The 55,281-nt window shown below is 61.5% G+C and carries 59 protein-coding genes and 1 tRNA gene (2 of these 60 only partly in view); 20 read left to right on the forward strand and 40 right to left on the reverse strand.

What is annotated here, in order from left to right; translation table 11 throughout:
- The 3 genes from selD to egtD all read right to left on the reverse strand — a co-directional run.
- Positions 1-669, reverse strand: partial view of a selenide, water dikinase SelD gene (gene selD, locus C5P05_RS11540; RefSeq protein ID WP_114969988.1) — the 5' portion only. 438 nt of this gene lie to the left of the window's left edge; 669 of the gene's 1,107 nt are visible here — the first part of the coding sequence; its start codon is at positions 667-669; the stop codon falls past the left edge of the window.
- Positions 670-709: 40 nt separating this feature from the next.
- Positions 710-1,669 carry a selenoneine biosynthesis selenosugar synthase SenB gene (senB, locus tag C5P05_RS11545; RefSeq protein ID WP_114969989.1) on the reverse strand — a complete coding sequence of 320 codons (960 nt, stop codon included), beginning with the start codon at positions 1,667-1,669 and terminating at the stop codon, positions 710-712.
- A 73-nt stretch (positions 1,670-1,742) separates the two neighbouring features.
- Complete coding sequence (egtD, locus tag C5P05_RS11550; protein ID WP_114969990.1) at positions 1,743-2,714, reverse strand: L-histidine N(alpha)-methyltransferase; 972 nt, start codon at positions 2,712-2,714, stop codon at positions 1,743-1,745.
- Positions 2,715-2,932: 218 nt separating this feature from the next.
- Between egtD and rpoH the strand changes: the two genes are divergently transcribed.
- Together rpoH and C5P05_RS11560 are read left to right on the forward strand one after the other, a co-directional pair.
- Positions 2,933-3,874: an RNA polymerase sigma factor RpoH gene (gene rpoH, locus C5P05_RS11555; RefSeq protein ID WP_114969991.1), complete on the forward strand. Its 942-nt coding sequence runs from the start codon at positions 2,933-2,935 to the stop codon at positions 3,872-3,874.
- Between the two features lie 79 nt (positions 3,875-3,953).
- Positions 3,954-4,955, forward strand: a complete 1,002-nt coding sequence (locus C5P05_RS11560) for a Bug family tripartite tricarboxylate transporter substrate binding protein (protein ID WP_114969992.1) — start codon at positions 3,954-3,956, stop codon at positions 4,953-4,955.
- A 46-nt stretch (positions 4,956-5,001) separates the two neighbouring features.
- Here C5P05_RS11560 and C5P05_RS11565 read toward each other — a convergent pair whose 3' ends face one another.
- From C5P05_RS11565 to C5P05_RS11590, 6 genes are read right to left on the reverse strand one after another with little or no spacing between them, the layout of a single operon-like run.
- On the reverse strand, positions 5,002-5,817 hold the full coding sequence (locus C5P05_RS11565) for a DNA alkylation repair protein (RefSeq protein WP_114969993.1): 816 nt from the start codon (positions 5,815-5,817) through the stop codon (positions 5,002-5,004).
- A gap of 5 nt (positions 5,818-5,822) precedes the next feature.
- Positions 5,823-6,428: an SCO family protein gene (locus tag C5P05_RS11570; RefSeq protein ID WP_114969994.1), complete on the reverse strand. Its 606-nt coding sequence runs from the start codon at positions 6,426-6,428 to the stop codon at positions 5,823-5,825.
- A gap of 31 nt (positions 6,429-6,459) precedes the next feature.
- Positions 6,460-7,356, reverse strand: coding sequence for a heme o synthase (gene cyoE, locus C5P05_RS11575; RefSeq protein ID WP_114969995.1), 897 nt, complete (start codon positions 7,354-7,356; stop codon positions 6,460-6,462).
- Positions 7,353-8,489 (reverse strand): COX15/CtaA family protein, encoded by a 1,137-nt coding sequence (locus C5P05_RS11580; protein WP_114970187.1) that lies wholly within the window; start codon positions 8,487-8,489, stop codon positions 7,353-7,355. The genes cyoE and C5P05_RS11580 overlap by 4 nt, the downstream gene beginning before the upstream one ends.
- A 45-nt stretch (positions 8,490-8,534) precedes the next feature.
- Positions 8,535-9,296 (reverse strand): hypothetical protein, encoded by a 762-nt coding sequence (locus tag C5P05_RS11585; protein WP_114969996.1) that lies wholly within the window; start codon positions 9,294-9,296, stop codon positions 8,535-8,537.
- Positions 9,247-9,945, reverse strand: coding sequence for an SURF1 family protein (locus C5P05_RS11590; protein WP_232834447.1), 699 nt, complete (start codon positions 9,943-9,945; stop codon positions 9,247-9,249). The genes C5P05_RS11585 and C5P05_RS11590 overlap by 50 nt, the downstream gene beginning before the upstream one ends.
- Positions 9,946-9,984: 39 nt before the next feature.
- Between C5P05_RS11590 and C5P05_RS11595 the strand changes: the two genes are divergently transcribed.
- Complete coding sequence (locus tag C5P05_RS11595) at positions 9,985-10,206, forward strand: DUF2909 domain-containing protein (protein WP_114969998.1); 222 nt, start codon at positions 9,985-9,987, stop codon at positions 10,204-10,206.
- 69 nt (positions 10,207-10,275) lie between these two features.
- On the opposite strand, the gene C5P05_RS11600 is transcribed toward C5P05_RS11595, so the two are convergent.
- From C5P05_RS11600 to C5P05_RS11625, 7 genes are all read right to left on the reverse strand, one after another.
- Positions 10,276-11,157: a cytochrome c oxidase subunit 3 gene (locus tag C5P05_RS11600; protein ID WP_114969999.1), complete on the reverse strand. Its 882-nt coding sequence runs from the start codon at positions 11,155-11,157 to the stop codon at positions 10,276-10,278.
- Positions 11,158-11,212: 55 nt separating this feature from the next.
- Positions 11,213-11,434 (reverse strand): DUF2970 domain-containing protein, encoded by a 222-nt coding sequence (locus C5P05_RS11605; RefSeq protein WP_269813927.1) that lies wholly within the window; start codon positions 11,432-11,434, stop codon positions 11,213-11,215.
- Positions 11,431-12,030: a cytochrome c oxidase assembly protein gene (locus C5P05_RS11610; RefSeq protein WP_114970000.1), complete on the reverse strand. Its 600-nt coding sequence runs from the start codon at positions 12,028-12,030 to the stop codon at positions 11,431-11,433. The genes C5P05_RS11605 and C5P05_RS11610 overlap by 4 nt, the downstream gene beginning before the upstream one ends.
- A gap of 3 nt (positions 12,031-12,033) precedes the next feature.
- The gene (locus tag C5P05_RS34465; RefSeq protein ID WP_232834448.1) at positions 12,034-12,144 is read right to left on the reverse strand and encodes a cytochrome oxidase small assembly protein; all 111 of its coding nucleotides are present in this window, start codon (positions 12,142-12,144) and stop codon (positions 12,034-12,036) included.
- Between the two features lie 9 nt (positions 12,145-12,153).
- Positions 12,154-13,767: a cytochrome c oxidase subunit I gene (gene ctaD, locus C5P05_RS11615; protein WP_114970001.1), complete on the reverse strand. Its 1,614-nt coding sequence runs from the start codon at positions 13,765-13,767 to the stop codon at positions 12,154-12,156.
- A 41-nt stretch (positions 13,768-13,808) separates the two neighbouring features.
- On the reverse strand, positions 13,809-14,993 hold the full coding sequence (gene coxB / locus C5P05_RS11620; protein WP_114970189.1) for a cytochrome c oxidase subunit II: 1,185 nt from the start codon (positions 14,991-14,993) through the stop codon (positions 13,809-13,811).
- A 187-nt stretch (positions 14,994-15,180) separates the two neighbouring features.
- A complete protein-coding gene (locus C5P05_RS11625) occupies positions 15,181-16,068 on the reverse strand; it encodes a biotin synthase (RefSeq protein WP_114970002.1) in 888 nt (295 codons plus the stop codon).
- Between the two features lie 40 nt (positions 16,069-16,108).
- Between C5P05_RS11625 and C5P05_RS11630 the strand changes: the two genes are divergently transcribed.
- Positions 16,109-16,813, forward strand: a complete 705-nt coding sequence (locus C5P05_RS11630) for a ComF family protein (RefSeq protein ID WP_114970003.1) — start codon at positions 16,109-16,111, stop codon at positions 16,811-16,813.
- Positions 16,814-16,847: 34 nt separating this feature from the next.
- Positions 16,848-17,336, forward strand: coding sequence for a tRNA (uridine(34)/cytosine(34)/5-carboxymethylaminomethyluridine(34)-2'-O)-methyltransferase TrmL (gene trmL / locus C5P05_RS11635; protein WP_114970004.1), 489 nt, complete (start codon positions 16,848-16,850; stop codon positions 17,334-17,336).
- 34 nt (positions 17,337-17,370) lie between these two features.
- Here trmL and C5P05_RS11640 read toward each other — a convergent pair whose 3' ends face one another.
- Positions 17,371-17,826 carry a MaoC family dehydratase gene (locus tag C5P05_RS11640; protein ID WP_114970005.1) on the reverse strand — a complete coding sequence of 152 codons (456 nt, stop codon included), beginning with the start codon at positions 17,824-17,826 and terminating at the stop codon, positions 17,371-17,373.
- A gap of 86 nt (positions 17,827-17,912) precedes the next feature.
- Between C5P05_RS11640 and C5P05_RS11645 the strand changes: the two genes are divergently transcribed.
- From C5P05_RS11645 to C5P05_RS11660, 4 genes are all read left to right on the forward strand, one after another.
- Complete coding sequence (locus C5P05_RS11645; RefSeq protein ID WP_114970190.1) at positions 17,913-18,539, forward strand: NAD(P)H-dependent oxidoreductase; 627 nt, start codon at positions 17,913-17,915, stop codon at positions 18,537-18,539.
- 1 nt (position 18,540) lies between these two features.
- The gene (gene kefC / locus C5P05_RS11650; RefSeq protein WP_114970006.1) at positions 18,541-20,367 is read left to right on the forward strand and encodes a glutathione-regulated potassium-efflux system protein KefC; all 1,827 of its coding nucleotides are present in this window, start codon (positions 18,541-18,543) and stop codon (positions 20,365-20,367) included.
- Positions 20,368-20,375: 8 nt separating this feature from the next.
- Positions 20,376-21,143 carry a zinc ribbon domain-containing protein gene (locus tag C5P05_RS11655; protein ID WP_114970007.1) on the forward strand — a complete coding sequence of 256 codons (768 nt, stop codon included), beginning with the start codon at positions 20,376-20,378 and terminating at the stop codon, positions 21,141-21,143.
- Positions 21,144-21,223: 80 nt separating this feature from the next.
- Positions 21,224-23,269, forward strand: a complete 2,046-nt coding sequence (locus C5P05_RS11660) for a diguanylate cyclase (RefSeq protein WP_198674699.1) — start codon at positions 21,224-21,226, stop codon at positions 23,267-23,269.
- Between the two features lie 66 nt (positions 23,270-23,335).
- Here C5P05_RS11660 and C5P05_RS11665 read toward each other — a convergent pair whose 3' ends face one another.
- A complete protein-coding gene (locus C5P05_RS11665) occupies positions 23,336-24,091 on the reverse strand; it encodes a sulfite exporter TauE/SafE family protein (protein WP_114970009.1) in 756 nt (251 codons plus the stop codon).
- Between the two features lie 17 nt (positions 24,092-24,108).
- On the opposite strand from C5P05_RS11665, the gene C5P05_RS11670 reads away from it, so the two are divergent.
- Entirely contained in the window at positions 24,109-24,747 is a 639-nt protein-coding gene (locus C5P05_RS11670) for a trimeric intracellular cation channel family protein (protein WP_114970010.1), read from the forward strand.
- Between the two features lie 43 nt (positions 24,748-24,790).
- Entirely contained in the window at positions 24,791-25,225 is a 435-nt protein-coding gene (locus C5P05_RS11675; RefSeq protein ID WP_114970011.1) for a DUF1841 family protein, read from the forward strand.
- 62 nt (positions 25,226-25,287) lie between these two features.
- Here C5P05_RS11675 and C5P05_RS11680 read toward each other — a convergent pair whose 3' ends face one another.
- Entirely contained in the window at positions 25,288-25,953 is a 666-nt protein-coding gene (locus C5P05_RS11680) for a c-type cytochrome (RefSeq protein WP_114970012.1), read from the reverse strand.
- A gap of 102 nt (positions 25,954-26,055) precedes the next feature.
- Here C5P05_RS11680 and C5P05_RS11685 point away from each other — a divergent pair, with 102 nt between their 5' ends.
- The 8 genes from C5P05_RS11685 to C5P05_RS11720 all read left to right on the forward strand — a co-directional run bounded on the left by C5P05_RS11685 (position 26,056) and on the right by C5P05_RS11720 (position 35,014).
- Positions 26,056-26,910: an AAA family ATPase gene (locus C5P05_RS11685; RefSeq protein WP_114970013.1), complete on the forward strand. Its 855-nt coding sequence runs from the start codon at positions 26,056-26,058 to the stop codon at positions 26,908-26,910.
- 17 nt (positions 26,911-26,927) lie between these two features.
- On the forward strand, positions 26,928-27,152 hold the full coding sequence (locus C5P05_RS11690; RefSeq protein WP_114970014.1) for a hypothetical protein: 225 nt from the start codon (positions 26,928-26,930) through the stop codon (positions 27,150-27,152).
- A gap of 12 nt (positions 27,153-27,164) precedes the next feature.
- The gene (locus tag C5P05_RS11695; protein WP_114970015.1) at positions 27,165-27,761 is read left to right on the forward strand and encodes a GNAT family N-acetyltransferase; all 597 of its coding nucleotides are present in this window, start codon (positions 27,165-27,167) and stop codon (positions 27,759-27,761) included.
- Positions 27,762-27,803: 42 nt separating this feature from the next.
- Positions 27,804-29,018, forward strand: coding sequence for a vWA domain-containing protein (locus C5P05_RS11700; RefSeq protein WP_114970016.1), 1,215 nt, complete (start codon positions 27,804-27,806; stop codon positions 29,016-29,018).
- A gap of 4 nt (positions 29,019-29,022) precedes the next feature.
- Positions 29,023-30,915 carry an autotransporter assembly complex protein TamA gene (locus C5P05_RS11705; RefSeq protein ID WP_114970017.1) on the forward strand — a complete coding sequence of 631 codons (1,893 nt, stop codon included), beginning with the start codon at positions 29,023-29,025 and terminating at the stop codon, positions 30,913-30,915.
- Entirely contained in the window at positions 30,915-34,691 is a 3,777-nt protein-coding gene (locus C5P05_RS11710; RefSeq protein WP_114970018.1) for a translocation/assembly module TamB domain-containing protein, read from the forward strand. Before C5P05_RS11705 ends, C5P05_RS11710 begins: the two co-directional genes overlap by 1 nt.
- Before the next feature lie 41 nt (positions 34,692-34,732).
- Positions 34,733-34,807, forward strand: a tRNA-Arg gene (locus tag C5P05_RS11715).
- A gap of 54 nt (positions 34,808-34,861) precedes the next feature.
- Positions 34,862-35,014 (forward strand): DUF3096 domain-containing protein, encoded by a 153-nt coding sequence (locus tag C5P05_RS11720; RefSeq protein WP_114970019.1) that lies wholly within the window; start codon positions 34,862-34,864, stop codon positions 35,012-35,014.
- Between the two features lies 1 nt (position 35,015).
- Here the strand turns inward: C5P05_RS11720 and C5P05_RS11725 are convergent, their stop codons facing one another.
- Positions 35,016-36,641, reverse strand: coding sequence for an ABC transporter permease (locus tag C5P05_RS11725; RefSeq protein ID WP_114970020.1), 1,626 nt, complete (start codon positions 36,639-36,641; stop codon positions 35,016-35,018).
- Positions 36,642-36,698: 57 nt separating this feature from the next.
- On the opposite strand from C5P05_RS11725, the gene C5P05_RS11730 reads away from it, so the two are divergent.
- The gene (locus C5P05_RS11730; protein WP_114970191.1) at positions 36,699-37,871 is read left to right on the forward strand and encodes an ABC transporter ATP-binding protein; all 1,173 of its coding nucleotides are present in this window, start codon (positions 36,699-36,701) and stop codon (positions 37,869-37,871) included.
- Positions 37,872-37,877: 6 nt separating this feature from the next.
- Here C5P05_RS11730 and C5P05_RS11735 read toward each other — a convergent pair whose 3' ends face one another.
- The 20 genes from C5P05_RS11735 to C5P05_RS11830 all read right to left on the reverse strand — a co-directional run.
- Entirely contained in the window at positions 37,878-38,330 is a 453-nt protein-coding gene (locus C5P05_RS11735; protein ID WP_198674700.1) for a hypothetical protein, read from the reverse strand.
- A 156-nt stretch (positions 38,331-38,486) separates the two neighbouring features.
- Positions 38,487-39,074, reverse strand: coding sequence for a hypothetical protein (locus C5P05_RS11740; RefSeq protein ID WP_114970021.1), 588 nt, complete (start codon positions 39,072-39,074; stop codon positions 38,487-38,489).
- The gene (locus C5P05_RS11745; protein ID WP_114970022.1) at positions 39,071-39,277 is read right to left on the reverse strand and encodes a hypothetical protein; all 207 of its coding nucleotides are present in this window, start codon (positions 39,275-39,277) and stop codon (positions 39,071-39,073) included. The genes C5P05_RS11740 and C5P05_RS11745 overlap by 4 nt, the downstream gene beginning before the upstream one ends.
- Complete coding sequence (locus C5P05_RS11750) at positions 39,274-39,924, reverse strand: DUF1444 domain-containing protein (protein WP_232834449.1); 651 nt, start codon at positions 39,922-39,924, stop codon at positions 39,274-39,276. Before C5P05_RS11750 ends, C5P05_RS11745 begins: the two co-directional genes overlap by 4 nt.
- Before the next feature lie 26 nt (positions 39,925-39,950).
- The gene (locus tag C5P05_RS11755) at positions 39,951-41,312 is read right to left on the reverse strand and encodes a DUF6630 family protein (protein WP_232834450.1); all 1,362 of its coding nucleotides are present in this window, start codon (positions 41,310-41,312) and stop codon (positions 39,951-39,953) included.
- Positions 41,300-42,979 carry a polymorphic toxin-type HINT domain-containing protein gene (locus C5P05_RS11760; protein ID WP_114970023.1) on the reverse strand — a complete coding sequence of 560 codons (1,680 nt, stop codon included), beginning with the start codon at positions 42,977-42,979 and terminating at the stop codon, positions 41,300-41,302. Before C5P05_RS11760 ends, C5P05_RS11755 begins: the two co-directional genes overlap by 13 nt.
- Positions 42,970-43,815 carry a TadE family protein gene (locus C5P05_RS11765; protein ID WP_114970024.1) on the reverse strand — a complete coding sequence of 282 codons (846 nt, stop codon included), beginning with the start codon at positions 43,813-43,815 and terminating at the stop codon, positions 42,970-42,972. The genes C5P05_RS11760 and C5P05_RS11765 overlap by 10 nt, the downstream gene beginning before the upstream one ends.
- 8 nt (positions 43,816-43,823) lie before the next feature.
- The gene (locus tag C5P05_RS11770; RefSeq protein WP_114970025.1) at positions 43,824-44,657 is read right to left on the reverse strand and encodes a thioredoxin domain-containing protein; all 834 of its coding nucleotides are present in this window, start codon (positions 44,655-44,657) and stop codon (positions 43,824-43,826) included.
- Positions 44,654-44,998: a DUF192 domain-containing protein gene (locus C5P05_RS11775; protein WP_232834451.1), complete on the reverse strand. Its 345-nt coding sequence runs from the start codon at positions 44,996-44,998 to the stop codon at positions 44,654-44,656. The genes C5P05_RS11770 and C5P05_RS11775 overlap by 4 nt, the downstream gene beginning before the upstream one ends.
- Before the next feature lie 35 nt (positions 44,999-45,033).
- Positions 45,034-45,861, reverse strand: a complete 828-nt coding sequence (locus C5P05_RS33690) for a hypothetical protein (protein WP_157979308.1) — start codon at positions 45,859-45,861, stop codon at positions 45,034-45,036.
- A gap of 77 nt (positions 45,862-45,938) precedes the next feature.
- Entirely contained in the window at positions 45,939-46,820 is an 882-nt protein-coding gene (locus C5P05_RS11785; protein ID WP_114970027.1) for a type II secretion system F family protein, read from the reverse strand.
- Positions 46,821-46,830: 10 nt separating this feature from the next.
- Positions 46,831-47,679, reverse strand: coding sequence for a type II secretion system F family protein (locus C5P05_RS11790; RefSeq protein WP_114970028.1), 849 nt, complete (start codon positions 47,677-47,679; stop codon positions 46,831-46,833).
- A complete protein-coding gene (locus C5P05_RS11795; protein WP_114970029.1) occupies positions 47,676-49,406 on the reverse strand; it encodes an ATPase, T2SS/T4P/T4SS family in 1,731 nt (576 codons plus the stop codon). Before C5P05_RS11795 ends, C5P05_RS11790 begins: the two co-directional genes overlap by 4 nt.
- Positions 49,407-49,413: 7 nt before the next feature.
- Complete coding sequence (locus C5P05_RS11800) at positions 49,414-50,868, reverse strand: type II and III secretion system protein family protein (RefSeq protein WP_232834452.1); 1,455 nt, start codon at positions 50,866-50,868, stop codon at positions 49,414-49,416.
- Positions 50,869-50,894: 26 nt separating this feature from the next.
- Positions 50,895-51,749: a Flp pilus assembly protein CpaB gene (gene cpaB / locus C5P05_RS11805; RefSeq protein ID WP_114970031.1), complete on the reverse strand. Its 855-nt coding sequence runs from the start codon at positions 51,747-51,749 to the stop codon at positions 50,895-50,897.
- 13 nt (positions 51,750-51,762) lie between these two features.
- Positions 51,763-51,951, reverse strand: a complete 189-nt coding sequence (locus C5P05_RS11810) for a hypothetical protein (RefSeq protein WP_114970032.1) — start codon at positions 51,949-51,951, stop codon at positions 51,763-51,765.
- Positions 51,948-52,616 carry a hypothetical protein gene (locus C5P05_RS11815; RefSeq protein ID WP_157979309.1) on the reverse strand — a complete coding sequence of 223 codons (669 nt, stop codon included), beginning with the start codon at positions 52,614-52,616 and terminating at the stop codon, positions 51,948-51,950. The genes C5P05_RS11810 and C5P05_RS11815 overlap by 4 nt, the downstream gene beginning before the upstream one ends.
- Complete coding sequence (locus C5P05_RS11820; RefSeq protein ID WP_198674701.1) at positions 52,613-53,380, reverse strand: hypothetical protein; 768 nt, start codon at positions 53,378-53,380, stop codon at positions 52,613-52,615. The genes C5P05_RS11815 and C5P05_RS11820 overlap by 4 nt, the downstream gene beginning before the upstream one ends.
- Positions 53,364-54,332: a hypothetical protein gene (locus C5P05_RS11825; protein ID WP_114970035.1), complete on the reverse strand. Its 969-nt coding sequence runs from the start codon at positions 54,330-54,332 to the stop codon at positions 53,364-53,366. The genes C5P05_RS11820 and C5P05_RS11825 overlap by 17 nt, the downstream gene beginning before the upstream one ends.
- Positions 54,329-55,281, reverse strand: partial view of a pilus assembly protein TadG-related protein gene (locus C5P05_RS11830; protein ID WP_114970036.1) — the 3' portion only. Its footprint extends 385 nt past the window's final position; 953 of the gene's 1,338 nt are visible here — the last part of the coding sequence; its start codon lies beyond the right edge, outside the window; its stop codon occupies positions 54,329-54,331. The genes C5P05_RS11825 and C5P05_RS11830 overlap by 4 nt, the downstream gene beginning before the upstream one ends.

Genomic DNA, 55,281 nt, shown 5'->3' on the forward strand with positions numbered 1-55,281 from the left:
GACGGCGATCATCTGCGCGTAGCCGGCGGCATCGAGCTTTTCTTTCTTGAGCGCGGCCGACAAAATGCCCACGCCCAGCGGCTTGCCCAAGATCAACCGGTCGCCCACCTGGGCATCGGCATTGCGCTTGACGCGGCTGGGGTGCACCAGGCCGAGGGCGACCAGGCCGTAAATCGGTTCTACCGAGTCGATGGTGTGGCCCCCGGCGATCGGGATGCCGGCGGCGCGGCAGACCGAGGCGCCGCCTTCGAGAATTTTGGCGATGGTCTCGGTGGACAGCACGTTGATCGGCATGCCGACCAGCGCCAGCGCCAGAATCGGCTTGCCACCCATGGCATAGACGTCGGAGATGGCATTGGTGGCTGCGATGCGGCCAAAGTCAAACGGGTCGTCGACGATGGGCATGAAGAAGTCGGTGGTGGCAATCAGGGCCTGCTCGTCGTTGAGCCGGTACACGGCGGCGTCGTCCGCGGTCTCGATGCCAACCAGCAATTCCTTCGGGATCGGCATGGCGGTGATGCCTTTGAGGATTTCAGACAGCACGCCCGGCGCGATCTTGCAGCCGCAGCCACCGCCATGGGACAGGCTGGTCAGGCGCGGCTGGCTGGCGGGATGGGTGGCGTGGCTGGGGATGCCGGCGCCGCTGGGTGTGGTTGATGTGTTGCTCATGTCGTTTTCCGGTAAATCGTCAGGTATTTTGTTCTACAGATCAGGTGGCCGCCAATTGCGCGACCAGCTGGCGCAGCAAGGTCTGCTCACGCTGCGGCTCAAACAGGGGCGCGCGCGCCTCGCATTGCTGGCGCAGCAGGGGTAAAAAATCAGCCTCGTCGCGGCAGCGCTGCAACAGCGCGGCCAGGGCCGCATCATCGCCCAAGGCGAAATAGCCGGCGTAGTCCGGACCCAACATGCCCACATTGCCGTCGATGTGCGAGGCCAGCACCGGCGTGCCGCTTTGCACCGCCTCCAGAATCACCTGCGCGCCGCCCTCCATTTTGCTGGGGTGCACCAGCACATGGGCGCGCTGGATGTGGCTGCGGGTCTGCGCATGCGTCAGGCCGCCCAGCCAGCGGTACTGCGGGTAATGGCTGGTGGCCAGCTGCACCGCTTGCCCCAAGGCCGGCTCCAGCACGGCGCCGATGTGGTCGAGTTGAATGTCGGGACGCATGCTCAGGCGCGCCGCCGCGCTCAGATAGGTCAGGGGGTCTTTTTCATCGCGCAGATGGCCCACCATCAGTGCGCGCAGGTGGCGACCGGTTTTGACGAGCGTGACGCGCCGGAGCGCGGACTGAAAAATCACGCGCGCCTTGTGGCGCCGGATTTCGGGCAGGGCGTCGGCTCCACGCTCCTGCAAGAGCACCAGTTGACCGGCCAGTTGCAGGGCGAGCTGGGCCGAAGGATCGGCCTGAATGTCTCGGTACAGGTCGGTGCCGGTCAACACCACCGCCAGCGTGTCGGAGCCCTTGGCCTGCGCCCAAGCCAGCGCGGCGTGCGCTGACTTGCGCGCATGCAGCGCCAGCATCACGTCAGCGCCCTCCCCGTGCCACTGACGGGCGATGGTGATGCGGTACAGCGGGCGCAGCATGTTGGACCAGCGCCTGGCGGTTTGCCAGTTGCCGTTGTTGGCCTCGGCCAGGGCCGGACTGATGATCAGGACGTGCGGCCGATTCATGAACGAATTAGGCCTCCAGCCCCCGTCCACTTTGCGCAAGCAGCTATAAATTTAATAGTCATCATGCTGACCCTCAATCACGCGCCAGAAACACGGCAAACCAGTCCTGCTCGTCGCGCCATTGCTCAACCCGGGAGAATCCCGCCTCGCGCAACAGGGCGTCAAACTGCGGCGGCGTGTATTTGCAGGAGTTCTCGGTGTGGATGTGCTCGCCTTCGCCAAAATGGCGCTGCGCCCCGGGCCAGCGCACTGTCAGATCCTGCAGGGCCTCCAGGTGCATCTCGATGCGGGCGTCCTGCGCGTTGAAGCGCGCCCGGTGCCGCCACTGCCCCACCTCAAAGTCGCTGCCCAGCAAATGGTTGATGTGGCGCAGCAGGCTGCGGTTAAAAGCCGCTGTCACGCCCAGCGCGTCGTCGTAGGCCGCCTCCAGTACCGCCACCGGCTTGATCAGATCGACGCCAATCAGCACAGCGCCGCCATTCGCCGCCTGGCGGGCCTGGCGCAGGAACACCAGCGCGTCCTCCGGGGTGAAGTTGCCGATGCTCGATCCGGGGTAAAACACCAGGCGCGAGCCCTCACCGGCGTCGGGCGGCAGGGTCAGCTGCGCCGAGAAGTCAAGGCCCACGCCCAGCATGTCCAGCCCGGGGTGCTGGCACTGCAGCGCCGTCAAGGCGTCACGTAAAAACGCCACCGAAATGTCCACCGCCACGTAACGCGCCGGGTGCAGCAGCTCAAACAGACGCGCCGCTTTTTGACAATTGCCCGCGCCCAGGTCGACCAGGGTCAAACCGACCGGAATCAAAGCGGCCATGGCCGGGCCGTGGCGGTCGAAGATGGCGGCCTCGGTGCGGGTCGGGTAATACTCGGGCAGCTCGGTGATGGCGTCGAACAGGCGCGAACCCAGCGCGTCATACAAGTATTTGGGTGACGTGAAGGCCGCACTGGCCTGCAATCCAGCCGCCAGCTCAGCGCGCACGGCGGCGGCGTTGCCATGGTGCAGCTGGACAAACCGGGGGACGAACACGCGAGAGGCAGTTGACGCCATATGCAGAAACCTTCCTGTCATGGGTGGCCACGGGGGGAGGTGTCAAGTCTAAGCGCAGACGCGCCTAAGCGGAATGATGTACCGTTTGGCCTGTCATGGCTCGATTTTTACCCCTCTGCCCGCCCATGCCCCACGCTATCAATGGGATTGAACTTTTGAATTGGCACTCCCTCCAAGAGAGTGCTAATATTCTATTCATGACGAAAAGGAGTTCAGGTATGGCTTATCAAACTGGCGTTTCAGGCGCTGCGCTGGCAGTGGTCAACCCATGGTCGATGGTGCCCCCGTTGGGCAATCTGGACGCTTATATATCCGCGTCCAACCGTCTGCCCATGCTCACGCTTGAAGAAGAGCAGGAATTTTCGCGCAAGTTCAGACAAGAGAATGATCTGGAGGCGGCCGGCAAATTGGTGCTGTCGCACCTGCGGTTGGTGGTATCCGTCGCGCGCCAGTACCTGGGCTACGGTCTGCCCCATGGCGACCTGATTCAGGAAGGCAATGTCGGCCTGATGAAGGCGGTCAAGCGCTTTGACCCGGATCACGGTGTGCGTCTGGTGAGCTATGCGCTGCACTGGATCAAGGCCGAGATTCACGAGTACATCCTGAAAAACTGGCGCATGGTCAAGGTGGCCACCACCAAGGCCCAGCGCAAGCTGTTTTTCAACCTGCGTTCGATGAAGCAGCGCTACAAGTCGGATGACGCCGCGGCCGATACCGGCACACACCGCGAAACCCTGAACGAGGACCAGATCGACGCCATGGCGCTCAATCTCAAGGTCAAGCGCGAAGAGGTCATCGAGATGGAAACCCGGCTCTCCGGCGGCGACGTGCTGCTGGACCCAAGTCCGTCTGACGATGGCGACGACGCGTTTGGTCCGATTGCCTACCTGACCGATACCAAGCATGAACCCACGGCCATGATCGAAGCGCACCAGCGCGACGTGCTGGCCAGTGACGGCATTGCGACCGCCCTGGAAGCGCTCGACGAGCGCAGCCGCCGCATCGTGGAAGAGCGCTGGCTCAAGGTGAACGACGACAACTCCGGCGGCATGACCTTGCATGAACTGGCGGCCGTGTACGGCGTGAGCGCCGAGCGCATTCGCCAGATCGAGGTGGCCGCCATGAAGAAGATGAAAAAAACGCTGGCCGAGTACGCCTGACCCGGCGAGCTGGAGATCGCCCCGAAAGCTGGGTACGGGGTCGGCGACAATGGCGGGCTGTCAATAACCCGGAGTTGAAATGTCCCGCCCAATGCTTCGTCGCGCTACTCTTTTTATAGCCATTGCCGCACTGTCGACGTGGGCTGCAGCCCAAAAATCACCCAAAGAATCGGACGCTGCGGCGGCTTGGCCGAGCAAGACCGTGCGTCTCATCGTGGGCTTTCCAGCCGGCTCGTCGCCGGACCTGACAGCGCGTACGCTCGCCGAACCGTTGGCCAAGGCGCTGGGCCAGCCCGTGATTGTGGAAAACAAGGTGGGCGCCGGTGGCAATATCGCTGCCGAGTACGTGGCCCGGGCCACCGACAACCACACCATCGGCCTCATGATCAATGGCAACCTGACGATTGCCAAGCTGCTCAACCCGAAACTCAATTACGACCCGCTCAAGGATCTCACGCCCGTCAGCCTGATCGGCGTGTCACCCCTGGTATTGACGGCGCCTGTCGGCTCGCCCGGCGCCACCGCTCAGGACTTCTTTGTGGCCGCGCGCAACGCCGGTGACAAATGGAGCTACGGCTCGCCGGGCGTGGGCACCGTGGGCCACATCGGCATGGAATTACTCAAGAGCCGGACCAACATCAACCCGGTGCATGTGCCCTACCCTGGCTACCCCCAGGTGGCCAACGCCATGCTCGGCGGACAGCTGCAGCTGTCGATGATGCCGCCGGCCTTGGCCATGGCCCAGATCAAGGCGGGCAAGTTGCGCGCCATCGGCGTGACCTCCAGCGGCCGCAGCACCCTGGTGCCGGAGCTGCCCAGCATGTCTGAAGCGGGCGTGCCCGGATTCAACCTGGAAATCTGGAACGCCATCGCCGCGCCGAACTCGCTGCCCAAGCCGGTGGTGGCCAAGCTGTCCGCGCTGTTCAGCGACATCGCCCGCGCGCCCGAGATGCGGCAAAAGCTGTTCCAGCAGGGCTGGCAGGTGGTGGGCACGACATCCGAGGGCCTGGCCCGCCGCATCAAGTTGGATACCGCCCTGCTGGGTGGCGTGATTGCCATGCGCGGCATCCAGCCAGATTAATGACCAAATAGGGTGCTAGCCCTTATCCCGTGAGCGCAAGCAGCTATTATTTGGATAGCGTACGCAAAGCCCGGCCCACAATGTAGCGCGTGGCGGGCACGTCGGATTCGTCGAGCCAGCGCTGACACAGCTGATTCACCCACGGCGCTTGCGACTTGCTGGCGTCGTTCAGCCAGTTGGCCACCGAGTTCTGTACATAGCGGCTGGGGTCGGCGCGCAGCGGCTCCAGCAGGCTTTGAGCGCGCCACGGCTCGGCTTTGAGAGACTCAATCTGGGCACACCAGACGCCGCGCGGCCGGGTCAGCTCACTGGCAAAACGGCGGATGTTCTCATCGGGGTCCAACACCCAAGGCTGCAACAACAACACGCCCGCGTCCAGCGCCTCCACCAACTCGTCGCGGACCGCCATCCAGGCGATTTCGCGCACGCCGAAATGGCGATCCGCCGCAAAACGCCGGAGCGCGTGCAGCTTGTCGGGCAAGGTCAGGTCGGAGAGCATGACCCATTGGGCGGCCCAGCAGCGGGCCACGTCACTGGCATGGGTCGCGAGGCGATGAGCGACGCCATCCCGATCGGAACGGAGGGCGGTCAAGTCGTAGAGGGCGCGCGCCACATGCAGGTGGCGCTTCATGGGCTTGAAAGCGCCCAGCATGGCCAGGGTATCGCCCAGACGCTCGTCGTCGGGTTCCAGCCCGATATGGTCGGCCACGCAGGCGGTCAACCGGCTGAGGTCAATGGCCAGAAATTCGTTGAGATTGACGGTCTCGATCAAGCCCTGATTGAGCGCGTCCAGCACCGGCGGGGGAATCAGCGCAATGCGGGCCGCGCCACGGCGTCCCAGCAGGGGCTGGACGTCGATCATGCGACCTACTGGGCCAACAAGAGCTTGATGTCAGCCGCCAGGGCCGGGGCACCGCTGCCGTACCGGGTGTACAGACGCAGTTTGCCCTGCGTGTCATACACATAGCTGCCGGCTGAATGGTCCATGGTGTAGCTGGTGGGCGTCTTGCCGTCGACTTTCTTGAAGTACACCTTGTAGTCCTTGGCGAGGGCTTCGAGCTTCTCGGGCGTGGTGTAGAGCGCCAAAAAGGTCGGGTCAAAATTGCCCATGTATTCCTTGAGCATGGCGGGGGTGTCGCGTTCGGGGTCCACCGTGACAAACAGGCCTTGCAGGCGTTCGCCGTCCTTGCCCAGCAGTTTCTTCACCTCAACCAGCTCGGCCATGGAGGTCGGACAGACATCGGGGCACTGCGTGTAGCCAAAGAAGAGCACCACGATCTTGCCGGCAAAGTCCTTGAGGCTTCTGGGCTGGCCGTTGTGGTCGGTCAAGGCGAAATCGCGGGCGTAGTCGGCCCCGGTGATATCAATGGCGGAGAATTTTGGCTTGCTCTCGGAGCATGCAGAAATAATGCCTGCAGCGCCCGCCATCAAAGCGCTGGTAGCTATCAATTTAAGAGCATTTCGTTTTTTCATGATGGATCCGTTGGGGGATGACGCTTGAAGTTCAGAGAATATAGTGGTCCACCAGCAAGGCGGCGAACAGCACGCTGAGGTGAATAAGGGAGAAGCGAAAGGTCTTGCGCGCCAGCTCATCCGAGTAGTCGCGCCAGAGCCGGTAAGCATACAGACTGAAACCCAGGCTCAAAACCAGCGCCGCGATGAGGTAAATCCAGGAGCTCATGCCGTAGATGTAGGGCATCAGGCAGGCGGCGAACAGGATGAAGGTGTAGAGCAGCACCATCAGCCGGGTGAACTCGTTGCCGTGCGTAACCGGCAGCATCGGCAGGCCCGACTTGCGGTAGTCTTCCACCCGGTACAGCGCCAGCGCCCAGAAATGCGGCGGCGTCCACAGGAAGATGATCAGGAACAGGATCAGCGCCTCCGGCCCGACGTTCCCCGCCATGGCGGCCCAGCCCAGCACGGGCGGCATGGCGCCCGAGGCGCCGCCAATCACGATGTTTTGCGGTGTCAGCGGCTTGAGGATCACGGTGTACACCACCGCGTAGCCGATGAAGGTGGCAAAGGTCAGCCACATGGTCAGCGGGTTGACCCAGACATAGAGCAAGGTGGAGCCGAGCAGGCACAGCACGGCCGAGAACAGCAAGGTTTGCCGGTTGCCCAGCTCGCCCTTGGCGGTGGGACGCCAGGCGGTTCGCTTCATCTTGGCGTCAATGCCTTTTTCCACAATGCAGTTGAAGGCCGCCGCTGCGCCCGCCACCAGCCAGATACCAAGACAGGCCAGCAGCGCCAGCCGCACATCGGCCCACGTCGGCACGCCCGGCACCGCCAGCACCATGCCGATCAGGGCGCAAAACACGATCAGCTGGATCACGCGCGGCTTGGTCAAGGCATAGAACTGCCTGAACACGGAAACTTGAAGACTTGGGAAGTTGGCACTCATGCGGGGTGTCTCGATACAGAGGGTTCCGGGGCTACAGGCACCGGTTGAAGGGAATGGGTGCGGCTGGCGGCCACGGTCCAGGTCATGACGACGACCAGCGCACCGGCGCCACCGGTGTGCAACACGGCGGCCACCAGCGGCCAGCCGAGCACCACGTTGCTGATGCCCGTGACCAGTTGCAAGCCGATCAGCGCGGCCAGCCAGCGTGAGGGGAGGCGCAGCGCCCGCACACGATTCAGACGCCAGGCCAGCACACCGAGCAAGCTCAGCACAAGGAAGGCCATGAGGCGGTGCACGTAGTGGATAGCCGTCAAGGCGGCAAAACTGATGTGCTCGCCTACCGTGGTCAGCCCCAGCTCGCGCCAGGGCGTAAAGCCCTGCAAAAAGTCCATCGCTGGCCACCAGCTGTTCTGGCAGCGGGGAAAGTCGGAACAGGCCAGTACCGCGTAGTTGGTACTGACCCAGCCCCCCAGGGCGATCTGCACGAGCAGCAAGGCCAGCGACAGCCATTGCAGCCAGCGCAAACCGGGCGTGATGGCTGCCGGTGAAACGCCCCGCTCAAGCTGGGAATACTGCACCGACTGAACACACAACAGCGCCAGCAGCACCAGCCCGCCCAGCAAATGCAGCGTGACGATGGCGGGAAAGAGCTTCATGGTGACGGTCAGCGCGCCAAATGCGCCCTGCAGGCAGACCCAGAACAGGGTCAGCGTCGGCCACCACGGATTGATCGGCTTTTGCTGCGCCTTGCGCCCGCGCCGCAACCATGTGATCCAGCTCGCCACCGCCAGTACCAGAATCAGCACGCCGACACTGGTCGCCAGATAGCGATGAATCATTTCAACCCAGGCCTTGCCGTGTGTCACAGGGCCAAAAGGCATGGCGCTCTGGGCGGCCACAATATCGGCGTTGGCTCCGAACGGGCTGGCATTGCCGTAACAACCCGGCCAGTCCGGGCAGCCCAGGCCCGAGTCAGTCAAACGGGTGAAGGCGCCAAACAGCACCAGATCGAAGGTGAGAAACAGGGTCAAGAGCGTGAGTGCCTGCAAGCCGCGCAGCGGCGTGCTGCGCCGGTGCTGCCGCCACACCCAGGCCAAAGGCCCCAGCGCCAGCACCACGCCCACCAACATCATGCTGGCCAGCGGCGACAGATCGTAGAGTTCCTGCACAGTCCCGCCTTATTGGGCAGCCGTCTGTCCGGCGGCCCGCCCGGCCTGGTCCCACGATGCCGAGGCGCGCAACAGGCGCTCCAGATCGCGTTTGGCCTTGGCCGCACTGGCAATATCCAGGTTGGCCGGAAAACGCATCATCCAGTTGCCCATGGGGTCCACCACGTACAGGTGCTCGGCCAGCTGGTCGCCAGCGGCGGGCGCCAGCCAGGCCGCCAGGCCGGTGGAGGAAACGCGCAGCACTGTGGCTTCCTTGAGGGCCGGCAGCAGTTTGTCGGGCACCGGGGTGTCGTCCGGGATCAGCCAAACCCAGTCGACCCGGTCACGGTCTTTGCCCAGGCCCTCGCGCAGCTGACGTTGCAGGTACAAATGCTGGCTGCAGGTTTCGTTGCAAGCGCCACCGGCCACGCTGATCAACAGCCATTGCCCCTTGAGCGCCTGGAGCGTGCTGGATTGCCCGCTCAGGCTCACACTCGCCTGATCCGGCAGGGCGCGCTGCGGACTGATCAACTCGCCGAAATTACGCCGGCCTTCCGGCCGCACCACGTAGTAGGTGAAATACGAAGCCACCACCGGGGCGGCACAAACCAGCATCACGCCCAGCATTTTCCAGCGGCCGAGACCGGTGCGCCGGGCTGCGCTGTCCATCGCGCGCGCCGGTGAAGGGATGGAGTGAACCGTCAGGCCCAGCGGCTGATCGCCCTGGGAGCGTGAGGCGGCGTCAGCTGCACCGCGCGGTGATGAATCGTCTAACAATTTGAAACCAGACATAAAGAAGTGCGATCAGAGCGCTCAGCGCAAACCATTGAACAGCATAGCCGTAGTGCTTGTCGATGCCGGTATCAGGACGTGGCCAATCACGCAGCAAGCCGTCACCGGTGGCACCGATCTGCTGTACCGACACCGTCAGCAGCGGCAAACCCAATTCGGCACGAAACTGCGCCAGATCGAGATTTTGCCGGATGAGCCCGCTCTCAGTGCCACCGAGCTCATATAACTTGCCGGGCGGCGGGGCAATGCGGCCCTGGACTTCGACCACGCCCGTTGCGGTGTCAATCCGCGGTACGCTGGCGCGATCGATGAAATTGCGCGCTACCCAGCCGCGCTGCAGCAACACCACGGCCGCGCGACCCTCCAGTTGCAGGGGTGTCAGGACATACAGACCGGGTTTGCCGTTCATCGGACGGTTGTCCAGAAACACGGTCCGCTCGCCGATCCAGCGCCCCCGCAGCGTCACCCCGCGGTGCAGCTCGATGGCGGGATCGGTCAACATCGCCAACGTCGCCCCATTCAGCTTGGGCATGACCGCTTTTGCGTCGATGCTGGCCTGCAAAGCCACTTTCTGGGCGGCGCGCGACAACTGCCAGCGCCCCAGCGCCAGCGTGCCGGAGACCGCCAGCACGGCGCTCAATGTGATCAACCAGAACTTCCAGCGCGAACTCAACGGATAATCCAATGCATGAAATACTTCGTCATTCTGGCCTTTGTCACCATCCTCGGCAGCCTGGCCACGGCCTTGTTTTTCATGATGAAGAGCAACGCCAGCGGGAAATCGAGGGAGCAAAAAATGGCGTTTGCGCTGGCGGTGCGGGTCGGCATTTCCATTATGCTGTTTGTCAGCATCCTGCTGGCCTGGAAACTCGGCTACATCCACCCCACCGGCATCACCGCAGGGCAGTAGGCCAGCAGCCAGTCGCAACAATCAAAAAGGCACCGCTCTGGGTGCCTTTTTTTGGGTCAGCACGACAGACTATAGCCAATAGACCAAGGTATAAAGTCCGAGCCACACCACGTCCACAAAGTGCCAGTACCAGGCCGCCCCTTCGAAACCGAAATGACGCTCAGAGGTAAAGTGCCCTTTTTGCAGGCGCAAGGTGATGAACAGCAGCATCAACATGCCGATAAACACGTGGAAGCCGTGAAACCCGGTCAGTATGTAAAAAGTTGATCCATAGACACCCGAGCTGAGCTTGAGATTGAGCTCTTGGTAGGCATGAAAGTATTCGTAGCCCTGGACCAGCAGGAACACGAAACCCAGCAACACGGTGAGCCACATGAAGGCAATCGTCTTGCTCCGATGACCCGCAATCAGGGCGTGGTGCGCAATGGTCAGGGTGACGCCTGAGCTCAGCAGCAAGGCCGTATTGATGGTGGGCAGCCAGAACGGCGTCATGGTCGTGAAGGGCTCCACAATTCCCGCCGGTGATGCGGTGGCGCCAGCGGCCAGGCTGGGCCAGATGGCCTTGAAATCAGGCCAGAGCAAGGCATTGTCCAAGCTGCCCAAGGCGGGCACCGAATGGGCACGAGCCCACCACAAGGCGGTGAAGAAGGCGCCGAAGAACATGACCTCCGAGAAGATGAACCAGCTCATGCTCCAGCGAAACGACAAGTCAACCTTGTGCCCATACTGGCCGCCTTCGCTCTCACGAATCGACTCGCTGAACCACTGGAACAGCACACCCAGAAACCAGACCATGCCGGCAGCCAGCGAATACTTGCCCCAGTTGGCACCATTGATCCACTGCGCCGCGCCCAGGACGACGAAAAACAATCCCAGCGATGCCATCGCCGGATGGCGCGACGGGCTGGGTACAAAGTAGTACGGGGTTTTAGCGTGTGTTATTGAACTCATGTCAGCTCCATTCCTTGCGGTTCTCTTTTATCTTCTACCGGTACCGGGTGCCGCCTTATTTGGCGACCACCCAGTTCACCAGCACTATCAATCCAACGACAAAAATAACGGCCCCGGCAATGCCCACCACAATGATATGAAATGGATTGACCCGGGCCATATCTTCCTGCGATTCGCTGCGCTTGCGGATGCCCAGAAATGACCAGGCCACCATCTTGATACTGCGCCAGAAAGAGCTGGTGGGCACGCGATCCTGATCTTTGCGGTCTTCGTTCACGAGCCCGCTCCAGCGGCGATATGCCCGCGCGCATCAGCCACTGGCGCCGCCGGTGTTTTACCACCCACTTCAAAGAAAGTGTAGGACAGTGTGATCGTCTTGACGTCCTTGGACAACTTGGGATCAATCACAAACACAACCGGCCAAGACTTCTTTTCACCAGGCTCCAAGGTGTATTGGCTAAAGCAAAAACACTCCAGCTTGTTGAAATGCGCACTGGCTTGTTGCGGCGCATAGCTCGGAATGGCTTGCGCGGACATGCGGCGGTTCTGCACATTCTGGAACTCGTACATCACGGTCGCCATCTCACCCGGGTGAACCTGGAGTGAACGCTGCGCCGGCTTGAACTCCCAGGGACCGCGAGCATTCGCATCAAACTCCACCGTGATGGTGCGGCTGGTGTCCACCTGGGTATTGGCGGGTAACGTCGGCGTGGCACCGGGAATATTCCGATCCCCCAGCGCCAGCACATTGATGCCGGTCATCTCACAAATGGCTTTGTAAATAGGCACCAGCGCATATCCGAACGCGAACATGCCGGCCGCCACCACGATCAGCTTGCTCACCATCCTGACATTTTCGCGGCGCAGGCTCATGCGTTATCGGCTCAGCAAAATCATTTTGCCCATGAACCCCAGGAAGAACACCAAGGCCACCGAGGCCAGGATCAGTCCGGTTTTCAGATTGGTTTTTTTTTGTTCAGGCGTCATGGTCGGATCTTATCCAACAATTCTGGTTGCCGTGGCATCCAGCTTGGGCGGGGTCTCAAAGGTGTGGAAGGGTGCTGGTGAGGGAACTTCCCACTCCAGGCCTTCGGCCGCTTCCCATGGTTTTTTCGGCGCTTTCTCGCCTTGACCGCGCATCGTCGGAATCACGATGAAGACCAGGAAATAGACCTGCGCAAACCCGAACAGGAAGCCCCCCACCGAAGCCAGTGCGTTGAAATCCGCAAACTGCATGGGGTAGTCGGCATAGCGACGCGGCATGCCCGCCAAACCCAGAAAGTGCATCGGGAAGAAGGTCACATTGAATGCAATCAGGGACCACCAGAAGTGGATCTTGCCGCGTGTTTCGTTGTACATCACGCCAGTCCATTTGGGTGACCAGTAGTAGTAACCGGCAAACATGGCAAACAGGGAGCCAGCGACCAGCACATAGTGGAAGTGAGCCACCACGTAGTAGGTGTCCTGCACCTGGATGTCGATCGGCGCCATGGCCAATATCAGACCAGTGAAGCCACCCATGGTGAACACGAAGATGAAGCCGACGGCAAACAGCATCGGGGATTCAAACGTCATGGAACCCTTCCACATGGTTGCAATCCAGTTGAAAATTTTCACCGCCGTCGGCACCGCGATCAGCATGGTGGCGTACATGAAGAACAACTGGCCGGTCACCGGCATGCCGGTAGTGAACATGTGGTGCGCCCACACGATGAACGACAGGATGGCAATGCTGGAGGTGGCATACACCATGGACGCGTAGCCGAATAATCTCTTGCGGGCAAACGCCGGCACGATTTGACTGATGATGCCGAAGGCCGGCAAAATCATGATGTAGACCTCGGGGTGACCGAAGAACCAGAAAATGTGCTGGTACATCACCGGGTCGCCGCCGCCGGCCGGATTAAAGAAGCTGGTGCCGAAATGACGATCGGTCAATGTCATGGTGATGGCACCGGCGAGCACCGGCATCACGGCAATCAGCAGGTAGGCCGTGATCAGCCAGGTCCAGCAGAACATGGGCATCTTCATCAAGGTCATGCCCGGTGCACGCATGTTGAGGATGGTCACGATGATGTTGATGGAGCCCATGATGGAGCTCGCACCCAGGATGTGCATGGCAAAGATACCAGCATCCATGCTGGGGCCCATCTGCAGGGTCAGCGGCGCATAAAGCGTCCAGCCGGCCGCAGGCGCACCACCCGGCATGAAGAACGAACCCACTAGCAACAACCCCGAAGGAATCAGCAGCCAGAAGCTGAAGTTGTTCATCCGGGCAAAGGCCATGTCGGCCGCGCCAATCTGCAGCGGAATCATCCAGTTCGCGAAACCGACAAAGCCCGGCATGATGGCGCCGAACACCATGATGAGACCGTGCATGGTGGTGAGCTGGTTGAACAACTCGGGGTTGACGAACTGCAGGCCCGGCTGGAAGAGTTCGGCGCGGATCAGCAAGGCCAGTACCCCACCAATCAACAGCATGGTGAAGCTGAACAACAGGTACATCGTACCAATGTCTTTGTGGTTGGTCGCAAGCACCCAGCGACGCCAGCCTGTTGGCGCGTGCTCGTGGTGATCGTCGTGGGCGGGGTGGTCTAGAACGGCACTCATTGTGATTTCTTCCTCAATACTTGGATTCGTGGTGCGGCCGCTTACTTGCGTGCAGCAGCGACTTCAGCCGGCTGAACCAGTTGCCCCGTTTTATTGGACCAATTGTTTTTGGTGAACGTGATGACCGCGGCAATATCGGTGTCGCTGAGCTGCTTCCACGACGGCATGGTGCCGTTGTTCTGGCCATTGAGCAACACCGCAATTTGCTGGCTCTTGTCGGCATCCAGCACCACGGCAGCGCCATCGAGCGGCTTGATCGGGCCAGCGCCTTTGCCATTGGCCTGGTGACAGGCGGCGCAGTTGGCGGCATAGACTTTTTCGCCGCGCTGGGTGATGTCTTGGGCGGTCCAGACCTTGGCCGGATCATCGGCCTTGGCGGCCAGTTTTTTCTGCTCGTCCCCGACCCAGCGGGAATAGTCCTGGGCCGAAACCACCTTTACATGAATCGGCATGTAGGCGTGTTCCTTGCCACACAACTCGACGCATTGACCGTAATAGTCCCCCACCTTTTCCGCACGAAACCAGGTGTCGCGCACAAAGCCGGGAATCGCATCCTGCTTGACGCCAAATGAAGGCACCATGAAAGAGTGAATGACGTCGTTGGCGGTCAGAATGACACGGATCTTCTGATTGACAGGAACCACCAGGGGACGATCGACCTTCAACAGATAGTCATCCACGACCTCGCCCTTCTTGGGCCCTCCGTTGTCGGACATCGCGCGCTGCGTGCTGTCCAGCGCCGAGATGAAGCCAATGCCCTCGCCTTCGCCCTTGAGGTAGTCGTAGCCCCATTTCCACTGCATGCCGGTGACCTTGATGGTGAGGTCGGCGTTGGTCGTATCCTTCATCGCCACGACCACTTTGGTGGCCGGCAAGGCCATCAAAATCACAATGATGAAAGGCACAATGGTCCAGATGATTTCCACCGTCACCGACTCATGGAAATTGGCCGCCTTGTGCCCCGCTGACTTGCGATGTTTCCAGATGGAATAAAACATCACCGCGAACACCGCAACAAAGATCACAGTGCAAAGAATCAGCATGAACCAGTGAAGCCAAGCCTGTTCTTCCGCAATTTTGGTGACTGCTGGGTGCAAGTTCAATTGATTGACAGACGGGCCGCCAGGCAGGTCGCCGACGGCATGCGCCGCGGTAAAAGCGGCGCTACCGGCCCAAGCACTGACGGCTAGCAGCGCGCCAGTCACTTTATTGAAAATGCTTTTCATCATGTTCACTTTTTCTTTGCCTCAAATTAACTCAGTCATGCGAAACCCCATGCTTGCCACATGTTTTACCGGCTGAACACCATTATTGACAAGCTCGGGACGCAAGGAACAGAGGGATTACCCCTTCCAGCAACCAATGATTGTAGCCTAGGCAATTTGTGGATTAACTCCTTGTCAAGCCCCTTTCTCAAGGCTTCTTGGAATAACTTTTGCGCTGGTTCAAGGCTTCTCGCATTTCCGCCAGAGAAAGCACGGTCTCCGGGCGAACACTGAGCCGTGGACGGGGCTTGAAGGCATGCCCGTAGATGATTTCGAAGGTCAGCTGCAGCGGCGCGTTGGCCAGCGCCTGATGCAGTTGCTCGCGCCATTGCCGTCCGCGCAGACCAGGGAAACGCTGAGGATGCAAATTGCGCCCCAGGCCACGCAGCTCTTCCAGCAGCCGCTGCGGCGTCTCGAATGTCAAGGTGATGCGCTCCATGTCCATTACCGGCTCGGCAAAGCCGGCGCCCGCCAGCATGTCGCCCCAGTCATGCATGTCGGTGAACTCATGCGAGGGTGCCGGCCAGCCCAGGGTCTGGTAAAGCCCGCGCAGTTCCTGCAAAGTGTCCGGCCCGAGGCAGGAAAACATGACAAAACCATCCACCGCCAGGGCGCGATGCCACTGCGCCATCAAGGCTTGCGGATCGGCCGCCATGTGCAATGCCATATTGGCCCACAGCATGTCAACGCCGCCTTCGGCCGGCTGCGCAAAGCGGGTCGGCCGGCCCTTCCAGCGGGCAGGATGCCACCAGGATTTTGCGATTGTTTTGGCAGCGTACTCTTCCTTCGTTTCATGCGTCTCCATCACAAAACAGCCGGCATCCGGATAGCGACGCGCCAGCAGCGCGTGGGCCTGCAGGCCGCCGCGCACGGGCTCCCAGTGCGCCCAGTTGTGGGGTTGGAGCTTGATCCATTCAAGCCGTTCTTCCATGCGCCGCGCTACTTCTTCATGCAGCCACGGCGACGGGCCGGGAGGCATTTGCTGCCAGCGCCGGGCGGCTTGGGGATCAATGGTGGGGGGGCGCTGTGTGGACATGATACGTGGCGGGAAGTGGTCGCCAGAGTATATTGACTCGATGTTTCCCGGCTTGATCAAAAGGGTGTTTGAAGCACTGCCCAGCCAGTGCATGGTGTGCCGTGCCTGGCCGGCCCAGACTGTGTGCGAAGCGTGTGTGAACCGTTTTGCCCAACCACAGCCGCGCTGCCAGACCTGCGCGCTGCCGGTGCCGGCAGGCGTGCGGCAATGCGGTGTGTGCGTCAAGACGCCGCCGCCTCTGGATGCCTGTTTGGCTGCCGTGTCCTATGCCTACCCGTGGTCTGACTTGATTGTGGGCTACAAATTCCATGACCAGCCAGGCTGGGCCAGCGCCTTTGCCCTGTTGCTGCGCAGCGCCCCATGGGTGGAGCCGGCACTGGACGCCGCGAGCATGGTGTTGCCCATGCCGTTGTCGAGAGTGCGCCTGCAAACGCGCGGCTTCAACCAGGCGCTGGTGCTGGCGCGGCAGCTCGCGCCGACCAAAACCGACAGCCGCCTGCTGCTGCGCATCAAGGACACGCCACCGCAAAGCGCGCTCAAACGCGCCGAGCGGCTGAGCAGCGTCAAGGATGCGTTTGCCGTCGAGCCCTTGCGGCTCAGGCAGGTCAAGGGCGCACGGCTGGTGCTGGTAGACGATGTCATGACCAGCGGCGCCTCGCTGTTCGCGGCCGCGCGGGTCCTGCGCGCGGCCGGCGCGGCACATATTACCGGACTGGTGATTGCACGAACGGACATGGACCCCTGATGTCACCGCGCCGGTGCGGGGACAATACAGCCCTATGTTTCATATCGTCCTCGTCGAACCCGAAATCCCGCCCAACACCGGCAACGTCATCCGTCTGGCGGCCAACACCGGCTGCATGCTGCACCTGATTGAGCCACTCGGATTCTCCATGGACGACAAGCACATGCGCCGCGCCGGGCTGGATTACCACGAGTACGCCACGCTCAAGCGCCATGCCAGTTGGCAGGCATTTCTGGCAACCGAAACCCCGGCGCCTGAGCGTATGTTCACGCTGACCACACGGGGCACGCGCAGCCCGTATGAGGTGGCATTCCAACGCGGTGACTGGCTGGTGTTTGGCTCCGAGACAAAAGGAATTTCTGACGCAGTACGCGCCGCGTTCGGACCCGCCCAATGCCTGAAACTGCCCATGATCACAGGTCAGCGCAGTCTGAACTTGTCCAACGCGGTGGCCGTCACGGTGTTTGAAGCCTGGCGGCAAAACGGGTTTGGCGCAGCCACGACGACATCCACCGCCACCTGACATGGTCAAGCGCACCAGCACGGAATCAGTCTCGCTATGGATAGTGCCGCGTCAGTGACTCGGCCACACACACTGGCTTCGTTGCGCCTTCGCGTTCAATGGCCACGGCCCAGGTCATTTGTACGCCGCCCTTGTCGATGGGCTCACTGCTGAGCAGCGTGATGCGGGCGCGCAGGCGGCTGCCCACCGGGACCGGCGCCGTGAAGCGCACTTTGTTGAGCCCGTAATTCACGCCCATGCGGGCCTCCACAATGGTCAGGGACGACTCAAGAAACTTCGGAATCAGCGCCAGCGTGAAAAAACCGTGCGCGATGGGGCCACCAAAGGGTCCGGCCTTGGCCTTCTCGACATCCACGTGAATCCACTGATGGTCTCCGGTGGCTTGGGCAAACTGGTTCACCTGCTCTTGTGTCACGGTGACCCAGTCGCTCACAGCGATTTCCTGACCGGCGAGATTGGACAGTTCCTTGAGGGTTTGAAATGTTTTCATAGCGCCACTGTAGCGACGCGCGCCCTGGACGCTTGTCAGATGAGCGACAAACTGGACGGCGTGTGACTTTGCGCTATCTTCGCGGCATGGACGAACACCAGCGCACCCTCTCGGAAGAAGCGATCTACCTCATCGCGGCCCACCCCAACTGGCGTGAGTCGCGCGTCAACCGGCGCCTGCTGGACATGGCGCGCAGCGTCGCGCGGGTCGACAGCAACGATTTGTATACCCGCTACCCGGACTACTTTATTGATGTCGCTGCCGAGCAGGCACGACTGGCCGCCGCGCAACTGATTGTGCTGCTGCACCCCATCCAGTGGTATTCCATGCCGGCCCTGCAAAAGCTCTGGCTGGACGAGGTTCTGACCTACGGCTGGGCTTATGGCGCGGGCGGCGACGCCCTGCGCGGCAAAGACCTGTGGCTGGTGGCCACCACCGGCAGTCCGTCGGACTCCTATCACCCGCAGGGCTATAACCGCTATTTTTTTGACGCCTTCTTGCCGCCCTACGAACAAACGGCAGCCCTGTGCGGCATGCGCTTTTTGCCGCCGCTGCTGCTGCACGGTGCACACAGCGTCTCCGAAATTGAAGTCTCGCAGCATATCGAGGTCTTCGGGCAACGCCTGCAGAGCTACCCGCGCTGGCCCGAGATGGACGAACTTGGCAACTGCGTGGCCTGCAATGTGCCGGTGGCCGACCGCGCCAAGGATTGACATGGAACACATCCCAACCTGGCTGAGCAACAGCTTCATTTACCTGAGCGCCGCCGTCATTGCCGTGCCCTTGAGCAAGGCCCTGGGCCTGGGGTCCATCATCGGTTACCTGGCGGCGGGCATCGCCATTGGCCCGTGGGGCCTGGGACTGGTGACCAATGTCGAAGACATCCTGCACTTCGCCGAATTTGGCGTGGTGTTGATGCTGTTTTTGGTCGGGCTGGAGCTGGAGCCCAGGCGCCTGTGGAGCCTGCGCCGTCCGATCTTTGGCTGGGGCAGCGCGCAGGTGCTGGGCTGCGCTCTGCTGCTGACCTTGGTCGCCCTCGCCTTCGGCGTCGGCTGGCGGGTGGCCCTGGTGGGGGGGCTGGGGCTGGCCTTGTCCAGCACGGCGATTGCGCTGCAGTTGATGGGCGAGCGCAACCTGCTGCCCACTGGCAGCGGCCAGGCGGCGTTTTCCATCCTCCTGTTTCAGGACGTGGCCGCCATCCCGATCCTGGCCCTGCTGCCGCTTCTGGCCCAGTTTTCAGCATCAAATGAGACTCTAGCCCCCGTCAATCATGCGCAAGAAGCTCTCAAAATAATAGCAGTCATCGCCGGCATCGTGCTCGGTGGGCGCTTGCTGTTGCGACCGCTGTTTCGCTGGATCGCGCGTTCCAGAACGCCCGAGATCTTCACCGCCGCCTCCTTGTTGCTGGTGGTGGGCATTGCCGGGCTGATGCAGCTGGTGGGTCTGTCCATGGCGCTGGGCGCCTTTCTGGCCGGCGTGTTGCTGGCCGAAAGCGAGTACCGGCGCGAGCTGGAAACCGATATCGAGCCTTTCAAGGGTCTGCTGCTCGGCCTGTTTTTCATCGCCGTCGGCATGAGCATCGACTTTGGCGTGCTGCGCCAGTCGCCGGGGCTGATGGCGCTCATCGTGCTGGGCTTTCTGGCCGTCAAGGGCACGGTGATTTACACGCTGGCGCGGCTGATGAAGTTACCGTTTCGCGAGCGGCCCCTGTTCACGCTGCTGCTGGCGCAGGGCGGCGAATTTGCCTTCGTGGTGTTTCAGGCGGCCGCCGGTGCCCACATCTTCCCGGCGCAAACGGCTTCGCTGCTGATCGGCGCCGTGGCCGTCTCCATGCTGGTGAGCCCGCTGGTGCTGGTGGCTATTGACAAGCTCCTGTTGCCGCGTTACGCCGAGCTGGACAAGGTCACGATGGCGGAGATTTCCGAACCGCAGGAGGCGCCGGTGCTGATTGCCGGGTTTGGCCGTTATGGGCAAATCGTGGCCCGCGTGATGCTGGCGCAAGGCATACCCTGTACCGTGCTGGAGCATGACGCCGAGATGATCGAGGCGGTGCGCAGCTTCGGTTACCGCGTGTTTTATGGTGACGCCACCCGGCTGGACCTGCTGCGCACGGCCGGTGCGGCCCGCGCCAAAATTCTGGTGCTGGCGGTGGACGACGTGGCGCAGTCGCTGGCGATTGTGGACCTGGTGCAGGAACACTTTCCCGCGCTGCAGATCGTGGCGCGTGCCCGCGACGTCACCCACTGGAACAAGCTGCGCGACCGCGGCGTGATGCGGGTGGAGCGCGAGATGTTCGAGTCCAGCCTGCGCAGTGCGCGCAGCGTGCTGGAACTGCTGGGGCACGGCGCCTTTGAAGCGCGCCAGACCGCCATGCGCTTTCGTCAACACAACCTGGCACTGTTTGAAAAAATGCATCCCCATTACCGGGACCGCGCCAAGTTCATCGCCGTGGTCAAACAGGGGCGCCAGCAACTGGAAGAGCAAATGGCGCAGGAGCGCGCCGAACGCGCCGAACGGCGGCCGCCGGGCTGGGACACCTGAGCCGGGCCATGTCTACCCCCTACACCCGTTGCCCCAAATGCGGCCACCAGCCGCTGCCGGCTGTGCAAGCCTTGCCGACCGCCTGCCCGCAATGCGGAGTGATCCTGGCCAAGGTGGGTCAAGTGGCACGCCGGGCCTCACCCGCGCCTGACGCCGACACCGATGGACACAGCGATGAACCGGGCTGGACGGCGCTGCTGACTCATGTGCCGGAGCGGGTGGATGCGATGCACTTCTGGGCCCGCGCCGCGCTCCTGGCGGGTCTGGCCTTCTGGGGCAGGCAGCTGATCGGGATGGATTACCGCACCGGTGAGATGGGCGCGTCCTTCCTCCACCGGCCGATTCTGGTGTTTCACGAAGCCGGGCACGTCATCTTCATACCGCTGGGGCAATGGATGATGGTGCTGGGCGGCACCTTGGGCCAGTTGATCATGCCCGCCATCCTGGCCGGCGCGCTGCTGATGAAGAACCGCGACCCCTTTGGCGCAGCGGTTGGTCTGTGGTTCTTGGGCGTGTCGGTGCTGGACGTAGCGCCCTACATGTATGACGCGCTGCACCCGCAACTCATGCTGCTGTCCGGCACCACGGGCGAGGAAGGTGGGCACGATTGGATTTATCTCTTCTCCAGCCTGGGGCTGTTGTCGAAGGCGCAACTGATCGGCGACCTGACGCACAAGCTCGGCGCCTTGGTCGTGCTGCTGGCGCTGGGCTGGGCCGCATGGTTGCTGCGGCGGCAGTATTCCCGGGTGGTAAGGCCTGTCGTAGAGGAGAGGTGAGGCTTGTTCGTAAACGACTTATGTATTGGTAGCCGGCCGTATCGGCCGGGGGTAATATGCCGTCAGCGCCACCCTACTTCATGACTCCATCAAAATTTATCCCGACCTTGCTTCGCTGGGTCAACACGCTCAAATTCAAGATCGTGGCCATGGCGGTCCTTGCAGGCGTGATGTCGGCGGTGGTCACGACCGAGCTTGTGCTGACCACCACGAAGACCGACATGCTGCGCTTGCTGCTGCAAAACGACAGCGACAACCGTGAACGCATGGCGGCGATGCTCGCCAACAAGCTCGACATGCTGCAGAGCACACTCACCGCCGTCGCCCGCAAAGTCAATCCGGACATGTGGCAAGACCCCGAGGCCATGACGCGCTTCCTGATGGACAAGCCGGCCATCAACACGCTGTTTGACAACGTCCTGGTCGCGCGCGCCGACGGCACCATGCTGGTCCGTCTGGTCAAGGGCGAACGCACTGCGGAGCTGCCCAATATCGCCGACCGTGAGTATTTCCAGCAGGCGATGAAGACAGATCAACCCGTGGTGTCGCAACCCCTGGTCGGTCGGGTCACCAAAACACCGATTGTGATCATTGCCATACCGGTGCTCTCGCCCGATGGCAAGGTGGCCGGCATCATCGGCGGTACGCTGGCCCTGGGCTCCGCCAGCCTGTTTTCGGACCTCGGCGGCGCAGAATTGCAGGCCGGTTCGCGCAGCCTGGTCATGAACCGTTCCGGCGTCTTGCTGGCGCACCCTGAGCCGTCCCGCGTTCTCGGGCGGGCCGCGGACGAACCGGGCCTGGCCGACGTCTACGCGCAATGGCGCGATGTCGGCAGCCCCATTGACACCCAGGGAGTCGCCACGCTGTCGGAGGGGCACATGGTGTCGATGGCCGGCATACCGATGTCGGATTGGGTGCTGGTGCATTTGACGCCCCAAGCCATTGCCTTGCAGCCAGTGGTGGCCGCCCAGCGCACCGCCTGGCGTGCGGCAGCCGGCGTTGCACTGCTGGCCGCGGCGCTGGCGGGCATCCTGGCCTGGTACGTGACGCGTCCGATCTCCAAATTGAGGGCTCGCGCCATAAGAATGCTGTCGCAGGAAGGCTCCTCCGCCGAGGGCTGGCCCAAGGAAGGTGGTGAAGTGGGTGAACTCGCGATTGCCTTCCAGCAGGTGGTCGAACAGCGCCAGCGCCGGCAAGGGGAAACGCAAGCCCTGCTACGACAGCTGGAAGCGGTGCTTGACCTTGCCGATGTCGGCATCGCCCTGACCCGCCACGGCCATTTTGAACTGGTGAGCAGTCACTTCTGTCATGTCTTTCGCTGCGAGAAGCAGCATGCCATCGGTCAACCCACGCGCATGATCCACGCCTCCGACGACGCCGCCCAGGCCCTGTCGGCGCGCGCCCACCCGGCCTTCATGGCGCACGGCGCCTTCGACGGCGAGGTGGAGTTGATGCGGCGTTCGGGCCAGCTGTTCTGGGCCCATTTGCGGGGCCGTGCGGTGGTGTCGGGGGATCAAGCGCAAGGCACCATCTGGACCGTGGAAGATGTGACCGAGGCGCGCGAACAGCGTGAGCGCCTGACCTGGGCGTCAAGCCATGACTCACTCACCGGCCTGGCCAACCGCCCGGCCTTCGAGGCGCTGCTGGCACACGCCACGGCACGCGCCGATACCGAGCCTTTCTGTGCGATGTTCATCGACCTGGATCACTTCAAGCCGGTCAATGACACGGGCGGCCATGCCGCGGGCGATGCGCTGCTGCGCGACGTGGCGCATGAACTCGCCGCCCAGGTACGTCAGACCGACACGGTGGCCCGGCTGGGCGGCGACGAATTTGCGGTGCTGCTGGCCCGATGCCCCCTGTCCCAGGCGCTTGACATTGCCGAGAAGCTGCGCAGCGCGGTAGTGGCCTACCGGCTGGTCTGGGAAAGTCAGAGCTTCAGCGTCGGGGCCAGCATTGGCCTGGTGTCGGTCAACGCCTCCTACGGCAGCGCCGCCGATGTGTTGCGCGCCGCCGATGCCGCCTGTTACGCCGCCAAACTGCAGGGGCGCAATTGCGTGGTGGTGCACGATCCACAGGCCATACCCGATGCGGATGAGTTGGCAGCGCAACGCGCCGTTCGCTGATTTTTTGATTAAATAGGGCTGTAGCCCTCGAACCATATGCGCATGATGCTATATTAAATATAGCATCTAACGCACCGCATCCCACACCAGCTTGGTGCCGGTCAGAAACATGCCCAGGTACAACAGGCGATAAAACAGCACCGGACTGATACGCCGGGCCAGGCGCACTCCCACCCACACGCCCAGCGGCGCGACCGGCAGCAGCACCAGCGAGGTCGCCATGTTGCGCGTATCCAGCAAGCCCAGCCAGGCATACGGAATCCATTTGGCGAGGTTGATGATGAAAAAGAAAAACGCCATGGTGGCCGTGAACTTGACCGGCGACAGGCGCAGCGGAATCACGTAGGCGTTGATGGGCGGGCCGCCGGCATGGGCAATGAAACTGGTAAAGCCCGAGGTCGCGGTCAGGATGGCACCCAGCCATTTGGGCGGCGGCGCGCTGTCCACCTTGGGTGGAAACAGCAGGCGCTGCGCCAGAAAAAGCAGGGTGAACCCGCCCACAATGCCGGCCACGGTGTGGGCGTCCAGCACCTTGAACAGCAGCGCCCCAATCACGATGCCGACCAGGCCACAGGGGATCAGGAACTTCAGCAGCTTCATGTCGAAGTCATTGCGAAACGCCGCCATGCCCAGCACGTCCATCACCAGCAGCACCGGCATCAAAATGGCGGCGGCTTCGGGCACCGTCACGGCCAGCGCCATCATGGGCACGGCCAGCGAGCCAAAACCGGCGCCGAAACCACTTTTGCTGATGCCCAGCAGCAGCACGGCGGGAACAGTGACGGCGTAGAAATAGGGGTCGGTGATGAGGGGCAAGGCCATGGCGCGAAAATCCTGACATGAACAATATTCAATCCTGGGGCGAGACCCTGAGGCTGCTGGTCGAACTGGCCGGAACCGCAGCGTTCGCATTGTCGGGCGTTTTGGAGGGGGCCCGTAAGCGGCTGGACGCCGTCGGCGTCTGCGTGGTGGGTTTTCTGGCCGCGTTTGGCGGTGGCACGCTGCGCGATTTGCTGCTGGACCAGCGGCCCTTCTTTTGGGTCCGTCATGTCGACCTGCTGTGGGGCCTGCTGGCCTTGTGCGTGCTGGCCATGCTGTTCCTGCGCCACCGGCATTTTGAGCTGACGGAAAGAGGCATTCAATGGCCGGACGCGCTGGGCCTGGGTCTCTTCACCGCCACCGGCGTCGACCAGGCGCTGGGGAGCCAGATGCCGGCGCTGGTGGCGGTGTTGATGGGCTTGATCACTGGCGTGTTTGGCGGCGTGCTGCGCGACATCGTCTGCAACGAAATCCCCAGCGCGTTCAACGACCACCGGCCCTATGCGGTGTGTGCGTTTGCTGGTGGCTGGGCTTACGTGGGCCTGTGGCAGGCTGGCGCACCGGACTGGCTGGCGCTGGTGGTGTGCGTCGGCATCACGGCCGGCTTGCGCGCACTGGCACTGTGGCGCAACTGGGAACTGCCCGCTTGGCGCGTGTGACGCAGCGCACCAGGCGGCCTGAAGCACGACAATACGGACCACTATGTTTTCACCCTCCCAAGCCGATGTTCGCCGATTTTTTTGCTCGGTTTATGCCAAAGCCCTGGCGGGTCAACCGCTTGAAGCTATTGAAACAATAGCAAACCTGTGGATTGACGAGCACCCTGAATACCACGCCGAGCTGGCCGACGTCGATGCCGCCCTGCTGGCCATGGGGCAGGCGGAGGAAGGCAAGAGCAATCCGTTTTTGCACCTGTCCATGCACCTGTCGATCAGCGAGCAGTGCAGCATTGACCAGCCGCGCGGCATCCGCCAGGCGGTGGAGCTGCTAACGCACCGCCGCAACTCGCTGCACGCCGCCCACCACGAGGCCATGGAGTGTCTGGGCAAGATGATCTGGGAAAGTCAGCGCGCCGGTCGTCCGCCCGACGGCGAGGCCTACATCGCCTGCGTACAGCACCACGCGACGCGGGACTGACACAACACACCAACAAAAAAGCCGCTCAATGAGCGGCTTTTTTGTTGCGGGCAGGCAAGCGTTTACTTGAACTTGCTTTGCGGCACCGTCTTGAGTTCACCCGGCAGCGAGCTCAAATATTTGGCCATCTCCTTGAGTTCCGCGTTGGAGAATTGCTTGGCCACGCCACCCATGATGCCGTTTGCCCGGCCCCAGGTCGCATTGCCCTCGGTCTTGTACGACTTGAGCGCCACAAACAGGTAGTCAGAATGCTGGCCAGCGATCTTGGGGTAGCTGGGGTCAATGGGCTTGCTGAAGCTGTCGCCATGGCAGGAGACGCAAGCACCTTTGCTGACCAGCGCAGCGACGCGGGCATCGCCATCGGCCGCTTTGCCTGGTGCGGGCGCCGCCTCAACTTTGCCAAGCCCTTCATAATGGGCGGCGATATCGGCCATGTCCTGATCGCTCAGGTTGTCAGCAATGCCACGCATGCTGGGGTGTTTGCGGTCACCCTTCTGATAGGCGGTGAGTGCGGACACAATGTACTTGGCGCCCTGACCGGAGATCATGGGGACTTTGTAGATCTCGGGGAAGCTGGCCTGATAACCCTGGATGCCGTGGCAGCCAATGCACATGGCGATTTTCTTTTCGCCGGCTTTGGCATCACCTTTGACCTCCTGGGCATGGGCAGAAAAGACCGTCGCACAAGCGACAAGCAGGGCAGACAGTGACGGCAAGAATTTGTTCATTTTGAGAGGACAATCAACCAGTGTTTGAGATAGATCAACCATCCATTATATCGATCAACAATCCTTCAGCTAACTGCTGTTTTCCCTGATCAAAGCAGAACCATGAAATTCCAAGGAACCAAAAACTACGTTGCCACCCAGGACTTGATGCTGTCCGTCAATGCAGCCATCACGCTCAAGCGCCCGCTGCTGGTCAAGGGCGAGCCCGGCACCGGCAAGACCATGCTGGCCGAGGAAGTGGCCACCGCCTTGGACATGCCACTGCTGCAGTGGCACATCAAATCCACCACCAAGGCGCAGCAGGGCCTGTATGAATATGATGCGGTCAGCCGCCTGCGCGACTCGCAACTCTCCAGCGTGGACGGTGGCGAGCGCGTCAAGGACATCAACAACTACATCGTCAAGGGCGTGCTGTGGCAGGCCTTCACGGCCGAGCAGCCGGTGGCACTGCTGATTGACGAAATCGACAAGGCCGATATCGAGTTTCCCAATGACTTGCTGCGCGAAATCGACCGCATGGAGTTTTATTGTTACGAAACCCGTCAGCTGATCAAGGCCAAAAACCGGCCGCTGGTGTTCATCACCTCGAACAACGAAAAAGAATTGCCCGACGCCTTTTTGCGTCGCTGCTTTTTTCACTACATCAAGTTCCCCGATGCCGACACCATGAAAAGCATTGTCGACGTGCACTTTCCCGGCCTGAAGAAAGAGCTGCTGACGGCCGCCATGAAGACTTTCTATGACGTGCGTACCCTGCCGGGCCTGAAAAAGAAGCCCTCCACCAGCGAACTGCTGGACTGGCTCAAGCTGCTGGTGGCCGAAGACATCCCGCTGGAGGCGCTGCAGAGCAAGGACGACAAGGTGGCGGTGCCGCCCTTGGTCGGTGCCTTACTCAAAAACGAGCAGGATGTGACTTTGTTTGAAAAACTGGTGTTCATGCAGCGGCATAACCGCTGAACAGGGAATCGTTACACATGGATAAATCATTGTTGATCGAAGGCCTGTCAGATGCCATCGGCTTTATCGGTGGCGCCCTGTTGGGCTTCTGGATCGGTCGCCTGTTGGGCCTGGACATCTTCAGCGAGGGCTACGACAACGCCAGCGTGGCCGGGATCGTGCTGGTGGGCCTGGGCGGCGGTATCGGCCTGCAGCTGGCCCGGCGCTGGCGCAAGCGCCGCAATGCCAAAGCCGAAGACTGAGAAAGATTGAACATGGCCTATGTTGAGCCTGTGACCCTGGCCGCCCGCGGCATTGCGCTGGTCCCGCTGGCGCTCACCCATGAAAGCGGCCTGCGCGCCGCCGCCGCAGATGGCGAACTGTGGACGTTGCGCATCACCTCGGTGCCCGAGCCCGAGCAAACCCGCAAATACATCGAGGATGCACTCGCCATGCGCGAGGCCGGCAACCGCTTTGCCTTCTGTGTGACGGAGGCGGCCACCGGTACCGTGTTGGGCTGCACCAGTTTTCATGACATCGTGCCTGCGGTCCGGCGCGTGGAAATTGGCTGGACCTGGTACGCCAAACGCATCCAGCGCACCCACGTCAACACGACGGCCAAGCTGCTCATGATGACGCACGCGTTCGAGACCCTGGGCTGCCATGTGGTGGGTTGGCGCACCGATAACTTCAACTTTGCGTCCCAGGCGGCCATCGAACGCCTTGGCGCCAGAAAAGACGGCGTGCTGCGCGGTCACGCCCTGCGCCGCGACGGCACCATTCGCGACACCGTGATGTACAGCATGCGCAGCGGCGAATGGCCGGAAGCCAAGGCCCAGTTGTTGTATTTACTGGACAAGCCGCGCGCTTGAGGACCGGTCGAGACCTGTTGAACTTGCACCAGGAGAGACACCATGCTGATTGACTTCTTCTACACCCTGCGCTCGGCCAAACTGCCGGTGTCGGTCAAGGAATACCTCACCCTGCTCGAAGCCCTGAAGGCCGGCGTGGTCGGTCCCAACACGCCCGAGCCTGAAGGCGACGCCGAGGCGGCTGGCTACAAGATTGAGGACTTTTATTACCTGAGCCGCACCACGCTGGTGAAGGACGAGAAGCACTACGACAAGTTCGACCGGGCCTTTGCCGCCTACTTCAAGGGCGTGGAGATGGTGGCCGACTTCACCAAGGACATCCCGCTGGAGTGGCTGCGCAAGAACCTGGAGCTGGAGCTCAGCCCCGAGGAGCGCGCCAAGATCGAAAAAATGGGCTGGGACGAGTTGATGGAAACGCTCAAAAAGCGTTTTGAAGAGCAAAAGGAACGCCACGAAGGCGGCTCCAAATGGATCGGTACCGGCGGCACCAGCCCGTTTGGCGCCTACGGCCAAAACCCGCAAGGCATTCGCATCGGCCAGGACAAGAGCCGCAACCGCAGCGCCGTCAAGGTGTGGGACCAGCGCGCCTACAAAGACTACGACGACGCGCAAGAGCTAGGCACCCGCAACATCAAGGTGGCGCTGCGGCGTCTGCGTAAATTTGCGCGTGAGGGCCATGAAGAAGAGCTGGACCTGGACGACACCATCCATTCCACGGCGGCCAATGCCGGCTACCTCGACATCAAGATGCGGCCGGAGCGCCACAACAACGTGAAGGTGTTGTTGCTGATGGACGTGGGCGGCACGATGGACGACCATATCCAGCGCGTGGAAGAATTGTTCAGTGCCACCAAATCGGAGTTCAAGCACCTGGAGTTCTATTACTTCCACAATTGCGTCTATGACTTCATGTGGAAGAACAACCGCCGCCGTTTTGCCGAAAAATTCCCGACCTGGGACATCATTCGCAAATACAACAAAGACTACAAGCTCCTGTTCATAGGCGACGCTACCATGAGCCCTTACGAGATCTTGCAGCCCGGCGGCAGCGTGGAATACAACAACGAAGAGGCCGGAGTCGAGTGGCTGCAGCGGCTCACCAACGCCTTTCCCAAATTCGCCTGGATCAACCCCGAGCCGCAAGGCGTGTGGCAATACCGCCAAAGTATCAGCGTGGTCCAACAGCTGATGAACCAGCGCATGTTCCCACTCACGCTCAAGGGTCTCGAAGAAGCGATGCGCTTGCTGACAAAATAGCCGGATGTTCAGGCGACCCAAGAAGACACTTTCCAAAACGCTGACGCAAACGCTGCTTCTGGGGTCGGCTCTTTTTGTTTTGATTGCAGGATTTTCCGGAGCCGTGCAGGCGCAAACGCCGGGCACCAGCCCGACCCCCGTTGCAAGCGCTGTCGCCACCTCGCCAACACTGGCGTTTGACATCGAAATCCAGGCACCAGCAGAGGTGAAGGACTACCTGCAACGACACATCGAACTGCAGCGCTACCGCGAGTTGAGCGATCTCGACACCAATGAAATGACGCGGCTATTGACGGCAGCGGAGCGCAATCTGAAAGACCTGCTGGGCACCTTGGGTTATTTTTCGCCAGCCATTGATCTGGCCGTGCATGACACGCCCGAAAATCCGAAAGCCGCGCGTCACGTCGTGATCACTGTGCAGCCGGGCGAACCCGTCAAAATCAGCGAGGTCGCGCTGGAATTCACGGGTCCGATTGAGCAAGATGAGACCACGCTGGCGCAGCGCCAGACCATCCGCGCCACCTGGACCTTGAGCCCTGGCATGGCATTTACCCAGGCAAACTGGGACGCCGCCAAGACACAGGCGCTGCGGCTGCTGACCGCCCAGCACTACCCCACGGGGGGCATCCAGTCCAGCCGCGCCGACATTGACCCGGATACAAGAACCGCCCGGTTAAGCGTCACCCTGGACTCCGGCCCGGCCTACCAGTTGGGGCCTGTGCAGATTAGCGGCACACAACGTTACGACACGCAACTAGTGACCCGCCTGGCCCGCTTGGAACCGGGCACTGACTACAGTCAAACCCAATTGCTGGAAGCGCAGCAACGTCTGGCCGACAGCGGCTTCTTCGACTCGGTGTTTGTCTCGCTCGACACCACGGGGGACCCGATGGCCGCACCGGTGCTAGTGCAACTGCGCGAGGCGAAACTGAAGAAAATCGTGCTGGGCATCGGGGCCAGCACCGACGGGGGGGCGCGGCTGTCCATGGAGCACACGCACAACAAAGTGCCGGGCATTGGCTGGCGCGCGGTATCCAAAATCGCCGTGGACCGCGAAACCCAATCCTTGGGGACAGAGTTGACCGCACCACCCGATGATTCCGGCTGGCGCTGGATGACCTCGGCCTTGTTTCAAAACCAGACCTCAGGCAGTTTCGAAGTGGACAGCCAGCGCTATCGGGCCGGCCGCGGAAAGGCCGGTGAACGCATTGACCGCAACTATTACCTGCAATACGACCGTGCCAAAACGTCCGGCGAGGGCTTGCCAACCGTGGCCGATGCGCTCAGCGCCAACTACGCCTGGACCCTGCGCAACTTCGACAGCCTGCCCTTTCCGTCCAGCGGTTACGGCCTGGGCGCAGAACTGGGCGGCGGGGTTACGCTGGGCAACACGCGCGAACCCTTTTTGCGCACCCAGCTGCGATGGCTGGGCCTGTGGCCGCTGACGAGCGAGCAGGCCGGCACGCGTGCCGCGATGCGTGCTGGCCGCGTGGCCCTGCGCGCCGAGGGCGGCATGGTACTGGCACGTCCCGGCGCGGAACTGCCCAGCACCCAACTCTTCCTCACCGGTGGCGACACGACTGTGCGCGGTTATGCTTTCCGAAGCATTGGCAACGAACTGCCCAGTGGCGAAATCGCGCCTGGTCGCTACCTGGCAGCCGGCAGTGTGGAGTGGCAGCGCCCCATTGTGGTAAACGACAAACTCACCGATTGGGAGAGCACGGTTTTTCTGGATGCCGGAGCGGTCGCCGACAAGCCCTCAGCGCTGCGCGCCAAGGTGGGCGTGGGTGCCGGGGTTCGCTGGAAAAGTCCGGTGGGGCCGCTGCAAATTGATCTAGCCTATGGCGTCGCTGTCAAAGCACTGCGCCTGCACCTGAGTGTGGGGTTCACCTTCTGATGAAGTTGCGTCGGGTTTTCAGATGGCTCACGGGCCTACTAACCACGGCGGTGTTGCTGGTCGGCGCCCTGCTTCTGGCGTTCTGGATCTGGACCGATAGCGACACGTCCCTGGCCACGGCGCTCAGGCAGGCATCGCGCTACCTGTCTGCCGGGCAGGTGCTGGTGGCCGAGGATGTGCGCGGCTCACTGCGCAAAGGGGGCCACATTGGCTTGCTGCGCTGGGAGAGCAATGGGCTGGTGATTGAAGCGCGCCAGGTCGATCTGGCCTGGCAACCGAGAGCCCTGTTTGACCGCCGGCTGCAACTGGACACGCTGCACATCGCCCAACTCAGCGTTGAAGACCAGCGTGCGCCCAAGCCCGCCACGCCGCTGGACACCTTGCTGCTGCCGTTTCAGGTGGACTTGAACTTTGTCATCGACGCATTGCACTGGGCGGGCGCGAGCGCACTGCAGGCCACGGCCGTGTCGGGCCGCTACCAGTTCGAGGGAACGCGCCATGCACTGACGCTCAAGAGCGCCCAGCTGGCGGCGGGCCAGTACCAGGCCCAGGCCAGCGTGCTGGCTCGCGCCCCCTTGACGCTGGATATGCAGGTGCAAGGCGCTGTGCAAGCCCCCCTTCCCGGCACTGCGCAGCCGCTGCCGCTGACGGCCACTGCCTCGGTGCGCGGCGATCTGGCGGGGCCCAATGCCCTGCTGGATATAGAGGCCAGGCTGCAGCCTGCCACACCAGCCCCCACGCCACGCAAGGCATCCCCAACTGCAGCGCCGATGCAAGCGCGGCTGACCGCCCGAATCAGCCCCTGGGCGGTACAACCGATTGTCCAGGCCGAGGCCAGTTTCAGCGACTTGAATCTGGGCGCCTTGTGGTCCCAGGCACCCCAAACCCTGCTCACCGGCAGCGCTGCGGTGCAGCCTGACACGAAGGCCCCACGCCCCGCCACCGGCCCCATCTGGCAAGCGCAGGGCAAGCTCGCCAACCGGCTCAGTGGCCCCTGGAATCTGGACCGCCTGCCGGTAGAGGCGGCACAGGCGCGCTTGAGTTTCAGCGACGGGCAGTGGCAGGTGCAGTCACTCACCGCCGACATCGCGGGCGGGCGCCTGGCCGTGCAAGGTCAATTGACCGCGGCCAAAACCAACAACGCGCCAACTGCGGCCATTTCAGGCTGGCAAGCGGAGGCGACGCTGAAGGACATCAACCCGGCTGCCGTGCACACGCAGCTGGCGGCGGCACGCATTGACGGCCAGCTCAAGGCCACGGCCGCCGCGCAGGTGATTGACTTTGACACCCGCCTGCAGCCTTCGGCCAGGCAACCCGATGCGTCCAGATTGAAGGGTCTGCATCTCAAAAACGCCTCCGCCAAAGGGCGCTGGGCCGATGGCACCTTGAGTCTGAAGAGCCTGCAACTGCAAACCACCGATGCCCTGTTGCGGGGCCAGATCGACGTGCATTTGGCCAGCAAAGCCACGCGCGGCCAAATGCAATTGACGCTGCCGGGCGGACAGGCCGAAGTTCACGGCCAGATGAGTGCGCAGACCGGCAACGGCGAGTTTTCGCTGAACGTCACAGATACGGCCAAAGCTTCGCGCTGGCTGGAGACCTTGCCCGGCGCGCCTGCGCAACTCGTCAGCAAGGCCATTCAAGGCAATGGAGACCTCACAGGCAACTGGGCCGGGGGTTGGCAAAGCCCGGATCTGCGGGTGCGAAGCGAGTTGCGCGCCGTGGTACGTCAACAAGTCGAAGGCCGACCAGAAAGCGGCTCACGCCGCTTCAATCTACAGGCACAGGCGTCGGGCGGGCGCAGTGCCGCGGGCGATTGGCAAGCCGTGCTCAGTGCTGCCCGACTGCAAGCACAGGACGGCCAGCGCCCCGGCAACTGGAGCGTTCAAATCAACCAGCCGGTCAGCTTCGGCTGGAAAAGCCACGCGAGCGGCAGTGTGTTGGAAACCAGCGCCGGCGAAGCCGCCCTGACCGGCCCGATCCCCGGCGCGGCCACCATCGTGTGGCGCCCCATTCGCTGGAGCCGCAGCGGGGCGCGCCAGGCGCTGCAAACGCAAGGCCGTCTGCAAGGCGTGCCTTTGGCCTGGCTGGACCTGCTGGGCAGCGCTCAGGTGGCGAATATGGGCCTGCGCGGCGATCTGGTTTTTGATGGCGATTGGGACGTGCTGGCGGCAGACACCCTCAAAGCCAGCGTCTCCCTGGTTCGCCGCAGCGGCGATATCAGTCTGCTGGCGGAGGGGGACGTTGGCGCCGGGGTCAGTGCCGGGGTCAAGGACGCCCGCATGACCTTGAACGCTGACGGCAACGCGCTGCGCGTCAGCGCACGCTGGGACAGTGAACGGGCGGGCCTGGCGCAAGGCGAATTCCGCACCACCATTACCAGCGGTGCTGACGGCTGGCGCTGGGCCGCCGACGCGCCGCTGACCGGCTCACTGCGGGCGCAACTGCCGCAGGTTGGCGTCTGGTCGATGCTAGCCCCCCCCGGCTGGCGCATTCGTGGCACGCTGGACGCCAACATCGCGCTCAGCGGCACACGCGCCGCGCCGCAGTGGAGCGGCACATTGAATGCCGACAGCCTGGCCCTGCGCTCCATCGCCGATGGCATTGAGTTCAGCAACGGCAAACTGCGCAGCACCTTGCGCGGACAGCGTCTTGACATCCAGGAGTTCAGCTTGCAGGGCGCCACCGGGGGCGGCGGCAGTGGCGGCCTGCTGAGTGCCAAAGGGTTCGCGCAGTGGCTGCCCAACGGCACAGGTGCCACGGCGGGCCTGGCCAAAATTAGCATCGAGCTGGACGCCCAGGCGCAGGCCCTGCGTGTGACGGCGCGCGCCGACCGGCGCCTGGCAGTCACCGGTCAACTGCAGGTCAAACTGCGAGAGGCCAAACTGGAGATCCGCGGCGCGCTCAAGGCCGATCAGGCGCTCTTCATCCTGCCCGATGAAACCACGCCCCGCCTCGGCGAGGATGTGGTGGTGAAATCGGCGGCCAAAAATTCGCTGCCAGCACCCAAGGAGACTGACAACACCGCCTCGACTTCGAACAGCGTCCGCATCGTGCCCGATGTCGCGATCACGCTGGACATGGGGCCTGACTTTCAAGTGCAGGGCCGAGGCCTCAACACCCGTCTGACCGGCACGCTCAATCTGGCCAGTTCGGCTGCCACTGGCAATATCCCGCGCCTTACGGGTGGCCTGAGTACCGTGCGCGGCACCTACAAGGCCTACGGCCAGCAACTCTTTATTGAGGAAGGCGTTCTGCGCTTTAGCGGCCCCTTCGACAATCCGGCACTCGACATTTTGGCCATACGACCCAATTTGAGCGTGCGCGTGGGCGTGCAGATCAGCGGCACGGCACTGTTGCCTCGCGTGCGTCTGTACGCCGACCCGGAGCTACCCGACGCCGAGAAACTGGCCTGGCTGGTGTTGGGCCGCTCCGCCGCCAACGGGGGCGCCGAGGCAGCCGTGTTGCAGCAAGCGGCGATGGCACTGCTCGGCGGCAAAGGGGGTGGACTGTCCGGCAGCCTGAGCCAGGCCCTGGGGCTCGATGAGCTGTCCGTGCGCGGATCGAGCAGCAATACCGACGGCACCACCAGCGCCGCTGCCGTCACGCTGGGCAAGCGACTGTCGCGTGATTTTTATGTCGCCTACGAGCGCAGCATGGCGGGCACCCTGGGCACGGTCTTCATCTTCTACGATCTTTCAAAGCGCTTTACCCTGCGCGCCCAGACCGGCGAGCAGAGCACGATTGACCTGATTTTCACGGTGCCCTATGACTGAGCGTCCGATCGGGCACAGCGTAGCCCCTACAATCCCCGCTTCTCCTCGTAGCACAATGGATAGTGCGCATGCCTCCTAAGCGTGAAATACAGGTTCGATTCCTGTCGAGGGGACCACTCACTCGGCGCTGGCATTTGTTTCCTTGATTCATCACCAAAAAAAGGCCCGCCATGAATATCACCCTGCATTTAGTCCCCGCCGTCTCGCTCATCGCCGGGATCTTGATCCTTATCATGCCGCGCTTGCTGTCGACCATTGTGGCCGTTTATCTGATCGTGGTCGGCCTGGTCGGCTTGTTTGGTACTGGCAACTTTCTCCGCTGACTCAGCGCGACGGCGCACGCAAGGTGCGGCTTAGCAGCATCACCGGGATCAAGCCCACCAGTACCAGGGCCAAGGACGGCAAGGCCGCCTCACCCAGCCGTTCGTCGCGCGCCAACTGGTAGGCCACCACGGCCAGGGTATCGCTGTTGAACGGACGCAGCACCAGCGTGGCGGGCAGCTCTTTCATCACATCCACAAACACCAGCAAGGCCGCCGCAGCGGTGGAGCGCTTCAGCAGCGGCCAGTGCACGCGACGCATCAGCGCCATGTCGCGCGTGCCCAGCATGCGGGCCGAGTCATCAAAACTCGCCGGAATTCGGGCATAGCCGCTTTGCAGCGACTGCAGCGCCACGGCGCAGAAGCGCACCAGATAAGCCCAAATCAGGCCGAGTGAAGTCGCCGTCAAGACATAGCCCACGCTGCTTTGTGGCGCCACACTCTGCAGCCAGCCCACCGGCAGCAGCAATCCGACAACGATTACCGCGCCGGGTACCGCATAACCCAGCCCGACCAACTGGGCGGCCAGTCGGGTCGGCAGGTCCGGGCGGCGGCGCAGGTTGAACGCGAGCACCAGGGCCAGCCCGACGGCCAGCAAGGCGCTGATGGCGCCTAGGCGCAGGCTGTTCATGGACCAGCCCAGGAACTGCGTCCACGACAAGACCGACCAGTCGGCCACCAGGGGCCGCAGCATGAACAGCACTGGCAGCACAAAGCCGATCAGTACCGGTGCACCGCACACGCCCCAGGCCAGCCACTTGGCACGGCCCTGCAACATGAGTGGGCGCGCATCCATGGCGCCAGCGCGCCCGCCTCGGGCCGCAGAAAACCGCATGCGCTTTTGCGCGCGGTGTTCCAGGAACAGGAGCATCGCCACCAACAGCAGCAGCATGGTGGCCAGTTGCGCCGCGGCAATGCGGTTGTCCATGGAAAGCCAGGCCTTGTAAATGCCGGCCGTAAAAGTCTGAATACCGAAGTAGCTCGACACGCCAAAATCAGCCAGCGTTTCCATCAGCGCCAGAGCGGCGCCCGCAGCCACGGCGGGACGGGCCAGTGGCAAGGCCACTTCCAGGATGCGCCGGCGCATGGGTGCACCCAGCAGGCGGGCGGCCTCCATCAGGTGGGCGGCACGTTCACCCAGGGCCGTACGCGCCAACAGGTACACATAGGGATACAGCGAAAAGGTAAACACCCAGGCGGCACCGCCCAGACTACGGATTTCGGGGAACACCCGGCCTTCGACACCCAGGGCATTGCGCACAAAGGTCTGTAGGGGGCCCCCGAACTGGAGAAAGTCCGTATAGGCATAGGCCACAACATAGGCCGGCATGGCCAGCGGCAACAACAGAGCCCACTCAAAAACCCGGCGACCCGGGAAGTCAAACATGGTCACGACGGCGGCCGTAGACAAGCCGGTCAGCACCACACCGACGGCCACCATCAGGCACAGTCGGACCGTCGTCCACACGTAATCCGGCAGCACGGTGCCGCTCATCTCCTGCAAGATTTGTGCAGCTGCGGCGCCCGAGTCACCCCACGGCAGCCAGGACGCGAACACCGCGACCACCGGCAGCATGAACGCCACTGTCAGGGTCAACAACAACAATTGGCGTGGCCAGCGGAACGGCATGAAAGGGATCTCTCGACAGTGGGCAAATGAGAATTGTAAGCATCTACAATGCATTTCATGTACTTAGAGGTATCACAACTCCGGATTGCATACGCAGGTCGCAGTCAGCCCGCCGTGCGGGACGTGTCATTTGGTCTGCATGCGGGCGACATCGGCGTCCTGATCGGGCCCTCAGGCTGCGGCAAGACCACTCTGCTGCGGGCAGTGGCGGGCTTGGAGCCCGTGTCGGCCGGTGTCATCAAGCTGTCGGGCCAGGTGGTGAGCAGTGCCACCCTCAACCTGGCGCCGGAGGCACGCCAGATTGGCATGGTGTTCCAAGACTATGCCTTGTTTCCCCATTTGAATGTGGGGCGCAACGTCGGCTTTGGCATCAACCATCTGCCCAAAACCGAGCGCGCCGCCCGCGTCGCCGAGGTGTTGGAACTGGTGGGCCTGGCCGGCCAGGAACAACGCTTTCCCCACGAGCTCTCGGGCGGCCAGCAGCAGCGTGTCGCCCTGGCACGCGCCTTGGCACCCAAGCCCCGGCTGTTGTTGCTGGACGAACCCTTTTCCAATCTGGATGTGGACCTGCGCGAGCGCCTGGCGCACGAGGTTCGCACCATCCTCAAGGCGGCGCAAACCACCGCGCTGTTCGTGACCCACGACCAGCTGGAAGCCTTTGCCATCGGCGACACCATCGGCGTCATGCAGGCCGGTCAGCTCCACCAGTGGGACGACGCCTACACGCTGTATCACCGCCCGGCGACCCGCTTTGTGGCCGAGTTCATTGGCCACGGCGTCTTCGCACCGGCGGTGATTCGCCAAATCAACCAGCAGGTGGTGGTGCAAACGCCCTTGGGCGACCTCACCGATGTGGCGGAATGCCCGCTGCCGTGCGCTTTCACGGGTGGGGCATGTGACGTGTTGCTGCGCGCCGATGACATCGTGCATGACGACGATGCGCCGGTGAGGGCGGAAATCATCCGCAAGGCGTTTCGCGGTGCTGAGTTCTTGTACACCCTGCGTCTGGCCAGCGGCGACACCATCATGGCGCATGTGCCGAGTCATCACGACCACAAGATCGGCGAGTGGATCGGCATTCGCGCCCAGGTAGACCATGTGGTGACCTTCGACCGCGAGTCCTCGGTCAGCAATGGAAAACTGTGCCGCATGCCGTGCGAACACGCCACGCGGCCAGCCACCATTGGCACCGTTGAACAGCCCATCTCAATGCAGCTCACACAGCTCTAAATTCGGTCAGAAGTACAACGCCTCGACCACCTTGCCGCCCACAAGCACATTGCACTTGTCGCCGGACCGTCCATTCCCGACTTGCACCGCCCCAGCCACGATGCCCAGCACGCCGCGTTTGCCACCCAGAACCGAACCGAAGTAACAGTCGGCCGAAACCTCCATCCCCTGGTACTCGGAGCGCAGGTTCAGCGTGGGCGTATACGGCGGGAATCGGCCTGAGAGCACCGGGTCACCGTTGACGGACAGCGTCAGCGTCGTTTGCTTCGGGACGTACTCGCCACCGAATTCGAGCTTGTGCCCGGCGACTTCGACCTGTTTCTTTTGTGCCACCCTGGGTGGTGAACTGCAGGCGGCGAGCAGGCTCGGGGCGAGAACACAGAGGATCAGTGCTACACGCATGGTGTTTTCCTTGTACTTTTTAATGAGTGAAACAGGCAGCGTGAACGGCGCAGCCAAGGCCGAATCATCGGCGCGTACAAAGCGATCAACGCGGGGCTGTTTGATTGGGACGGGGATGCCATTGCAGACGACTGCAACCGGTAGATGGTAGAAGCTTCCATCTGCCCTTTCCATAGTCCGTTTGGGCTATGGACTTGACAAAGAGACTGAAATCTACCCCGCCAGATACGCCAATTGCCCCCAGCTGCGGCGCAGCACTTCGCCCAAGTGCCCCATCTTGCCTTCCAGTGTGTAGATGCTCAGAGCCACGGGGAACCTGCCGCTGGTTTGGCCGACAAAGACCCGCACATCCATGGCGATGCCCTGGACGCGACCGACAAACTGCCCTTCGAATCCACTCAATACCCCGTATTGCGCCGCGCTCCTGGACACGGTTCGGGCCTGGGCGAGGTTCAAGCCAAAGTTCTGGCTGGCGCGCTGGATCGCCGAGCTAGCCACTGGCGGGAGCTGGGCATCGGACACGCGCTCCTGCGGCCAACTGGCATAGGTCATCACCACTGGCGGGTGGTGATGATCCGGGCTTTGCACGATGAAGCTGGGGTGACCAGAAGTCTGGCTCAGCTCCGCCTCCCATGGCGGCTGGTTCTCGACCCAGATGGCCAGGCCGAGTTCCGGCACTTTGTGGATTTGCATCTCGCGCAAGGGCCTGGGCTGGGCAGCCGTGCGCTGGATTGCGCCGGCAAACCAGGCGCAGGCACTGGCCTGCAGCCACTGGCGCCGCGATGAGCTGCGGGCGATCATGCCAGGCCGCCGCGTCGAGACACTGCTGCGCCCATTCCCAACAGGGTCAACAACACCACGGCCAACAGGCTGTACCAGCGGGTGCTGCGCTTGAAGGCGACGCGCCAATTCAGGCGGCTGAGCAGCCAGCAGGCCAGCCACACCAGCGCGTAGCTGATCGCGGCCCGGCCCAGCAGGTTGCCCAGGATGTAGGAAGCCGTCATGCCGGTGCACCCGTGTTGACCGGTGCGTGCAGGACCCATCCGGCATCAGTCCACTGCATCATCTGCAGTGACAGGGCGTGAGCATCCCGCGTTTGATGGAACGCCAACGTAGCCTCTTCTCGCAGTGCTTCAAGCGTCCCCGCAACGGCTGTATCGGCAATCAAAAGCACATTGCGTCTTGGTGCGCAAACCACAATGTCGCCCTTGACCTGGCTCTTCACATGGTCGCTCCAGAATGAATCAAACACCAGCATGACCGCCTCCAGATCCTGACCGGTGCGCACCTGCATCAACCCTGCCCGGTTCGACTTCGTCATCAACTGGGCCGAGAACATGCCTTTGAAATTGGCCTGCACCAGTGCTTCCATGTCCACCAGTGACACCCCTGCCTGGGCCAGCAACGGCGGCGTGGCCATCACAAACTGATCTGGCGTATCAAACGCGTAACTGACCAGCAGGTCGCCGCACAGCGGACGGGTCACGGGCATCTGCTCTGGCGGAACACCATGGGCCTGCAATGCTTTGAGAAAGTCGGTGTGCTTGATGCGCAGCGTCACGTTGTCCGCGCGATAAGGCGGGGGTGGCGGCGGCGCCGTCCCCGCCGATGCACCTGTTGTCTTGCGTTTGCCAAACCAGTTTCCAATCATGATCGTGTTCCTATCGTGTGTAACTCTCAACCGTAAATGTCAGACGGTTCCCGCGCTGTAACAGCGAGTTGCAGGCTCAAGGCCAGGAATTCGTCGTGATATTGCGTTTTCACCAGCACGGCGTGCCAGGCATCGTCGTCACCGTCGAGGTCGAGCAGGCGGTAGCCGCGCTCCTTGAGCCAGGCAGCGCCGGCCAGCAGGAGCTGTTCGCAGCGCGCCGGGCCTGCTGGCGGCTCGTCCGGCGCCGCAAACTCGCCCAGGCCACGTGCTGCGCACAGCTGGGTGAGCTGGTTCTCCAGCGTTTCGTCGTCTTTGATGTCGGCGTGGATTCCGATATCGTTTTCTGCCAGTGCGCAGCTCAGCTCGGACAGCTCCTTGACCTTACGCAGCTTGCCGACTTGGTCGATCACGGCGTCGGTGGCATCGATGTCGCCATCGCTGGCCAGCTCGATCCAGCGCGCCAGCCCCTTGCGTTTGCTTTTGGACAGGTCCGCCTTTTTGAGCGGCGGCGGCAGCTCGATCGGCACGCCGGCACCGACGCCCGCGGCGCGCCAACCATCGCGGCTCTGGCGCAGGTGGGCGCGGTAGTGCGCCACCACATCGCGCGGGTAGTAGGGGTGGTCCTGAAAGCTGCTGTCGTCAAGGTCGTAGGCGCACACGGCCAAGGCGACTTCATAGGCGAAGTGCACGAACAGGAGCTCCCGCGTCCCCCGGCGCTCGGCTGCGGCCGCGCTGAAATCGCGCACCGGTTTCCAGCCCAGGGGTTTCATGATGCGGCACCAGTTCTTCATGTAACTGGCCAGGGCTGGGGCGCGCTCTGCGGCGGGCAGGCTGAGCGCGCGCAGGATCGGGTCTGACCAGGGCAGCGCGTATTTCACCCGGTCTTTTCGACTGTATTTCCTGGCGAGCGCAAAGCCCGGCAGGAAGGCTTTCAGGGGCACCTCGAGAGCGTAGAAGCGCTCATTGGGCTGCCTGTTGATCAAGCCTGCCATGGCCTTTACCTGTGCCATTTGGGGCAGCAGCATCAGGGCCAAAGCCAGATAGCTGAAATCAATGCGCTTATAGCTCCAAAAAAGTCCAAAGTCGGGGCTTAACGGGGTCGACGAACTTTCTTCCACCCGGACGCGATAGTTATGCGTGATGGATTGAATGCCGGGCAAATCCGCTTCCAAACGCAAGACCAGATCAGGAATCGGGTCGCCGCGACCGTACATGTAAAGCAGTCGTTGTTTGATATCGTTAACAACGCCACTAGCGGACGAGCTACTCACGTCAGTTCTATTCAAAAAGTCGATGGTGTAGCTGTATCCGTGATCATTCGCATAGTCGGCTGCATCGCACAGCGGGACGCGAAGTGGGTATTTGATTTCAATCTCTATGGGTTCCATATTTTTCCAATCTCCGCTTCGCCTGAATTACCATTCCTATCCACAATCTCAAAAAACTGAGTGCCGGACGTATCGTCGCTTTGCGCGTAAACACGCTTGGTCGTGCCAGGCGGGGTTTTCAATCCATTCTTGATAACCGCTTTTTGAGAGAGTGTCAGCGTATCATCCCCATCGATGCGTTCGATGATCCAGTCCTCGCTCATCTGGCGGCCACTTTTGGTATTGCAAAGCCCCGCCACGCAACCAGCTGGGTCGGATGGATTGACACCTCCCGTTGCCTTGGATTCAACGATGACGTAGTTTCCCTTTCCGTCTATGTAAATGCCATCGATGCCTTTTTGGCCGTTCCACTTTGCGAGTGCATCATCGGCTTTGTTGTCAACACCTCTCACCATGGTGTAGCCGGCGGCCTCAAGTTTTTCACGTACAACGATCTCGCCTTTGAATCCCTTTGTCGCATTGTCGAGCAACCCAAACTTCTCATTTTTTATGTCATCGGGCCGGGTTAACAGGCACTTCGCGTTATGCGCCCACAGCCCCGACTCGCCCACAAAGTAGTTGTGCGTCTGGGCCACACTGAAGTTGTAGACCCGCACCGGCTTGGCAATGGCCGTGTTCTCCAACACCAGCACGTCGCCCTGGCGCGAGGCCAGCACATCCTCATCGGTGATGTCCTTGGCCTCGGTCCAGCCCTTGCCCTGCACCCACAGCGGGTGCTCGTCGGTCAGCTGAAAGGTCTCGAACTCGGTTTTGAGCGCCCGGTAACCCGGCGCAATGCGTCCAAAGGTGTTCTCCACCTGTTGGGGTGCTTCGCGCCATGACGTGTCGTGGCGCGAATACACCAGCGCACCTTGCGCAATGCGTTCGATCGGGACGGCGCCCTGTGGGGTGAGCACCAGCGTGGCGGCCGTGAAGCTGGCGCAGCCCAGGTCCAGCTTGGTGGCCTTGACGGCATCGGCCAGCTTGCCGCTGAACTTGCCCAGCCGGGTCGCCAGTTTGAGCATGACCGCCGGGCTGACATAGGTGCCGATCACTTTGCCCAGGTCGTAGGCGCCACACTGGGTGGCTTTGGTGATGGTGTCTATCGCCTCCTGGCCCAGCAGTTCACCCAAGAGGATGAGGGTGCCTTTGGGGTCGTCGTAGAAGGCTTTGCCCAGCGCCGCCAGCCCTTTGGCCACTTCCAGCGGATCGCTGATGAGGTCAATGATGTCGGTGATCTGGCTTTTCAGGCCGGTGAACAGGCCTTTGCCAAATTCATATCCGTAGGTGAGCGCGCTGCTGACGTTGCCCCACAGCCCGCTCCAAAATCCCTGGTCTTGTGCATTGGCACCCTTGTTGTCGGCACTGGCAGGGGTTTTGTCGCAAACGTCTTCCAGAAACTGGCAGTTGTTCTTTTTTGCCCAGGCCTGGCGGTCTTCCTTGTTCTTGAAGCATATCGGTGGTGGCTCGCAAATTTTGCTCACGATGCCGCTGCTCCCCGGTGCGCTTGAGCTTGGCGGTGCGGTCGCGCCCGGGCCGCTCAGGACTGAACTGGTTTGCGCCCACGCCTGGCCCAGTGAAGACAAGAGCACGGAAAGAACCAGCAGCAGGATGAGACTGCAGCGGCCCGCATGGCTGTGCCGACCGGCCTTGACCTGCGTGGTGCGAACGAGATGATTTAGAAGCATGGGGGTTCCTCTTCATCGCCAGGGCCGGGACCACCTGGTGGTGTGTCTGACGCGCACATCGGATCAGTCGCCGGACAACGCGGCAACTCTGTGCCCGGCGGTGACGCAGGGCCTGGATCAGTCGGCGTGCCGTTGTTGCCCGGCCCGGGCGAAGAGGCGTTTCCGTTCTCAATGGCCGGGCTTTGCATGCGCATCACGGTGTGCGTGACCACGGGGATGCGCCCGGCCACGACCAGACCCTTGCGAAAGGCATCGCTGTCGCCGCTGTTGAGCAGGCCCAGTGCCCAGTTCATGAATTTGCCAGCCAGCGGGATCTGCTTGCGCTCGGGAATGCCATAGGTGATCCTGAGCTTGAGCACGTTGGCATCGAGCAGGGTCTGGCCGCTGTTATTTGTGTTCGGGTCGGCCTTGCAGCCAGGTACATCCACCGGGCATTTGATGAAGGCCAGGTTGCTGTTGGGGATGACCCGGCTGGCGCCGAGCTTGGTCGCCAGCGCCGGGCTGTTGAAGTCGTCAAAGCTCTCCTTGCTGGGCGAGAGGATTTCAATGCGGACGGAGGCGCCGTCGGCGGCTGCCTTGGCGTAAGACGCAGCCAGCTCGCTGCTGCTGGTGCCGCCACCGTAGTAGCCGGTCATGGCGCGGGTGAAGGCGCTGCGAATGGCGGTGGGGTTGGCATTGGCTGTGGTCCCGGCGCGGGCGGCCTCAAAGGTGGCGTAGTTGAGCTGGCTTTTGGTGTGGTACAGCAGGCCGTACTGGATAAGGTTCATCAACAGGAACAGCAAGGTGGGCACCACCACCACGAATTCGACCAGGGTGGCGCCCAGTTGGTATTGCATGCTTGGCTTCACTGGGTTGTGCCCAGGTGCGGCTCAAGCCAGGTGCGGAACTTTTGTAGCCTTTCGGGCGACCCTATATTGCCCTCGAACCTGTCCTTGCTCTGGCCGTTGCGAAAAAGGATCTGAGTGGGAATTCCGTAAATAGTGGTGGGCTGGAGCCCCTTGGGAAAGGTGTGCCAAGGGGACCACTGCACCCGAGCGAACTGGATGCTTTTTGTGGCGTGAGTGGAGGCAATGGTATTGAACGCCTCAAAGCTGCCATCAACACAGTAAGTGCAACCGCGATCGGGGCTGGTGAATTGCACCAGCACGTCGGGATGCGACTGAATATAGGTGGCAAAAGCGGCCGGGGCGACGACATCGATCCCACGACCCGGAACGACTGCCGTTGCTATCGCGCCTGTAGTGACAGGTTGAGTCGGGGTGGCCGCAACAGGCCTGCTGCCGAGTTGCGGGGACGCCGATACCGGGGCGGTATGGTATTGCGCGTAGAGCTTGTCGAACGAGATGGGGTAGTAGCCATGCATCAGGCGCTGTTTGAAGACGACGAGCGGCACGCCCTGCCCGCCCAGCGCGTCGAATTCGGTGCCCGCTTGTGGATCGTTTTGGGGATCCTTGTCGAGGAAGGCGACCCCGGTTTTACGCAGGTGATCACGCAATCCCTTGCAGACCACACTGTCGGTGCAGTAGAGCACCACTTGATCGGGCTGAACGCCGTCGATGGCGACCCCGGCGGGTCGTGGCAAGTCGTTCTCGAAACGCATGGTTTTAAGATCGCGCGCCAACGCCGGGCTAGCCCAGAGCGACACGACGAACGAGAACGAAACAAACAAGCGGCTCATAGGGATTTTTCCTGCGTTACTGAGGGCACCGTGGCACCGACGGCCAGCCGCAAATGGCTGGCGTCGCCAGCGACCAGTTCGAGGGTCTGGTGCGCGCCCGCGCACGCGGCCATGCGCCAGGGCCTGACGTGGGGCGCAATTTTCAATACCAGTCCAGCGCGGTCCAGAAACACCACATCAATGGCATAACGCATGAAGGCGGTGTGCACCGACGCGCAGGGCACCAGCAGCAGCCCCTGGCCGGACTGCAGCGGAGCACGTATCAACAGACCGCCAAGACGGCTGATGAAGTTGTCGGCACGGCGCACGGTGACCGTGGCCTGGTTGATTTGCGGCTTCAATGCGATCTGAACTGATTCAGGGGGGCAAGAATGCTCTACTTTTTGGGGACGCAAGAACTGGTCACACCTGTCTTTGAGGTAAACAGCACGTTGATCGTCTGTCCGTAGGTGTCAAGTGCCAACTGAAAGGCAGCGCCATCTAACGCTTTGGTCGAATAGATAGCTTGACCACTCGGGTCCACAAAAAAGAATTCTTCCTTCAAGCCGCTTTCAAAAGCGTAGCTTTCACCATTGAAAGTGGCGACACCATCAAGCACTTGATATGTTGCGTCTACAAACGAGCCACTTGCTGCGCACGTCAGCGCGACAGGTGGTGTCTCGATGTATGTGTGAACAAGTGGATAGATAGGTTTTGCGACTAGTGCGGATACATCACTCGATTCCTCGCATCGGTTCCGTACTTCGTTTCCAGGCTTAAAATGCCACACTTGAACGCCGTTTTTTAGATGATCCCCCGTCAAAAAGAAGTGTGGCAGGTAACTGTCAGTCGCAGTAGCCAGATTTCTCACAGAGACGGACAAGGGCCCCGAAGCATCCAGTTTTCTTGTAATTTCAATGCCTGTTCTATCAAGCAAGTTTGCGCTCACGCCCGACATGCTGATGAGGCCATCTGCCGTGATATTCAAGGTTTGAGGTGGCAACTCGTTCTCAAGGCTTGACATGTCGTTGACGCATTTCGTTCCGGTATAGGAGCCGACATACCACGGCAGTATCACCTTGGCAAAACTAACTGCCGGCCTAGCTACCGGCACAGGCACCAGGTCCGTATTGTCCGGGGCATCGTCCGCAGACCCGCCGCCACCGCCTCCGCAACCCATGAGAGTGAGACCAAGCACCGAGGCTGCAAAAATTTTGTTCTTCATTAAATTACTCCTATCTAAAAAATCACAAGCGAAAGACTTCTTTTCGCCGATTCAATATCCCCAATCAAAAATTAATCTCAGGTTCCCGCCTCCATGAACTTCATGACGATGGGGAACATGAGAATGGCAAAGACGCAGGGGAAAATAAAAAAAATCAGAGGGAACAGCAGCTTGACCGGCGCCTCCATGGCCAGCTTCTCGGCGCGCGCGAAGCGCTCAACGCGACGTTGCTCGGCCTGCGCGCGCAAGATGGGCCCCAGGGCCATGCCGGTGACCTCGGCTTGAATCAGGGTGGACACAAAGCTCGATACGGCGGGCAAGTCCATGCGCTGTGCCAGCTCGCGCAGGGCTTCGCTGCGCGGCCGTCCGGCGCGAACATCGCGCAAGAGGCGGGCAAATTCGTCTTTGAGCGCGCCGGACGGGCCTTTGTCCACGGCTTGCTGGATGGCGCCGGAGAGGTTCAGGCCGGATTCGACGCACAGGGTGATGAGATCGAGCATGAAGGGCAGCGATTTCAAGGTTTCGCGGCGGCGCACGTCAATGCGATCTTTCAGCCAGACCACCGGGTAGATGAAGCCCAGCAAAAAGCCTCCGAAAAACGGCATCCAGGCATCGAGCTTGAAGCTCTGCGCCAGCCACACCCCCACCCCGCCAAAGACCAACCCCCAGATCAGGCGCCCGGCCACAAACTGCGCCGGGTTGAGCGCGTAGTCAACACCCCCAACGCGCAGCCGAAGCAGCAACGCGTTTTGCCAGGCCATGGACAACAGTGGGCCAATATAGTGGGCCAGCCATTGCACCGGCCACCACAGAAGGCGGTAGCCCAACGGGGGCGGATCAAGCCAGATGCGATCCTGCTCGGGCACTTCTGCGGCCAGGCGCGAGACGACCCAGGCGATCAGGGCGAAGGACAAGCCGGCCGCCATGGCAAAGCCGGCGATGAGCCATTGTTGATTCATGCGGCTTGCCTCACACGTCAATCGCCACGATGCGCCGGATGATCCAGACACCAAAGAATTCCATGATCACCACGCCGCCCAGCACGCCCCAGCCCATGCGGGTCGTCCACAGCAGTGACATGGCTTCGGGCTCCATGCGGGCGAGCACCCAGAGCAGGAAGACTGGCAACAGGCCAACCACCCAGGCTTGCATTTTTCCCTGCGCGGTGAGCGCGCGAATTTTGAGTTCCATGGCGTGCTGGGAGCGCAGCGTGGTGGCGGTGCGCTCCAGCGTTTCGGCCAGTCCGCCGCCGGTCTCGGATGCGATGCGCATGGCCGAGACCATCAGGCTGACTGACTGCACCGGCACCCGGCGGGCCAGGTTGTCGAGCGCGTCATCCAGGCTGACGCCCAGGCGTTGCTGATGCTGCATGAGCCGAAACTCGTCCGACAGCGGTGGGGCCAACTCGGCACTGATCTGGCGCACGGCTGACACCAGCGACAGGCCCGCCTTGACGGCGCCGGCGATCATCAGCAAGGCGTCGGGCAGCTGCTGCTGGACGCGGTCAAGACGGCGCCGACGCAGCCAGCCAAAAACAAAACGGGGGGCAAATGCCAGCAGCACGGCCACCAGGGCGGCCAGCAGCAGGCTTTGCGTGAACAGCCAGACGCTGGTAGCGGCCAGCAGCATGAACGCGAGATTGAACGCGTACAGCCGCGCCGGGTCGGCGAACAAAAACAGCTCGCGCAGGTCTGAACGGGTGTCTCGGGTAAAGCGCTCCCGATAGATCGCCAGCAACTTGCCGCCCAGGTCGGCCAGCGCCCAGACCAGCAACGCGACGCCAAGGGCAATGGCCAGGCTGAAGCCAAGCACGATCATGGGTTGCCCTGCCGGTTGAAGATGGACAGGTCCAGCGCAATGCCGGCCTCTCTGAGTTCGTCGTAAAAGGACGGAATCGCATCGCAAGCCGTGAATCGCCCCTGCACGCGGCCTTGCGCGTCACGGCCTTGTTGCTCGTAGCGAAAGAGCTCCTGCAACTGGATTTTGTTGGCCTCCATGCCGGTGACTTCGACAATGCTGGTCACCACGCGCCGCCCATCGACCATCCGCGCCTGCTGGATGATGATGTCAACGGCGGAGACGACTTGATCACGAATGGCTGGCAGCGGCAGGTCCATGCCGGCCATGAGCACCAGGGTTTCCAGCCGGGCCAGTGCATCACGAGGGTTGTTGGCGTGCAGGGTCGTGAGAGAGCCCTCGTGCCCGGTGTTCATGGCCTGCAGCATGTCCAGCGCTTCGCCACCCCGGCATTCGCCCACGACGATGCGGTCCGGGCGCATGCGCAGCGAATTCTTGACCAGATCACGGATGGCGATCTGGCCGCGCCCTTCGGCATTGGCCGGGCGCGCCTCCAGGCTGATCAGGTGGGCGTGCGCCAGCCGCAGTTCGGCAGCATCTTCGATGGTGATGACGCGTTCGCCGTCGGGGATGTAGTTGGAGAGCACGTTGAGCAGCGTGGTCTTGCCCGAGCCGGTGCCACCGGAGATGATGATGTTTTTGCGGTGCAGGACGGCCAGGCGCATGAACTTGGCCATGTCCGCGCTGATCGCATCAAAACCAATCAGGTCTTCGGCGGCCAGAGTTCGGCGCGCGAATTTGCGGATGGTGAGCGTGGGGCCCTTGAGCGCCACAGGCGGAATAATGGCATTAACGCGTGAGCCATCCTTGAGCCGTGCGTCCACCATAGGGGAAGACTCGTCGATGCGCCGCCCGAGGGGCGCAACGATGCGCTCGATCACGCCGAGCACGGCACGGTCGCTGGTAAAAATGGCGGGGTGGCGTGACAGTCGGCCGGCCCGTTCCACATATATTTCGTCGAAGCGGTTGACCATGATTTCGGTAACGCTGTCGTCTGCCAGCAATTCCTCAAGAGGCCCCAGGCCAACGGCTTCGTTGAGCACATCGCGCACCAAATTTTCCCGATCAATGTCACCCGAGTGGCGCGCAATAGAGCGCCGCTCAGATTGCGCGCGGGTCGGAAAACTTTGGTCAGCCGTCATGGATCGAGCGGCCTCACTGGCGATGAGCTCGCGAATCAGGGCTTCGGTTTCCACGCGCAACTGGGCGTCTTCCATGCGCATCAAGTCACGACGGCGCAAGTCAATGGCGTCGAGCAACTGTCCGTGCAGGCGTCGGCGCCAGACATGGCTGCTAGAGGACGCGCCTGAACTGACCAAGGCACTGACACCGGCAGACGGGTGGGCAGGCACGGCGTCACTGATGTGCGCCAGGTGATGGTCCTCGACCACTGCTGCCCTCAAGTCTTCCACCTGGAGGGTGTAGGCGCCGATGACCACCTGATCGCTCAGGATGATGGGGCCATGCTGTTCAACCCGGGCGCCATTGACCCAAGTGCCCGAAAACTGCCCCAGGTCCTGAATGAACAGGCCGCTCTTGGCGCGGTAGATGCGCGCGTGCTCCTGCCCGACGCGCCATCCCGTGATGCGAATCGCGCACTCGCGGCCCTTGCCGACCAGGGCGGCTGTATTTTTGATGAGCTCGACCCGTTGCTGTCTGTCGGCGTCTGTGATGCTGATTTGAAACATACTCGGGTCAACGATCCATTGGCGTGGGCTTGCCTGGCTGGGCGCCCGGCTCGGGATTGTCTGGACCAGACGGAATCGGCACGCTGCGCAAGTCCTGCACGCCCACGCGCGGCGTTTGCTGCAAACGCTCAACGGCATGGGTCATGCTCTCCTCTTGGGCGGGTGAGTGTTTGTCCTCAGCGCGCGGAGTGACAAAAACCACGAGTTCGGTTTCGTTGTTCTGAAATCGCTTGGAGCGGAACAGGGCGCCGAGCACGGGGATGTCGCCAAGCAGGGGGACCTTGTCGACAGCGGAGCTCACATCCCTTCTGAGCAGACCACTCAACACAATGGTCCCGCCCGCCATGACGTTGAACTCGGTCTCGGTTTTTCGCGTGCGCAGGGCCGGCCCGCCGATGCCGCTCACCGAGGTGTCAATGTCGCTGACTTCACTCATGATCTTGGCGCGGATCACGCCGTTGTGATCGACGCTCGGGAGTATTTCAAGCCGGATGCCGTAAGGCTTGAACAAGACAGTGGTGCCGTTGATGTTGCTGACGGAATAGGGGAATTCACCACCGGCCAGGAAACTGGCCTTGGACCCGCTGCGGGTGGAAAGCGTGGGCTGCGCGAGAATCACAGCGCTGCCGTTTTGCTCCATCAAGTTCAGCTGGCCATTCAAACCCATGTTCAAGATAGAAAGAACATTCAGGCTTGAAGTGAGCGGAATCGGGCCACCGCCCGGGGACGTGATCGGCGCGGCGTTGGCAATGCCATTGATCAGATTGATCTGATAGGGCCCGGCCTCGCCACGCTGATACGGTGCCATCACAGCCCCCACCGCGACGCCGCCGGTCGCACCCCATTTGAGCCCGATTTCCTTGAGCGCCGTGGTGGGAAATTCGACAACCTTGACATCCATGACAATCATCTTTTCCCAGCCGATGCGATTGGTGAAATTGACGATTTGCGGATAGCGCTTGGCCAGCTCATCAATCTTTGAAAGGTCGCGGTCGCTCAGGTTGTCCCCATCCACCACCACCTTGTCGCCGATGAGGGTGGCCTTGGTGTTGGGCATGGCTGCAAGAAATGCGGCAATCTCCCGCGACACGCGCGCGGACTCCGGCACGACCGTGATCTTGATGCGCCGGTTGCGGCCGTCGCGCGTCCAGACCTGCAAGGACGAAACACCCACATCGCTGGCCATGAGCAGCATTTCCTTGTTGTCCAGCACGGCAGCCGACAAGAGCTTGCCGTTGCCTACCGCCAGACGCGCAACATTGGGCTCTTTGATGACCCGCGTCTCGCCGGCGAACATTTCAATCTCCCCCGCGAAATCGGCTTTCAGGTCAAGTGGCGCTACGGGTTGTGCTTGCTTCACCTCGGCGCGCTTACGCGCGGCAACAACTTCTTCTGCGTAGTTGGACAGGGCGAACAACATCAGCGCCAGACTAAGAGCCGACTTTTTATGAATGCATTTCAAAACTAGAACTCCAGAATATTTCTTCACTATCGAGCCTGAGGCGGTTCAACACTCCCGGCCCCGGCGCGGGCATTGAGTTGGAGCCCCTCGGTGATGGGCTTGCCGCCGTAAATCACGGGAACGGAACTACTGATGGCTGCAACACCGCTGGCAAGCCCCAGCAAGGCCAGTGCATCCGTGCGCTGACCGGAGACACGGCCACTGTCGTTCGGAGCCCGCAGCAAAGCCGTGACGCGGCCGATTTCACGCGCGGCGATGACGCGCTTGGCGTCGTCCGGGGTGGTGTCGAGGGTGATGGTCGTGAAGGTGCGGGCGCGCCCCTCCGAGTTCTTGTCGTGCTGCGAGGCTTTGGTGCCGGTGGCGAGTACCGCAACACTCTGGAGCAGGGTGAAGGTGAAGTGCTGCTTGTCTTTGTTCACGGAGACCACGATGTCAATCAAGTCACCCGGTTCGACCATGCCGGACAAGGAGCTGATTTCATCCACCGGAACTGTGACGGCGCGACGACCTGCAGTCAGCCGTGCGGAAAATGTGGGGGTGCGCTGCCTTTCCAACTGCGCCCAGATCAACGGCTCGCCTGCGCTGGCGGGGTAGGCCAGCACGGAACCATTGGCCCGATCAAACTGATCGGGTGTGAGCGCACCGGAGTGCGCCCACTCTTTGGGCATGGCGCGCGTGGCCATATTCACGCTCGAGAGCGTGCTGCCTTTGGCAAGGTCGGACTTGGCCACCACGACTTGCACCATGACCTTGTTCTTGTCGCGTGCTTCGAGCTCGGCCACCTGGCGGCCGAGGTAGTTTTTTGCGCCAAAGGCAGCCAGCGCGCCAATACCCAAAGCGGTGAGTAAAACAATCCAGTTTTTATTGATTTTGAAAGCCATGAGTGAGGATCTTTTACAGAGGTAGTGACAAGAAACTGCTTAGGCGGTTGAACCCGGTTTCCACGGAGGAGAGAAAGAGATCGATGACCGAAGATTCGCCAGAAAAACTGACACCCACCATCATCATGACGACCACCATGCCCACCAGGTATTCCGTCATGGCCTGGCCTGAGTGCCGATTGGAAATGTGTATTTTTTTCATGGATACTGAATGGTGGTAAGCACAATTTGCGTCTCGCCGCCTTTGCGCACCAAGGTGAGCTGGGCATCTCGCTGCTCACCCTTGAATAGCTGAACATGCTCGGTTTGGCCGTGCCTTGACGGCGCCCCATCCGGCTCAAATCCACGGGAGGCAAGCTCCTGGGTCAGCGCCTGCACATTGGTGTCAATGCCATGCCTGTTGCCGACTACCAGTTGGCGGGAACGCTTGCCGGCGTCCACCGATTCCATGTCGGACATCACCGTGGAATTTGCAGGCAGACCAAAGCCCAAGGGGCGGTTGGCGGCACGCTTGGCTTCAATCCGGTCACTGACCGATACAAGCACTTCCGTCACCTTTGCCGACAGGGGGCGGATATTGATTGTGATGAAAAAGTCACCAAGCTCCTGCGACAGAATGTGACTGCCGGGCAGACCTTGCTCCGCGTGCCGGGTGCCCAGGGCCTCGCGGTAAAAATTGATCAATTCTCTCGGACTCTGGCTGGACAAAACGCGATGCATCTGCATAGGTACGCCATTGAGCCGAACCTGATCGCCTATGGCTTCAACGCGGGCACCTCGGGGAAACGCAATCTCCGGCCAAGCCGCTTGAGCAACGGCCGAGCCCAGTGCCAGCAGTAGCGCGAGTTGAATAGGGATAAGCCTCATTCGGTGCCAAGGCGATCTGCGGGGACCACATCGGGATCGACCCTGCCAACATCAGGCGGGCTGGTGCCCCAATCCAATACTGGGATGAAGGGCGCGAGGATTGCGGCTTCCGTAGCCAGCAGCGCGTAGGGGAAGGCCGCGCCTGAGCCCTGAATTTTGCTTCGCACCGCATCCGGCCCACTGGCCGCCCAAGGGTCGACCAACAGCGTGGTGGATCGGCTCATTGTGAGCCCCAGTGCATCAAAAGGTGACAAACCAGCAACGTCGGCAACACTAACGGTGACTCGCCCGGTGTAGAGGTTGTCATGCGACAAACCAAATGCGCCAGCGAAACCCGCGCCGATCGGCTGCGTCATGCCTTCTTTGCTGCTTGCCACGCCCACGTTATGGTTGAATACGGGTAACAGGGGAGCACCTCTGTGGTCAAACCAGAGGGTGTTGCGGTGGGCATTGAAATCTCCCGTTGCGTCATTCGTCTTGATGGGCGCATCGCTATTGCTGAAAAAACGCCGCCGTACCTCCTGCGCCAACTCCGCATCTGTTTTCCAGCCGTCGCTGCTGGAGGTGTGCCGAACCACCCCTTCGAACGCCACATAGCGGCCGGCAACCGCCGTGGTTTGGGCAATGTCCATGAATTTCCCAATCAACGGCACGATCAGCAGCAACGGAACCAGCACCAGTGACAGGACGATGAACTCGACCGTGGATTGCCCTTGCTGATGGCGCACGCGCAACTGCAACTGACTATTACTTTGCAGCATCAACAGGAGGAGCCTCGCACGGGTTGATGCCGGTTTTCGCTTTCTGCTTGGCACACCATTTTTGAGTTGGATTTTCCGGGGATGTCGAAAGCGTTCGCGTGTTTTCGACCTTGTCACCTTCTGGCGGAAAGAACCTGGCTCTGGGCAACATGACATCCATAGACGCTTCGGTTGCATGGTCTTCACGTAGTAGCTTGTCCCTGGCAGATACCAATGATCCTGCTAGCCGTACATGTCCGGGAAAGGGTGTGTTTGTGGCTTTCAGGCAAAAAGTGCCTGACACCGGACCGGTAATTTCACGAAGCTCGCAGCGGTGGCCCGCGTATGTTTTGTAGCCCGAACCCGGGGATACGGTGGACATATCGAACACGGGAAAAACACCAACCAGCAGAGAACCCATTTCCGGGGATAGTTGTTGGTGTTCGGTGCGGATCCAGTAGCGGCCCTTCTTGGGATTATTTTTCAGCTCAAAGTGGGTATAAGTTTTGGGTCCGTAGTGCCAAATATCGGTGCTCGTCTGCGCTACAACTTCGACGTCACAAACCGACTTCGTCAGCAGCGAGGTCTGCTCAGTCAGCCTGGTGGCCATGTGCAGTCCGGTCGCAAAATATTCATCAGTTTCCAGCTTTCCGAGGTCGGCCAGATTACCTTTGAAATTAAAACCACCCGCGACTTTTGCGCATGCGGCTGCGTCTTTTCTGCTCGCACCTGCAGGCAGCATGGCGCAAACAGACTTCACAGATTGGCATTGGTGTTTCAACGCCTTGATCGTTTCATTTGCAGCATTCAAGAGATGGGCAGAGTTGCCCGAGCGATGAACATGGATGCCCGCAATCGGCCCGGTCAAGTCCATGGCCTGCGTTGGCAGATGCCCAAGGAAAAGCCCAATGGCCATGATGACAACACGCGGTCCCGCCACAGGGCATAGGATCAAATTCAAAATCTTTGTAATCATGGAAGTGCCAAGCCTTGCTTGACTTGCGCCAAGGCACGTTGCGCTGCAGAAACAGGTGCCAGCCGCGCTTGCCAATAGGGGTTGAACAAGCTGCCGTACTCTTCACGGTTAGACAGTTGATTCTTGCCGTCCGGCCGCTCGAAATAGACTTCCACGCGGGAAATCGCGGCACTTTCGGCGTTGGCGTGTTGGCCCGCATACAGAGCAAGCCGCCCTGAGGGCTTTACGTTGCTGGAACCGCCCGAGAAGCGCTGCTGACTGCTGGGTTTTGAAACACGAATGGCCAGTGAGGTGCGTGGGTCATCCTTGGCGCTACCGGCCATGACGCTTTCAGACAAATCGTAGAACTCGGGTATGGCCCCGCCCGTCAGGGTAGGGGGTTCAAAGCCGTCGGCAACGTTGTCATCGGCCTCGCTGCTCGCACGGGGATTTGTGCTGCGTGACCCCGAAAAATCCACTCTGGAGTCGTCCAGACCGTCATCGGAGTAGGCCTTACCGTAACCGATGGCGGCTTCGGTGTGATCGCAGCCATCCCAGTCCAAGCTATACAAATGCGCAGAGAACGTGTCTATGGAGGACCAACCTTCGGTCAAGTCGATTAGCTCGGTTCCGCCGCGTTTGCTGAATTTTAGGCCGTTGCATAACAGAACCACGCCAAGATCCCAGTTGCGACTTTTGAGAAATGCATCGCGACTGTCCTGGACCACTTGCCCCATCCGCTTGCGCTCGTCCTTGCTTTCGTAGCGCTGGGTAAATCCCATGAAATCGTCGCTGAGTGGAAGCAGATCTACAAGCACGCTCGGGTCGTTCCTTTTTGCAACCTCCTCCATGACCGTGCGACGGCTGAGCAAAGCGATAGCGTTCGAGGGGCCGTGAACGGCCAGTTGCGACCCTTTGAGGACAAACATGGCGGCGTCGTGGGCGGTGACCGCGTAGGCGAAAAATTGGG

Origin of the sequence: Rhodoferax ferrireducens (assembly GCF_003347515.1) — a bacterium.
Classification (GTDB): Bacteria; Pseudomonadota; Gammaproteobacteria; order Burkholderiales; family Burkholderiaceae_C; genus Rhodoferax.

What these genes read in the sequence shown, in the direction of transcription:
- senB (WP_114969989.1), bottom strand. Translation starts at nt 1,669, where the DNA reads ATGAATCGGCCGCACGTCCTGATCATCAGTCCGGCCCTGGCCGAGGCC.
- egtD (WP_114969990.1), bottom strand. Translation starts at nt 2,714, where the DNA reads ATGGCGTCAACTGCCTCTCGCGTGTTCGTCCCCCGGTTTGTCCAGCTG.
- rpoH (WP_114969991.1), top strand. Translation starts at nt 2,933, where the DNA reads ATGGCTTATCAAACTGGCGTTTCAGGCGCTGCGCTGGCAGTGGTCAAC.
- C5P05_RS11560 (WP_114969992.1), top strand. Translation starts at nt 3,954, where the DNA reads ATGTCCCGCCCAATGCTTCGTCGCGCTACTCTTTTTATAGCCATTGCC.
- C5P05_RS11565 (WP_114969993.1), bottom strand. Translation starts at nt 5,817, where the DNA reads ATGATCGACGTCCAGCCCCTGCTGGGACGCCGTGGCGCGGCCCGCATT.
- C5P05_RS11570 (WP_114969994.1), bottom strand. Translation starts at nt 6,428, where the DNA reads ATGAAAAAACGAAATGCTCTTAAATTGATAGCTACCAGCGCTTTGATG.
- cyoE (WP_114969995.1), bottom strand. Translation starts at nt 7,356, where the DNA reads ATGAGTGCCAACTTCCCAAGTCTTCAAGTTTCCGTGTTCAGGCAGTTC.
- C5P05_RS11580 (WP_114970187.1), bottom strand. Translation starts at nt 8,489, where the DNA reads ATGATGTTGGTGGGCGTGGTGCTGGCGCTGGGGCCTTTGGCCTGGGTG.
- C5P05_RS11585 (WP_114969996.1), bottom strand. Translation starts at nt 9,296, where the DNA reads ATGTCTGGTTTCAAATTGTTAGACGATTCATCACCGCGCGGTGCAGCT.
- C5P05_RS11595 (WP_114969998.1), top strand. Translation starts at nt 9,985, where the DNA reads ATGAAATACTTCGTCATTCTGGCCTTTGTCACCATCCTCGGCAGCCTG.
- C5P05_RS11600 (WP_114969999.1), bottom strand. Translation starts at nt 11,157, where the DNA reads ATGAGTTCAATAACACACGCTAAAACCCCGTACTACTTTGTACCCAGC.
- C5P05_RS11610 (WP_114970000.1), bottom strand. Translation starts at nt 12,030, where the DNA reads ATGAGCCTGCGCCGCGAAAATGTCAGGATGGTGAGCAAGCTGATCGTG.
- C5P05_RS34465 (WP_232834448.1), bottom strand. Translation starts at nt 12,144, where the DNA reads ATGACGCCTGAACAAAAAAAAACCAATCTGAAAACCGGACTGATCCTG.
- ctaD (WP_114970001.1), bottom strand. Translation starts at nt 13,767, where the DNA reads ATGAGTGCCGTTCTAGACCACCCCGCCCACGACGATCACCACGAGCAC.
- coxB (WP_114970189.1), bottom strand. Translation starts at nt 14,993, where the DNA reads ATGAAAAGCATTTTCAATAAAGTGACTGGCGCGCTGCTAGCCGTCAGT.
- C5P05_RS11625 (WP_114970002.1), bottom strand. Translation starts at nt 16,068, where the DNA reads ATGTCCACACAGCGCCCCCCCACCATTGATCCCCAAGCCGCCCGGCGC.
- C5P05_RS11630 (WP_114970003.1), top strand. Translation starts at nt 16,109, where the DNA reads ATGTTTCCCGGCTTGATCAAAAGGGTGTTTGAAGCACTGCCCAGCCAG.
- trmL (WP_114970004.1), top strand. Translation starts at nt 16,848, where the DNA reads ATGTTTCATATCGTCCTCGTCGAACCCGAAATCCCGCCCAACACCGGC.
- C5P05_RS11640 (WP_114970005.1), bottom strand. Translation starts at nt 17,826, where the DNA reads ATGAAAACATTTCAAACCCTCAAGGAACTGTCCAATCTCGCCGGTCAG.
- C5P05_RS11645 (WP_114970190.1), top strand. Translation starts at nt 17,913, where the DNA reads ATGGACGAACACCAGCGCACCCTCTCGGAAGAAGCGATCTACCTCATC.
- kefC (WP_114970006.1), top strand. Translation starts at nt 18,541, where the DNA reads ATGGAACACATCCCAACCTGGCTGAGCAACAGCTTCATTTACCTGAGC.
- C5P05_RS11655 (WP_114970007.1), top strand. Translation starts at nt 20,376, where the DNA reads ATGTCTACCCCCTACACCCGTTGCCCCAAATGCGGCCACCAGCCGCTG.
- C5P05_RS11660 (WP_198674699.1), top strand. Translation starts at nt 21,224, where the DNA reads ATGACTCCATCAAAATTTATCCCGACCTTGCTTCGCTGGGTCAACACG.
- C5P05_RS11665 (WP_114970009.1), bottom strand. Translation starts at nt 24,091, where the DNA reads ATGGCCTTGCCCCTCATCACCGACCCCTATTTCTACGCCGTCACTGTT.
- C5P05_RS11670 (WP_114970010.1), top strand. Translation starts at nt 24,109, where the DNA reads ATGAACAATATTCAATCCTGGGGCGAGACCCTGAGGCTGCTGGTCGAA.
- C5P05_RS11675 (WP_114970011.1), top strand. Translation starts at nt 24,791, where the DNA reads ATGTTTTCACCCTCCCAAGCCGATGTTCGCCGATTTTTTTGCTCGGTT.
- C5P05_RS11680 (WP_114970012.1), bottom strand. Translation starts at nt 25,953, where the DNA reads ATGAACAAATTCTTGCCGTCACTGTCTGCCCTGCTTGTCGCTTGTGCG.
- C5P05_RS11685 (WP_114970013.1), top strand. Translation starts at nt 26,056, where the DNA reads ATGAAATTCCAAGGAACCAAAAACTACGTTGCCACCCAGGACTTGATG.
- C5P05_RS11690 (WP_114970014.1), top strand. Translation starts at nt 26,928, where the DNA reads ATGGATAAATCATTGTTGATCGAAGGCCTGTCAGATGCCATCGGCTTT.
- C5P05_RS11695 (WP_114970015.1), top strand. Translation starts at nt 27,165, where the DNA reads ATGGCCTATGTTGAGCCTGTGACCCTGGCCGCCCGCGGCATTGCGCTG.
- C5P05_RS11700 (WP_114970016.1), top strand. Translation starts at nt 27,804, where the DNA reads ATGCTGATTGACTTCTTCTACACCCTGCGCTCGGCCAAACTGCCGGTG.
- C5P05_RS11705 (WP_114970017.1), top strand. Translation starts at nt 29,023, where the DNA reads ATGTTCAGGCGACCCAAGAAGACACTTTCCAAAACGCTGACGCAAACG.
- C5P05_RS11710 (WP_114970018.1), top strand. Translation starts at nt 30,915, where the DNA reads ATGAAGTTGCGTCGGGTTTTCAGATGGCTCACGGGCCTACTAACCACG.
- C5P05_RS11720 (WP_114970019.1), top strand. Translation starts at nt 34,862, where the DNA reads ATGAATATCACCCTGCATTTAGTCCCCGCCGTCTCGCTCATCGCCGGG.
- C5P05_RS11725 (WP_114970020.1), bottom strand. Translation starts at nt 36,641, where the DNA reads ATGCCGTTCCGCTGGCCACGCCAATTGTTGTTGTTGACCCTGACAGTG.
- C5P05_RS11730 (WP_114970191.1), top strand. Translation starts at nt 36,699, where the DNA reads ATGTACTTAGAGGTATCACAACTCCGGATTGCATACGCAGGTCGCAGT.
- C5P05_RS11740 (WP_114970021.1), bottom strand. Translation starts at nt 39,074, where the DNA reads ATGATCGCCCGCAGCTCATCGCGGCGCCAGTGGCTGCAGGCCAGTGCC.
- C5P05_RS11745 (WP_114970022.1), bottom strand. Translation starts at nt 39,277, where the DNA reads ATGACGGCTTCCTACATCCTGGGCAACCTGCTGGGCCGGGCCGCGATC.
- C5P05_RS11750 (WP_232834449.1), bottom strand. Translation starts at nt 39,924, where the DNA reads ATGATTGGAAACTGGTTTGGCAAACGCAAGACAACAGGTGCATCGGCG.
- C5P05_RS11755 (WP_232834450.1), bottom strand. Translation starts at nt 41,312, where the DNA reads ATGGAACCCATAGAGATTGAAATCAAATACCCACTTCGCGTCCCGCTG.
- C5P05_RS11760 (WP_114970023.1), bottom strand. Translation starts at nt 42,979, where the DNA reads ATGCTTCTAAATCATCTCGTTCGCACCACGCAGGTCAAGGCCGGTCGG.
- C5P05_RS11765 (WP_114970024.1), bottom strand. Translation starts at nt 43,815, where the DNA reads ATGCAATACCAACTGGGCGCCACCCTGGTCGAATTCGTGGTGGTGGTG.
- C5P05_RS11770 (WP_114970025.1), bottom strand. Translation starts at nt 44,657, where the DNA reads ATGAGCCGCTTGTTTGTTTCGTTCTCGTTCGTCGTGTCGCTCTGGGCT.
- C5P05_RS33690 (WP_157979308.1), bottom strand. Translation starts at nt 45,861, where the DNA reads ATGAAGAACAAAATTTTTGCAGCCTCGGTGCTTGGTCTCACTCTCATG.
- C5P05_RS11785 (WP_114970027.1), bottom strand. Translation starts at nt 46,820, where the DNA reads ATGAATCAACAATGGCTCATCGCCGGCTTTGCCATGGCGGCCGGCTTG.
- C5P05_RS11790 (WP_114970028.1), bottom strand. Translation starts at nt 47,679, where the DNA reads ATGATCGTGCTTGGCTTCAGCCTGGCCATTGCCCTTGGCGTCGCGTTG.
- C5P05_RS11795 (WP_114970029.1), bottom strand. Translation starts at nt 49,406, where the DNA reads ATGTTTCAAATCAGCATCACAGACGCCGACAGACAGCAACGGGTCGAG.
- cpaB (WP_114970031.1), bottom strand. Translation starts at nt 51,749, where the DNA reads ATGGCTTTCAAAATCAATAAAAACTGGATTGTTTTACTCACCGCTTTG.
- C5P05_RS11810 (WP_114970032.1), bottom strand. Translation starts at nt 51,951, where the DNA reads ATGAAAAAAATACACATTTCCAATCGGCACTCAGGCCAGGCCATGACG.
- C5P05_RS11815 (WP_157979309.1), bottom strand. Translation starts at nt 52,616, where the DNA reads ATGAGGCTTATCCCTATTCAACTCGCGCTACTGCTGGCACTGGGCTCG.
- C5P05_RS11825 (WP_114970035.1), bottom strand. Translation starts at nt 54,332, where the DNA reads ATGATTACAAAGATTTTGAATTTGATCCTATGCCCTGTGGCGGGACCG.